General features: G+C 60.3%; 53 protein-coding genes (1 of these 53 only partly in view). 27 read left to right on the top strand and 26 right to left on the bottom strand.

All coding sequences use genetic code 11. The features are described from left to right. The 3 genes from amn to AC1RPZ_RS15580 all read right to left on the bottom strand — a co-directional run. A protein-coding gene (amn, locus tag AC1RPZ_RS15590) for an AMP nucleosidase (RefSeq protein ID WP_493137892.1) crosses the window boundary here: on the bottom strand, positions 1-615 show its beginning. Its footprint begins 885 nt before the window's first position; only the first 615 of its 1,500 coding nucleotides appear in the window; the start codon lies at positions 613-615; its stop codon lies beyond the left edge, outside the window. Positions 616-814: 199 nt separating this feature from the next. Next, on the bottom strand, positions 815-2,464 hold the full coding sequence (locus tag AC1RPZ_RS15585) for an acyl-CoA dehydrogenase family protein (protein ID WP_493137891.1): 1,650 nt from the start codon (positions 2,462-2,464) through the stop codon (positions 815-817). A 74-nt stretch (positions 2,465-2,538) separates the two neighbouring features. After that, positions 2,539-4,923: a 7TM diverse intracellular signaling domain-containing protein gene (locus tag AC1RPZ_RS15580; RefSeq protein WP_493137890.1), complete on the bottom strand. Its 2,385-nt coding sequence runs from the start codon at positions 4,921-4,923 to the stop codon at positions 2,539-2,541. A 360-nt stretch (positions 4,924-5,283) separates the two neighbouring features. Between AC1RPZ_RS15580 and AC1RPZ_RS15575 the strand changes: the two genes are divergently transcribed. From AC1RPZ_RS15575 to AC1RPZ_RS15560, 4 genes are all read left to right on the top strand, one after another. Further along, entirely contained in the window at positions 5,284-6,081 is a 798-nt protein-coding gene (locus AC1RPZ_RS15575) for a hydroxymethylpyrimidine/phosphomethylpyrimidine kinase (RefSeq protein ID WP_493137889.1), read from the top strand. An 18-nt stretch (positions 6,082-6,099) separates the two neighbouring features. Further along, complete coding sequence (thiE, locus tag AC1RPZ_RS15570; RefSeq protein ID WP_493137888.1) at positions 6,100-6,723, top strand: thiamine phosphate synthase; 624 nt, start codon at positions 6,100-6,102, stop codon at positions 6,721-6,723. A gap of 19 nt (positions 6,724-6,742) precedes the next feature. After that, positions 6,743-8,026 carry a glutamate-1-semialdehyde 2,1-aminomutase gene (gene hemL, locus AC1RPZ_RS15565; RefSeq protein WP_493137887.1) on the top strand — a complete coding sequence of 428 codons (1,284 nt, stop codon included), beginning with the start codon at positions 6,743-6,745 and terminating at the stop codon, positions 8,024-8,026. 226 nt (positions 8,027-8,252) lie between these two features. Next, positions 8,253-8,807: a tetratricopeptide repeat protein gene (locus AC1RPZ_RS15560; protein ID WP_493137886.1), complete on the top strand. Its 555-nt coding sequence runs from the start codon at positions 8,253-8,255 to the stop codon at positions 8,805-8,807. Between the two features lie 140 nt (positions 8,808-8,947). On the opposite strand, the gene AC1RPZ_RS15555 is transcribed toward AC1RPZ_RS15560, so the two are convergent. Next, a complete protein-coding gene (locus AC1RPZ_RS15555; protein WP_008052403.1) occupies positions 8,948-9,277 on the bottom strand; it encodes a DUF1820 family protein in 330 nt (109 codons plus the stop codon). Positions 9,278-9,411: 134 nt separating this feature from the next. Here AC1RPZ_RS15555 and miaB point away from each other — a divergent pair, with 134 nt between their 5' ends. The 5 genes from miaB (at position 9,412) to lnt (ending at position 14,856) form a co-directional block, all read left to right on the top strand. Then, positions 9,412-10,740, top strand: coding sequence for a tRNA (N6-isopentenyl adenosine(37)-C2)-methylthiotransferase MiaB (miaB, locus tag AC1RPZ_RS15550; RefSeq protein WP_493137885.1), 1,329 nt, complete (start codon positions 9,412-9,414; stop codon positions 10,738-10,740). A gap of 226 nt (positions 10,741-10,966) precedes the next feature. Further along, entirely contained in the window at positions 10,967-11,986 is a 1,020-nt protein-coding gene (locus AC1RPZ_RS15545; protein ID WP_493137884.1) for a PhoH family protein, read from the top strand. After that, positions 11,979-12,473 (top strand): rRNA maturation RNase YbeY, encoded by a 495-nt coding sequence (gene ybeY, locus AC1RPZ_RS15540; RefSeq protein ID WP_493137883.1) that lies wholly within the window; start codon positions 11,979-11,981, stop codon positions 12,471-12,473. The genes AC1RPZ_RS15545 and ybeY overlap by 8 nt, the downstream gene beginning before the upstream one ends. 5 nt (positions 12,474-12,478) lie before the next feature. After that, positions 12,479-13,318 carry a CorC family transporter gene (locus AC1RPZ_RS15535; RefSeq protein ID WP_019691823.1) on the top strand — a complete coding sequence of 280 codons (840 nt, stop codon included), beginning with the start codon at positions 12,479-12,481 and terminating at the stop codon, positions 13,316-13,318. 14 nt (positions 13,319-13,332) lie between these two features. Continuing rightward, positions 13,333-14,856, top strand: coding sequence for an apolipoprotein N-acyltransferase (gene lnt / locus AC1RPZ_RS15530; RefSeq protein WP_493137882.1), 1,524 nt, complete (start codon positions 13,333-13,335; stop codon positions 14,854-14,856). 94 nt (positions 14,857-14,950) lie between these two features. Here lnt and AC1RPZ_RS15525 read toward each other — a convergent pair whose 3' ends face one another. Beyond that, complete coding sequence (locus AC1RPZ_RS15525; RefSeq protein WP_493137881.1) at positions 14,951-15,712, bottom strand: YdcF family protein; 762 nt, start codon at positions 15,710-15,712, stop codon at positions 14,951-14,953. 136 nt (positions 15,713-15,848) lie between these two features. Continuing rightward, on the bottom strand, positions 15,849-16,172 hold the full coding sequence (locus AC1RPZ_RS15520) for a hypothetical protein (protein WP_493137880.1): 324 nt from the start codon (positions 16,170-16,172) through the stop codon (positions 15,849-15,851). 258 nt (positions 16,173-16,430) lie between these two features. On the opposite strand from AC1RPZ_RS15520, the gene leuS reads away from it, so the two are divergent. The 5 genes from leuS to AC1RPZ_RS15495 all read left to right on the top strand — a co-directional run bounded on the left by leuS (position 16,431) and on the right by AC1RPZ_RS15495 (position 22,564). After that, positions 16,431-19,037 carry a leucine--tRNA ligase gene (leuS, locus tag AC1RPZ_RS15515; protein WP_493137879.1) on the top strand — a complete coding sequence of 869 codons (2,607 nt, stop codon included), beginning with the start codon at positions 16,431-16,433 and terminating at the stop codon, positions 19,035-19,037. Positions 19,038-19,126: 89 nt separating this feature from the next. After that, entirely contained in the window at positions 19,127-19,732 is a 606-nt protein-coding gene (locus AC1RPZ_RS15510; RefSeq protein ID WP_493137878.1) for an LPS-assembly lipoprotein LptE, read from the top strand. A 39-nt stretch (positions 19,733-19,771) separates the two neighbouring features. After that, complete coding sequence (holA, locus tag AC1RPZ_RS15505; RefSeq protein ID WP_493137877.1) at positions 19,772-20,809, top strand: DNA polymerase III subunit delta; 1,038 nt, start codon at positions 19,772-19,774, stop codon at positions 20,807-20,809. Positions 20,810-21,013: 204 nt separating this feature from the next. After that, positions 21,014-21,169 (top strand): alternative ribosome rescue factor ArfA, encoded by a 156-nt coding sequence (gene arfA / locus AC1RPZ_RS15500; protein ID WP_493137876.1) that lies wholly within the window; start codon positions 21,014-21,016, stop codon positions 21,167-21,169. A gap of 72 nt (positions 21,170-21,241) precedes the next feature. Further along, positions 21,242-22,564, top strand: coding sequence for a lytic murein transglycosylase (locus AC1RPZ_RS15495; protein WP_493137875.1), 1,323 nt, complete (start codon positions 21,242-21,244; stop codon positions 22,562-22,564). A gap of 123 nt (positions 22,565-22,687) precedes the next feature. Here the strand turns inward: AC1RPZ_RS15495 and AC1RPZ_RS15490 are convergent, their stop codons facing one another. The 13 genes from AC1RPZ_RS15490 to AC1RPZ_RS15430 all read right to left on the bottom strand — a co-directional run bounded on the left by AC1RPZ_RS15490 (position 22,688) and on the right by AC1RPZ_RS15430 (position 35,285). Further along, entirely contained in the window at positions 22,688-23,638 is a 951-nt protein-coding gene (locus AC1RPZ_RS15490) for a S66 peptidase family protein (protein ID WP_493137874.1), read from the bottom strand. A 173-nt stretch (positions 23,639-23,811) separates the two neighbouring features. Continuing rightward, positions 23,812-24,810: a lipoyl synthase gene (gene lipA / locus AC1RPZ_RS15485; protein WP_493137953.1), complete on the bottom strand. Its 999-nt coding sequence runs from the start codon at positions 24,808-24,810 to the stop codon at positions 23,812-23,814. A 31-nt stretch (positions 24,811-24,841) separates the two neighbouring features. Continuing rightward, entirely contained in the window at positions 24,842-25,489 is a 648-nt protein-coding gene (gene lipB / locus AC1RPZ_RS15480; RefSeq protein ID WP_054594204.1) for a lipoyl(octanoyl) transferase LipB, read from the bottom strand. Further along, on the bottom strand, positions 25,489-25,764 hold the full coding sequence (locus AC1RPZ_RS15475; RefSeq protein WP_008152827.1) for a DUF493 domain-containing protein: 276 nt from the start codon (positions 25,762-25,764) through the stop codon (positions 25,489-25,491). Before AC1RPZ_RS15475 ends, lipB begins: the two co-directional genes overlap by 1 nt. Positions 25,765-25,845: 81 nt before the next feature. Next, complete coding sequence (locus AC1RPZ_RS15470; RefSeq protein WP_493137873.1) at positions 25,846-27,003, bottom strand: D-alanyl-D-alanine carboxypeptidase family protein; 1,158 nt, start codon at positions 27,001-27,003, stop codon at positions 25,846-25,848. Positions 27,004-27,196: 193 nt separating this feature from the next. Beyond that, positions 27,197-28,207 carry a septal ring lytic transglycosylase RlpA family protein gene (locus AC1RPZ_RS15465; RefSeq protein ID WP_493137872.1) on the bottom strand — a complete coding sequence of 337 codons (1,011 nt, stop codon included), beginning with the start codon at positions 28,205-28,207 and terminating at the stop codon, positions 27,197-27,199. Then, positions 28,207-29,217 carry a lytic murein transglycosylase B gene (gene mltB / locus AC1RPZ_RS15460; RefSeq protein ID WP_493137871.1) on the bottom strand — a complete coding sequence of 337 codons (1,011 nt, stop codon included), beginning with the start codon at positions 29,215-29,217 and terminating at the stop codon, positions 28,207-28,209. Before mltB ends, AC1RPZ_RS15465 begins: the two co-directional genes overlap by 1 nt. A 17-nt stretch (positions 29,218-29,234) precedes the next feature. Then, entirely contained in the window at positions 29,235-30,338 is a 1,104-nt protein-coding gene (rodA, locus tag AC1RPZ_RS15455; protein ID WP_054594208.1) for a rod shape-determining protein RodA, read from the bottom strand. Between the two features lie 31 nt (positions 30,339-30,369). Further along, the gene (gene mrdA / locus AC1RPZ_RS15450) at positions 30,370-32,265 is read right to left on the bottom strand and encodes a penicillin-binding protein 2 (RefSeq protein ID WP_493137870.1); all 1,896 of its coding nucleotides are present in this window, start codon (positions 32,263-32,265) and stop codon (positions 30,370-30,372) included. Positions 32,266-32,277: 12 nt separating this feature from the next. Then, the gene (gene rlmH, locus AC1RPZ_RS15445) at positions 32,278-32,745 is read right to left on the bottom strand and encodes a 23S rRNA (pseudouridine(1915)-N(3))-methyltransferase RlmH (RefSeq protein WP_003185785.1); all 468 of its coding nucleotides are present in this window, start codon (positions 32,743-32,745) and stop codon (positions 32,278-32,280) included. A 9-nt stretch (positions 32,746-32,754) separates the two neighbouring features. After that, the gene (gene rsfS, locus AC1RPZ_RS15440; RefSeq protein WP_493137869.1) at positions 32,755-33,249 is read right to left on the bottom strand and encodes a ribosome silencing factor; all 495 of its coding nucleotides are present in this window, start codon (positions 33,247-33,249) and stop codon (positions 32,755-32,757) included. Between the two features lie 73 nt (positions 33,250-33,322). Next, positions 33,323-34,045: a nicotinate-nucleotide adenylyltransferase gene (gene nadD, locus AC1RPZ_RS15435; RefSeq protein WP_493137868.1), complete on the bottom strand. Its 723-nt coding sequence runs from the start codon at positions 34,043-34,045 to the stop codon at positions 33,323-33,325. Beyond that, the gene (locus AC1RPZ_RS15430; RefSeq protein WP_493137867.1) at positions 34,014-35,285 is read right to left on the bottom strand and encodes a glutamate-5-semialdehyde dehydrogenase; all 1,272 of its coding nucleotides are present in this window, start codon (positions 35,283-35,285) and stop codon (positions 34,014-34,016) included. The genes nadD and AC1RPZ_RS15430 overlap by 32 nt, the downstream gene beginning before the upstream one ends. 163 nt (positions 35,286-35,448) lie before the next feature. On the opposite strand from AC1RPZ_RS15430, the gene AC1RPZ_RS15425 reads away from it, so the two are divergent. Continuing rightward, a complete protein-coding gene (locus AC1RPZ_RS15425) occupies positions 35,449-36,132 on the top strand; it encodes a DNA-3-methyladenine glycosylase (RefSeq protein WP_493137866.1) in 684 nt (227 codons plus the stop codon). A gap of 141 nt (positions 36,133-36,273) precedes the next feature. Further along, positions 36,274-37,590 carry a bifunctional DedA family/phosphatase PAP2 family protein gene (locus AC1RPZ_RS15420; protein ID WP_493137865.1) on the top strand — a complete coding sequence of 439 codons (1,317 nt, stop codon included), beginning with the start codon at positions 36,274-36,276 and terminating at the stop codon, positions 37,588-37,590. A gap of 6 nt (positions 37,591-37,596) precedes the next feature. On the opposite strand, the gene AC1RPZ_RS15415 is transcribed toward AC1RPZ_RS15420, so the two are convergent. The 3 genes from AC1RPZ_RS15415 to AC1RPZ_RS15405 are packed head-to-tail and all read right to left on the bottom strand — an operon-like array spanning position 37,597 to position 39,276. Continuing rightward, the gene (locus AC1RPZ_RS15415) at positions 37,597-38,187 is read right to left on the bottom strand and encodes an LON peptidase substrate-binding domain-containing protein (RefSeq protein ID WP_493137864.1); all 591 of its coding nucleotides are present in this window, start codon (positions 38,185-38,187) and stop codon (positions 37,597-37,599) included. Between the two features lie 10 nt (positions 38,188-38,197). Continuing rightward, positions 38,198-38,914 carry an LrgB family protein gene (locus AC1RPZ_RS15410; RefSeq protein WP_493137863.1) on the bottom strand — a complete coding sequence of 239 codons (717 nt, stop codon included), beginning with the start codon at positions 38,912-38,914 and terminating at the stop codon, positions 38,198-38,200. Continuing rightward, the gene (locus tag AC1RPZ_RS15405) at positions 38,911-39,276 is read right to left on the bottom strand and encodes a CidA/LrgA family protein (RefSeq protein ID WP_493137862.1); all 366 of its coding nucleotides are present in this window, start codon (positions 39,274-39,276) and stop codon (positions 38,911-38,913) included. The genes AC1RPZ_RS15410 and AC1RPZ_RS15405 overlap by 4 nt, the downstream gene beginning before the upstream one ends. Before the next feature lie 194 nt (positions 39,277-39,470). On the opposite strand from AC1RPZ_RS15405, the gene AC1RPZ_RS15400 reads away from it, so the two are divergent. From AC1RPZ_RS15400 to AC1RPZ_RS15390, 3 genes are all read left to right on the top strand, one after another. Next, positions 39,471-39,926, top strand: coding sequence for a MaoC family dehydratase (locus AC1RPZ_RS15400; RefSeq protein WP_493137861.1), 456 nt, complete (start codon positions 39,471-39,473; stop codon positions 39,924-39,926). A gap of 246 nt (positions 39,927-40,172) precedes the next feature. Beyond that, a complete protein-coding gene (locus AC1RPZ_RS15395) occupies positions 40,173-41,891 on the top strand; it encodes a C13 family peptidase (RefSeq protein WP_493137860.1) in 1,719 nt (572 codons plus the stop codon). A 28-nt stretch (positions 41,892-41,919) separates the two neighbouring features. Continuing rightward, positions 41,920-42,561 (top strand): oxidoreductase, encoded by a 642-nt coding sequence (locus tag AC1RPZ_RS15390; RefSeq protein ID WP_493137859.1) that lies wholly within the window; start codon positions 41,920-41,922, stop codon positions 42,559-42,561. 150 nt (positions 42,562-42,711) lie between these two features. Here the strand turns inward: AC1RPZ_RS15390 and AC1RPZ_RS15385 are convergent, their stop codons facing one another. From AC1RPZ_RS15385 to AC1RPZ_RS15370, 4 genes are all read right to left on the bottom strand, one after another. Then, the gene (locus AC1RPZ_RS15385) at positions 42,712-42,996 is read right to left on the bottom strand and encodes a YceK/YidQ family lipoprotein (RefSeq protein ID WP_493137858.1); all 285 of its coding nucleotides are present in this window, start codon (positions 42,994-42,996) and stop codon (positions 42,712-42,714) included. After that, complete coding sequence (gene ubiX / locus AC1RPZ_RS15380) at positions 42,989-43,621, bottom strand: flavin prenyltransferase UbiX (protein ID WP_493137857.1); 633 nt, start codon at positions 43,619-43,621, stop codon at positions 42,989-42,991. Before ubiX ends, AC1RPZ_RS15385 begins: the two co-directional genes overlap by 8 nt. Next, positions 43,618-44,967 (bottom strand): UDP-N-acetylmuramate:L-alanyl-gamma-D-glutamyl-meso-diaminopimelate ligase, encoded by a 1,350-nt coding sequence (mpl, locus tag AC1RPZ_RS15375; protein ID WP_493137856.1) that lies wholly within the window; start codon positions 44,965-44,967, stop codon positions 43,618-43,620. Before mpl ends, ubiX begins: the two co-directional genes overlap by 4 nt. Before the next feature lie 188 nt (positions 44,968-45,155). After that, a complete protein-coding gene (locus AC1RPZ_RS15370; protein ID WP_493137855.1) occupies positions 45,156-47,069 on the bottom strand; it encodes a sigma-54-dependent Fis family transcriptional regulator in 1,914 nt (637 codons plus the stop codon). A 383-nt stretch (positions 47,070-47,452) separates the two neighbouring features. Between AC1RPZ_RS15370 and exaC the strand changes: the two genes are divergently transcribed. The 8 genes from exaC (at position 47,453) to ppa (ending at position 56,046) form a co-directional block, all read left to right on the top strand. Then, complete coding sequence (gene exaC / locus AC1RPZ_RS15365) at positions 47,453-48,973, top strand: acetaldehyde dehydrogenase ExaC (protein WP_145016385.1); 1,521 nt, start codon at positions 47,453-47,455, stop codon at positions 48,971-48,973. A gap of 269 nt (positions 48,974-49,242) precedes the next feature. Then, on the top strand, positions 49,243-50,613 hold the full coding sequence (gene eat / locus AC1RPZ_RS15360) for an ethanolamine permease (protein WP_493137854.1): 1,371 nt from the start codon (positions 49,243-49,245) through the stop codon (positions 50,611-50,613). Between the two features lie 202 nt (positions 50,614-50,815). Continuing rightward, a complete protein-coding gene (locus AC1RPZ_RS15355) occupies positions 50,816-52,210 on the top strand; it encodes an ethanolamine ammonia-lyase subunit EutB (protein ID WP_493137853.1) in 1,395 nt (464 codons plus the stop codon). A gap of 11 nt (positions 52,211-52,221) precedes the next feature. After that, entirely contained in the window at positions 52,222-53,046 is an 825-nt protein-coding gene (gene eutC, locus AC1RPZ_RS15350) for an ethanolamine ammonia-lyase subunit EutC (protein ID WP_493137951.1), read from the top strand. 128 nt (positions 53,047-53,174) lie between these two features. After that, complete coding sequence (locus AC1RPZ_RS15345) at positions 53,175-53,636, top strand: GNAT family N-acetyltransferase (RefSeq protein ID WP_493137852.1); 462 nt, start codon at positions 53,175-53,177, stop codon at positions 53,634-53,636. Positions 53,637-53,928: 292 nt separating this feature from the next. Further along, complete coding sequence (locus tag AC1RPZ_RS15340) at positions 53,929-54,588, top strand: DedA family protein (protein ID WP_493137851.1); 660 nt, start codon at positions 53,929-53,931, stop codon at positions 54,586-54,588. 6 nt (positions 54,589-54,594) lie between these two features. Further along, positions 54,595-55,407, top strand: a complete 813-nt coding sequence (locus AC1RPZ_RS15335) for a M90 family metallopeptidase (RefSeq protein WP_493137850.1) — start codon at positions 54,595-54,597, stop codon at positions 55,405-55,407. Between the two features lie 111 nt (positions 55,408-55,518). Further along, positions 55,519-56,046 (top strand): inorganic diphosphatase, encoded by a 528-nt coding sequence (gene ppa / locus AC1RPZ_RS15330; protein WP_493137849.1) that lies wholly within the window; start codon positions 55,519-55,521, stop codon positions 56,044-56,046. Positions 56,047-56,172 lie beyond the last annotated feature (126 nt).

The raw sequence follows: 56,172 nt of genomic DNA, 5'->3' as shown, positions 1-56,172 counted from the left end.
ACCGGTGTAGTGCACCAGACGGCGCAGGGAGAAATCCACTCGTGCGGCGTCGAACAACGCCAACGGCAGCGGATCGGTGTTTTCCCAATCGTACAAACCATCGGCAATGCCATCGGTGGCAGCCGACAAATCGGTACTCGGGAATACCCGCGCCAGCACCGCAGCGGTGACGCCGGAGCCGGCCAGCTCGTCGCCCTGCTCGACCACGTACGGGTACGGAATATTCTGCTCACTGACGCCCACTTCCACCGTCACGGTGAAGTCGTGCATCAGCGGCACCAGTTGCTCCAGCAAATACTTACGGAAAGCCGCCGGATGGGTGACGGTGACGCTGTAGGTCCCCGGCAACTGAACCTTGGCATAAGCGCGGGTGGTTTGCGGGACTTCGCCTTGGCAAAGGTAGGTCAGGCGTAATTCTGGATAACGAAACATCGCACGTTGTTCAGCGTCGGGCTCGACGCGGTCTTTCAGATAACGCTTGAGCGCCTGACTCAACGCCGTGGTGGCCCGCTCGTGCAGAGCGGCAAGCCGATCCACGGCTTGTTCGGCGGTTTGAACGACAATAAAGGCTTCGGTCACGATCAGCTTCCTGTGTTCTGACATGCAGACCTTCATCTTGCCTGCATCGCTGCTTCACGGGAACACCAGAGTGCTGGGAGACCACAATCGGCGATGCACTGAGGTCCAGTGTGGGAGCGAGCTTGCTCGCGATGACTGAGCAACACCCAACATTGATATCGACTGTCACGCCGCTATCGCGAGCAAGCTCGCTCCCACATTTGATCAGTGTCGATCACAAAAGTGTGATCCGCCCTTACCCCCCCTGAGGAGTCGACCGGGCAACAATCGCTTCCACATCCAGACCACGCGGCAACGTGCCATAGACCCGACCGGCCGTCCCCAACCGGCTGGCGATGAACGCATCGCTGACGGCGGCGTTGCCGGCTTCGAGCAACAACCTCGCTTGCAGGCCCAAGGCGATGTCTTCAGTCAGTTGTCGGGCGCGATACTGAATGTCATCGGTGTCCTTGAACGCCGCCTGCAACTGGCGGATGTGCGCGGCCAGACGCTTGTCGCCATGCCCGTCGCCCAGTTCGCTGAACAACACATCCAGCACACCCGGCTCTTTCGACAGCGCTCGCAGCACGTCAAGGCACTGTACGTTGCCGGAACCTTCCCACGTCGAGTTCACCGGTGCCTCACGGTACAAGCGCGGCAGGATGCTGTCTTCGACATAACCTGCGCCGCCCATGCATTCGGCGGCTTCGTTGATCATTGCGGGTGCACGTTTGCAGATCCAGTATTTGCCCACCGCCGTCACCAGTCGGGCGAATTTGGCTTCCTGGGAATCATCAAGGTGATCCAGCGCCCGGCCCATGCGCAGGCTCAAGGCCAACGCGGCTTCGCTTTCGAGCGCCAGATCCGCGAGCACGTTTTGCATCAACGGTTGCTCGCTGAGCAATTTGCCGCCGACCTTGCGGTGAGCGCAGTGATGGCTGGCCTGGGTCAATGCCTGACGCATAAGGGCGCTGGAGCCGACCATGCAATCGAAACGGGTCATGGCCACCATCTCGATGATGGTCGGTACGCCGCGCCCTTCTTCGCCGATCATCCAGGCCAACGCACCGCGAAATTCGACTTCGCTGGAGGCATTGGAGCAATTGCCGAGTTTGTTTTTCAGTCGCTGAATGTAGAACTGGTTGCGCGTGTCATCCGGGCGATGGCGTGGCAACAGGAAACAGGTCAGGCCCTTGTCGGTTTGCGCCAGGGTCAGGAAGGCGTCGCACATCGGCGCCGAGCAGAACCATTTGTGCCCCACTAGCTCATACGCCTGGCCCGGCCCCGCAGCGCCGACCGGATAAGCCTTGGTGGTGTTGGCCCGAACGTCGGTGCCACCCTGCTTTTCGGTCATCGCCATGCCGATGGTGACACCCGCCTTGTGGGCCATGCCGACATTGCGCGGGTCATAGTCGGTGGCGAGGATTTTCGGCAGCCACTGCTTGGCGATGTCCGGTTGCAGGCGCAAGGCCGGGACGCTGGCGAAGGTCATGGTCAGCGGGCAGCCACTGCCGGCTTCGGCCTGGCTGTGCAGGTAGCTCATGGCCGCACGGGCAACGTGGGCGCCGGACTGCGGATCGGTCCAGGGCAAGGAGGTCAAGCCGTGCTCGATCGCCGTGCGCATCAGTTCATGGTAGGCCGGGTGAAACTCCACCAGATCGATGCGGTGGCCGTAGCGATCATGGCTGGCGAACACCGGCTTGTTCTGATTGGCCAGGAACCCGGCGTCCATCAACGGACCACCGGCCAAAGCGCCATACGCGTCGATCCGCGCGTCAGCCCAACCCGCCCCGAAACGCCGCGCCCACTCTTGCAACGGCAGGTCGATGCGATAGAGATTGGCCCCGTCCAGCGATGGCGGCTGATTGGTGACTTCGTGGGTTTCGGCGAACTGATGCAGGTTCATGGCGGGGCCTCCTTGGGTCAGCTGAGACCTTCAGTTAAGCACCGCCTCCCCAGGGAACAAAGTGGCATATCCGCCTAAATATCGGCGCTTTCACCTTGTTTATGACACAACACACGACGATAAAGCGCCGCTTGCAACTCTTCGAATTTCACCGGTTTGCCGAGGTAGTCGATCAATCCCCGCTCAAGATCCAATCCCTGTGCCGAGACCACCGCAGCCAGCACCGGCAACTCGGCATAACCCGGCAGTGCGCGGATATGGCTGTCGACCGACAGTCCGTCGAGCAGCGGCAACGGGCAGTCGATCAGCACCGCATCGAACGGTTCGCGACGCAGAAACTCCAGCGCCGCCTGACCGCTGTCGGCGCTGCGAACCCGATAGCCGAGCTTGAGCAACATGCCACGCACCACCAACTGATTGATGCTGTTGTCGTCGACCAGCAACACCGTGCAGTCCTGTGGTGCGCGTAAACGGACGCTACCGTGAACCTGGCGCGATTGAGCAGCGACCGGTTGCACATTCACCACGTCGAATTCGACATCGAGCTGAAAACGACTGCCGCGATCGGGTTCGGAGCGATGGGTCAAACGCCCGCCAAGCAGTTCAACCAATTGCCGACAAATTGCCAACCCGACACCCAACCCGCCGTATTCGCGAGTCATCGAGCCGTCGAGCTGGAAGAAGCGTTGATACAGCGTGGCCTCACCCAAATCGGTGAAACCGATGCCGGTGTCGATCACTGCGAAAGACAGCGCCAAACGTCCCGCTTCGGCAAATTTGCCACTGACCCGCAAGGCCAGCCCGCCAACCCGGGTGAACTTGATCGCGTTATCCAGCAAGCACTCCAGACATTGCGCCAGCTTGGCGCTGTCACCGTACAGACGGTCAGGTAGCCCAGGGGCCAGATCAACCTTGAAGTCCAGCGCCTTGCTCGCGGCTTTGGCGGCGAACTGCTGCTGCAAGGTTTCGACCACCGAACGCAAGCTGAACGCTTCGGAGTACACCTTGAGTCGGCCGGCCTGCAGTTCGGTCAGGGTCAGAATGCCGTTAACCATGCGCATCATGTCCCGCGCCGAACCGGCGGCGGTCTGTTGATACTGCTCAAGCTCCGGGTCGAGTTCGACGGTCTGCATCAACTCCAGCGAACCGATCACGCCATTCATCGGCGTACGCAGTTCGTGGGTCAGCGTCGCGAGGAACTCATCCTTGAGCTGGTTACTGCGGGCCAGTTGCTGGTTCAACACTTCGAGTTTTTGCCCGGAGTCGAACAACGTCTGCGCCTGCTGCTCGCGCATGGCATTGATCCGGTCGGCCAGGGCCAGCGACAGCAACGCGACCTCAATCGCCGAGCCGATCTGGCTGGCGTACATGGTCAGGAACACGTTAGGCAGGTAGCCGAGCACCATCAGTGTATTGACGACACCGCCCAACAAAAAAGCCGTCCAGGCAATGATGAAGTAGCGCGCCACCCGCAGGCCGCGCCACCAGGCGAAGATCCCGGCGGCGAAAATCACCACGATGAAGACCAGCGCCAATGCCGTCGCCAGGCGCAAAGCCAGTGCATAGCTGGTCATCAACGACAGGCCGACCACCCCCGCGCTGCAAGCAATCAGCGCCAGCAGCAAGCGGTCGAGCCAGCGCGTGTGGCTGGCGGTTTGCAGGAAGCTGCGGGCGAACTGGCTACCAAACAGCGCCGCCAAACCGATGAAGAACGGTGTCGCGGCGTTGGCCCACCACGGACTGTTCGGCCAGAAGTACTCGTCCGCGGCACCATTGACCGACAACTGATAGAGACCGAACGAGGCGATATAAACGATGTAATAGAGGTAACTGGTGTCACGCACGCTCAGGTAGATGAACAGGTTGTAGACCAGCATCCCAAGCAGTACGCCGTAAATCAGACCGAGCACGTAGAGACGCAATGGCTGGTCTTCCAGATAGGCGGTGCTTGACCAAAGGGTCAGTGGCGCCTGGATCGAGCCCTCGCTTTGCAGGCGCAAGTACAGCGTTTCGCGCTGATCGGGGACGAAGTCCAGTTTGAACAGGTAGTTGTTTTGCCGGACCTGGCGACTGGCGAAAGGCAAGGTATCGCCGGTACGACTGACCAATCGATAATCGCCGGTGCTGTCCGGCAGATAAAGGTCGATATGGTCCATCGGCGGATAAGCCAACTCCAGCAGCCAGGTGCGCTGGGCGTTGGAGTTGTTCGGGCGGTAGTGCAGATCGACTTTCAACCAGAACGCCGAATGCGAGTAACCGGCGTTCAACGTATCCTTGTCGTGGGTCTTGAAGTTGCCGGCCGCGGCTTGCGCGCGCACATCGGCGATGGATGCAGTGCCGGCGACATCTTCGTACACCTGCATGGCTCGCCCCAAGGGGAGGCTTTGGGTGAGCTCATCAAAATCGGCTGCGGCCGCCAACATGGGCAAGCTCAACAGCAACATCAGCAAATAGCGCATAAAGCCCCAGCGTGGCCAGTCCGGTTGTGTCAGGAAGCCCCCCATTCCTTTTGAGTAGACGTAAAACCGGCATTACCTGTTATTGGTTTGGATCCACTCTAGCATAGCCGTTGGTGGCCATTGAACACCATTGAAAAATTTAGTCTAAAGGCTCTAGAACGGGCCTTTCAGAGCTGCCCATTGAGTTAGAGCGATTCGTTCGCCACGTAAAGATCGCAGCCTTCGGCAGCTCCTACGGGTCGGCGAATATTTGCGGCTTGCGTAGGAGCTGGCGAAGCCTGCGATCTTTTGATCTTCCAACAGACAGCACTAACGAGCACGCACACCGAAAAAAGATGTTTGGTGGTAAGCTCGCGCACCATGAATATCTACAGCTCTCGCCCCGTTGTCCTCTGTCTCTCCGGCCACGACCCAAGTGGTGGCGCCGGCCTGCAGGCAGATATCGAAGCCCTGCTCGCTCAGGGTTGTCATGCCGCCCCGGCGGTTACCGCGCTGACCGTGCAAGACACAGTCAACGTCAGCGACTTCCGCGTTCTCGACCGTGAGTGGGTGCTGGCACAAGCCAATGCCGTACTCAACGACTCGACGGTCGCGGCGGTCAAGCTGGGTATGCTCGGCTCGCTGGAAATGGTCGACACCGTAGTCGAACTGCTTCAGGCGCATCCGCATTTGCCGGTGGTCTGTGACCCGGTGCTGCGCGCCGGCGGTGGCGGACGACTGGGCAAGGACGAAGTCGGCTACGCCATGCGCGAGCGCCTGCTGCCACTGGCGATCATCGCCACCCCCAACCTCCCTGAAGCGCGCATCCTCGCCGAACTGCCCGAAGGCACGGCCGATGAATGCGCAGAAAAACTCCTGCCTTACGTCAAACACCTGCTGATCACCGGCGGTCATGGCGACGAACACGAAGTCCATAATCGCCTGTACAGCCGCGACGGCCGCCGCCAGACCTACACTTGCCAGCGTCTGCCCGGCAGTTATCACGGTTCGGGTTGCACCTTGGCCAGCGCTCTGGCCGGACGTCTGGCCCAGGGCGAACACCTCGCCAGCGCGGTGCAGTCGGCGCTCAATTACACTTGGCGCACCCTGCGAGACGCCGAACAGCTTGGCAAAGGCCAGTTCGTGCCGCGCCGTCTGCCGCTGGACTTTTGCTCGTAACGCCATGAGGTCTGTCCGATGAAATTACGTGGCCTGTACGCCATTACCGACAGCCAGCTGCTGGCCGGCAAGTTCCTGCCTTACGTGGAGGCCGCGCTGGATGGCGGCGTCACGCTGCTGCAGTACCGCGACAAAAGCAGCAACGAGGCCCGCCGCCTGCGCGAGGCCGAGGCCCTGCGCAATATGTGCGAACGCTACAAGACCCAACTGATCATCAATGATGACGCTGAACTGGCCGCGCGCCTGGGCGTCGGCGTACACCTGGGGCAGACCGATGGCCCGCTGACCCCGGCCCGCGCGCTGCTGGGTCGCCAGGCGATCATCGGTTCGACCTGCCATGCGCAACTCGAACTCGCCGAACAAGCGGCAAAAGAAGGCGCCAGCTACGTCGCCTTCGGCCGCTTCTTCAACTCCAACACCAAGCCCGGCGCGCCGACGTGCAGCCTCGAACTGCTCGTCCAGGCCCGCAGCAAACTGCACCTGCCCATCTGCGCGATCGGCGGCATCACCCTGGACAATGCCGCCCCGCTGGTGGCCCACGGGGTCGATCTGCTGGCCGTGGTCCACGGGCTGTTTGGTGCCGAAAATACTCAAGAAGTGACGCGCCGTGCTCGCGCCTTCAATGACCTGTTCAATATCTGACTTCTTAAAGAGCCCGATCATGTCTCGTTCCGAAACCCTGTTTGCCAATGCCCAGAAACACATTCCCGGCGGTGTGAACTCGCCTGTTCGTGCCTTCAAGAGCGTCGGCGGCACGCCGTTGTTCTTCAAGCACGCCGAAGGCGCCTATGTGACGGACGAAGACGACAAGCGTTATGTCGACTACGTCGGTTCCTGGGGTCCGATGATTCTCGGCCACAGCCACCCGGACGTGCTGGACGCGGTGCGCAAGCAGCTTGAACACGGTCTGTCCTACGGCGCCCCGACTGCGATGGAAACCGAGATGGCCGACCTGGTCTGCTCGATCGTGCCATCGATGGAAATGGTCCGCATGGTCAGCTCCGGCACCGAAGCCACCATGAGCGCCATTCGTCTGGCCCGTGGTTTCACCGGCCGCGACAGCATCATCAAGTTCGAAGGTTGCTACCACGGTCACTCCGACAGCCTGCTGGTGAAAGCCGGCTCCGGCCTGCTGACCCAAGGCGTGCCGAGCTCCGCCGGGGTTCCTGCCGCCTTCGCCAAACACACGCTGACGCTGCCATTCAACGACATCGACGCCGTTGAAAAAATGCTCGCCGAAGTTGGCCAGGAAGTGGCATGCATCATCGTCGAGCCAGTGGCAGGCAACATGAACTGCGTGCCACCGGCGCCAGGTTTCCTCGAAGGCCTGCGCACCCTGTGTGACCAACACGGCGTGGTGCTGATTTTCGACGAAGTGATGACCGGTTTCCGTGTCGCCCTCGGTGGCGCCCAGGCGTACTACGGCGTGACCCCGGACCTTAGCACCTTCGGCAAGATCATCGGTGGCGGCATGCCCGTCGGCTGCTTCGGCGGCAAACGCGAAATCATGTCGCACATCGCACCGCTGGGCCCGGTCTACCAGGCGGGCACGCTGTCGGGTAACCCGCTGGCCATGGCCGCCGGCCTGGCCACCCTGCGCCTGATCAGCCGCCCAGGCTTCCACGCCGAACTAAGCGAGTACACCAGTCGTCTGCTCGATGGCCTGCAACAGCGCGCCGACGCCGCCGGTATCCCGTTCGTGACCACCCAGGCTGGCGGCATGTTTGGCCTGTACTTCAGCGGCGCCGACGACATCGTGACCTTCGATGACGTGATGGCCAGTGATGCCAACCTGTTCAAGCGCTTCTTCCACCTGATGCTCGAAGGTGGCGTCTATCTGGCACCGAGTGCGTTCGAAGCCGGCTTCACCTCGATCGCTCACGGCGAAGCCGAGCTGAAACTGACGTTGGACGCCGCTGAACGCGCGTTCGCTGCACTGAAGTAAGCAGCGATGGACGCTGACGTCGACGATTGTCGACGTCAGCTTTATCCTACATTCCTACCTTATTTCTTACGCGACACCGGTAAATCCCCTAAAAGCGGCAGATATAATCCCCGCGCGGCAGAAAAACGAGTAAAGACTTTGTAAGGTGGGTCCTGCTTATTTCATAATGCGCGCTTATTGGATCCCTCGACGGGTCCGCGCGCCCCTCAGAGGTAATTCGATTCCCATGAACCGCACCGGCCGCGCCCTTGCATTGGGCTGCCTGTTGCTCCTTCAGCCCCTGCTCGCGCATGCACAAGCAGGCGGCAACTCGTTGTTGATCCCAGCGATGGGTCGTTGCACCCTCAATACCCAGCCTGAAGACCTGAAGGAAGCGCTCGCTACCTGTCAGAAAGCGTCAGACGCCGGGGATGCGGAAGCGCAATACGAGTTGGGCGAGTTCTACTACGAGGGCAAAAACGCGCCGCGCGACCTCAAGCAAGCCCTCAGCTACTTCGAAAAAGCCTCGCTGCAAGGCCACGCTCAGGCGCAATTCAAACTTGGCACCATGTTCTTCCACGGCGAAGGCGTACCGGCCAATAACGTTCAGGCGTACATTGTGCTGAAAATGGCCGCGGTCAACGGCGCGGAAGACGCGCTGGACACCGCCGATGAAGTCGCCGAGCACATGCAACGCGATGAACTGGAAGTCGCCACCCAGGTGCTGGGGCAAATTTTCCGTAAATACCTGATGGAACTGCAAAGCGCGGACGGGCGTACGCCGTTCTCGCCATTACCCTAAGTTCTGCACTGACCTGACTGGCCCCATCGCGAGCAAGCTCGCTCCCACACTGGATCTTCTGTGGACACATTATTTGTGAACACCTGAGATCAACTGTGGGAGCGAGCTTGCTCGCGATTGGGGCGACTCGATCTTGAGGCTTACTTCTCAGGCATCGGCATCGGAAACGGCATGACATTGCCGACCGCACCACGGGCTTCGCTGATTTTCGGGGTGCCCATACGCTCGACTTCGTCGATGCGTACAATCGAATGCATCGGCACAAAGCTGCGCACCACGCCTTCGAACTGAGCCTTGAGCTTCTCTTCGCTCGGATCGACGACCACTTGCGTGCGCTCGCCAAAGACGAACTCTTCCACTTCCAGGAAGCCCCACAGATCACTTTGATAGATCTGCTTGGCGTACATTTCGAACACCTGGCCCTGGTTGAGGAAAATCACCTTGTAGATTGGAGCTTCACGTTTGGTCATGGTGGGCGGGTAACACATCGAGGGATAAAAATGAGGGCGCGAACTATAGCATAGCCGCTGGACGCACGACGGTAGGAACCTGGGGACTTGTTCCCTATAATGCGCGGTTCTTTGAATCAGTGATGACCCCCTCCATGGCCAAGAAGCTTTATATCGAAACCCACGGTTGCCAGATGAACGAGTACGACAGCTCGCGCATGGTCGATCTGCTGGGCGAACATCAGGCCCTGGAAGTGACGGCGCGCGCCGAAGACGCGGATGTCATCCTGCTCAACACCTGCTCGATTCGCGAACGCGCCCAGGACCGGGTGTATTCCCAGCTTGGCCGCTGGCGCGAACTGAAGCTCGCCAACCCGGACATGGTCATCGCCGTCGGCGGTTGCGTGGCCAGTCAGGAAGGCGCAGCAATCCGTGACCGCGCGCCCTATGTCGACGTGGTCTTCGGCCCGCAGACCCTGCACCGCCTGCCGGAAATGATCGACGCCGCGCGCCTCACCAAGTTGCCGCAAGTCGACGTCTCGTTCCCGGAAATCGAAAAATTCGACCACCTGCCCGAACCGCGCATCGACGGCCCAAGCGCCTACGTTTCGGTGATGGAAGGTTGCAGCAAGTACTGCACGTTCTGCGTGGTGCCGTATACCCGAGGTGAAGAAGTCAGCCGGCCGTTCGACGACGTGATCGCCGAGATCATTCACCTGGCCGAGAACGGCGTGCGTGAAGTCACCCTGCTGGGGCAGAACGTCAACGGCTACCGCGGCCTGACCCAAGATGGGCGCCTGGCCGATCTGGCCGAGTTGATCCGCGTGGTTGCCGCGGTCGACGGCATCGACCGCATTCGCTATACCACGTCGCACCCGCTGGAGTTTTCCGACAGCCTGATCCAGGCCCACGCCGAAGTGCCGGAGCTGGTCAAACACCTGCACTTGCCGGTGCAGTCGGGCTCTGACCGGATTCTTGCAGCGATGAAGCGCAACCACACCACGCTCGAGTACAAGTCGAAACTGCGCAAGCTGCGGGCCGCCGTGCCGGGTATCTGCATCAGCTCGGATTTCATCGTCGGCTTCCCCGGCGAGACCGAAAAAGACTTCGAACAAACCATGAAGCTGATTGAAGACGTCGGCTTCGACTTCTCCTACTCGTTCGTCTACAGCCAGCGCCCGGGCACCCCGGCCGCCGACCTGGCCGACGAAACGCCGGAAGAGCTGAAAAAAGAGCGCCTGAACGCCCTGCAACATCGCCTCAACCAGCAAGGTTTCGAGATCAGCCGACAAATGGTCGGTTCGACCCAGCGGATCCTGGTGACCGATTACTCGAAAAAAGACCCCGGCGAACTGCAAGGTCGGACCGAGAATAATCGAATCGTCAACTTCCGCTGCGACAATCCAACCTTGATCGGCCAGTTCGCGGACGTGCACATTGACGCAGCACAGCCGCACTCGCTGCGTGGTTCGCTGATTCTGTAACACCTACGCAGAGCGACGAGAACCTGTGGGAGCGAGCTTGCTCGCGATTGCGATCCGGCATTCAACATATACGTGGCCTGGCACGCCCCCATCGCGAGCAAGCTCGCTCCCACAGAGACCGCATCAGGCGCACGAAAAAGATAGGCCTGTTTAAGAGCTTTCGCACCCAGGCCTCTGGCGTTATCCTTGATTTATCTTCATTGCCCCAGGGCGGCTAAAAACAACCTTGAACGCACCCATAGAACCACATCGTTTCATCCTCGAGCCCTTTGAGGCTCACCGCTTCGCCAATCTGTGCGGGCAATTCGACGAGCATTTGCGCTTGATCGAACAGCGCCTGGCGATCGTGATCCGCAATCGCGGCAATCAGTTTGAATTGATCGGCGAACTCAAGCACACCACCTCCGCGGAAAACCTTCTGCGCCGCCTCTACCGCGAAACCAAGGGTAGCGAGCTGTCGCCAGACATGGTTCACCTGTTCCTGCAGGAATCGGCCGTGGAAGAAATGGACAACCCTTCGCACGCCGAAGCCTCCATTGCCCTGCGCACCAAAAAAGGCATGATTCGCCCTCGCGGCTTGAATCAGTTGCGCTACGTGAAGGAAATCCTGGCCAACGACATCAACTTCGGCATCGGCCCGGCCGGTACCGGCAAGACCTATCTGGCCGTTGCCTGCGCAGTCGATGCGCTGGAGCGTGAGCAGATCCGCCGCATCCTGCTGGTACGCCCAGCGGTCGAGGCTGGCGAGAAACTCGGCTTCCTGCCCGGCGACCTGGCACAAAAAATCGACCCGTACCTGCGCCCGCTGTATGACGCGCTGTACGAAATGCTCGGCTTTGAACACGTCGCCAAGCTGATCGAACGTCAAGTGATCGAAGTCGCGCCGCTGGCCTACATGCGTGGCCGCACGCTGAACAACAGCTTCATCATCCTCGACGAAAGCCAGAACACCACCGTCGAGCAGATGAAGATGTTCCTGACGCGGATTGGTTTCGGTTCGACGGCAGTCATCACCGGTGACATCACCCAGATCGACCTGCCGAAGGGCACCAAGTCCGGGCTGATTCATGTGATCGACGTGCTCAAGGAAGTACCGGGCATCAGCTTTACCCACTTCAAGCCCAAAGACGTCGTGCGCCACCCGCTGGTGCAACGCATTGTCGAAGCCTACGAGCGCTTCGAAAATCGCCTGATCGACGAACCTGCGACGCTTTCCGCCGAAAAGGGCAACCGACACGATGCTTGAGCTTGATCTGCAGATGGCGACCGAAGCGCCTGTTCCCTGTGACGCCGAATTCCGCCAATGGTGCGAACTGGCCCTGCGCCAGCGCACTGCCGACTCCGAATTGACCATTCGCCTGGTCGACGAAGAAGAAGGCCGCGAGCTGAACTACACCTGGCGTCAGAAGGATTACGCGACCAACGTGTTGTCGTTCCCTGCCGATGTGCCCGATGAATTGCTGGACATCCCTTTACTGGGCGATCTGGTGATTTGCGTGGCCGTGGTCGAGCGCGAGGCTGCCGAGCAAGGCAAGGAATTGAAGGCCCATTGGGCGCATCTGGTCATTCACGGCTGCTTGCATCTGCTTGGTTACGACCATATAGATGACGACGAAGCCGAAGAAATGGAAGCACTGGAACGAACGTTGCTTGCAGAATTGGGTCATCCTGACCCTTATGCGGACGACGAAACCGAAACATCCCCTATCGTTACAACAAAGGATTCAGAGTAATCGCTATGAGCGAAGATCGATCGAGCAACGGGCAAAAGTCCTGGCTGGGTAAACTCACCCAGGCTTTTGCCCACGAGCCGAAAAACCGTCAGGAGCTGCTGGAGCTGCTGCGCGATGCCCATCAGAACAAGTTGCTGGACAGCGAAGCGCTGGCCATCGTCGAGGGCGCCATCCAGGTCGCCGACCTGCAAGTACGCGACATCATGGTCCCGCGCTCGCAGATGGTCAGCATCAAGGCGACCCAGACACCCCGCGAGTTCCTCCCGGCCGTGGTTGAGTCCGCGCACTCGCGCTATCCGGTGATCGGCGAGAGCCACGACGACGTCATGGGCGTGTTGCTGGCCAAGGACTTGCTGCCGCTGATCCTCAAGGAGAACGGCGACAGCTTCAACATCAAGGATCTGCTGCGTCCGGCCACCTTCGTGCCCGAGTCCAAGCGTCTGAACGTGTTGCTGCGCGAGTTCCGCGCCAACCATAACCACATGGCCATCGTCATCGACGAATACGGTGGCGTGGCGGGTCTGGTGACCATCGAAGACGTGCTGGAGCAAATCGTCGGCGACATCGAAGACGAGCACGACGTTGAAGAAGACAGCTACATCAAGCCACTGCCAAGCGGCGACTTCCTGATCAAGGCCCTGACGCCGATCGAAAACTTCAACGAGTTCTTCGACAGCGAGTTCTCCGACGATGAGTTCGACACCGTCGGCGGCCTGGTGATGAGCGCATTCGGGCACTTGCCAAAACGCAACGAAATCACTGAAATCGGCGCCTATCGCTTTCGCATCCTGAACGCCGACAGCCGTCGCATTCACTTGCTGCGCCTGACACCTATCGCCCGGTAACACTAAGGATTGAAATGCGCTGGATAACCCGCCCCGGCTGGCCCGGTAACCTGCTGGCCGTGGCGGCCGGTGCACTCACCACCCTGGCGCTGGCGCCGTTCGATATCTGGCCGCTGGCGTTGCTGGCGGTCGGTTTTTTCTATGCCGGTTTACGTGAACTGACACCTCGTCAGGCGCTGGGTCGTGGCTGGTGCTTCGGTTTCGGCCTGTTCGGCGCCGGCACCAGTTGGATCTACTACAGCATTCACAACTTTGGCGGAGCCTCGGTGCTGCTGGCCGGAATGCTGATGCTGGCGTTCACCGCTGCGATTGCCTGGTTCTTCGCCCTACCCGCCTGGCTCTGGGCGCGCTGGTTGCGCCGCAACGAAGCGCCATTGGCCGATGCCCTGGCTTTTGCCGCATTGTGGCTGGCACAGGAAGCCTTCCGCGGCTGGTTCCTCACCGGCTTCCCATGGCTCTATTCCGGTTACAGCCAGCTCGACGGCCCGCTCGCCGGATTGGCGCCATTGGGCGGCATGTGGCTGATCTCCTTCAGCCTCGCCCTGACCGCTGCGCTTGTGTACAACCTGCCACGCCTGATCAAGTCTGGACGCAAAGGTTTTATCGTCGCAGGCTTGCTGTTGCTGGCCGCGCCGTGGGTTATCGGCCTGTCGCTCAAGGGCCACGCCTGGACCAGCCCTTCGGGCAACCCGCTGAGCGTCGCGGCTATTCAGGGCAACATCGAACAAAGCATGAAGTGGGACCCCGCGCAGCTCAATGCGCAGCTGGCGCTGTACCGCGACATGAGCTTCAGCTCCAAGCGTGTCGACCTGCTGATCTGGCCGGAAACCGCAGTCCCGGTGCTCAAGGAGTCTGCCGAAGGCTACCTGAACATGATGGGCAACTTCGCCGCCGACCGTCATTCGGCACTGATTACCGGGGTGCCTATTCGTGAGGAAGTCCACCATGAGAAACGCTTTTTCAATGGCATCACCGTGGTCGGCGAAGGCGATGGCACCTACCTCAAGCAAAAGCTGGTGCCGTTTGGCGAGTACGTGCCACTGCAAGATCTGCTGCGGGGACTGATCGCGTTCTTCGACCTGCCGATGTCGGACTTCGCTCGCGGCTCGTCCGATCAAACGCTGCTGCAAGCCAAGGGTTACCAGATTGCTCCCTTCATCTGCTATGAAGTGGTCTACCCGGAATTTGCCGCCAGCCTTTCGGCACGCAGTGATTTGCTGCTGACCATCAGCAACGACACCTGGTTCGGCACCTCCATCGGTCCACTGCAACACCTGCAGATGGCACAGATGCGTGCGCTGGAGGCCGGTCGCTGGATGATTCGTGCGACCAACAACGGCGTCACCGGGTTGATCGACCCATTCGGCAAGATCACCGTGCAGATCCCGCAATTCGAACGCGGCATTCTCTACGGCGAAGTGGTGCCGATGCACAACCTGACGCCTTACCTGCAATGGCGCTCGTGGCCGCTGCTCATCCTTTGTGTGCTGCTGTTTGGCTGGGCATTGCTGGCAAGCCGGATCGCCAAGACGGTTTAAGCGCCGCCTGTTAAAAGATCGCAGCCTGCGGCAGCTCCTACAGGGTAATTGCAATCCGCCGTAGGAGCTGCCGCAGGCTGCGATCTTTTGATCTTCAACGATAAAAAATCAAGTACCCGACCTGCCCCGCCGCCTCATTCAGCAACTGCCCCGATCGCCAGATCGCGTTGAACTCCGGCATCCAGCCACCTAGCGGCCGAGCGTTATCCACACCCAAAAAACCCATCGGTGCCGGCACCACGGTCAAACCCGCCCGCTCGAAACTCCAGACGCTGCGTGGCATATGCCAGGCATGCGTCACCACCACGACCCGCTTCAACCCCAAAGGCTCGAGCGCGTCGGCGGTGAATTGAGCATTTTCCCACGTGGTGCGGCTGCGCCCTTCCTGCCAACGAACCGTGACACCAAAATCATCCTGTAACGAATCGGCCATCAACTTCGCTTCGGTTGGCGGTGTGCCGTAATGCAAACCACCACTGGTCAACACCGGTAAACCCGAAGCCTTGGCCAACCGTGCCGCATAACGCTCACGCTCCAGCGCCAAGCCGGTCGGCTGATCGGAACCCCAGGCAAGGTCACCGCGCTCGCGTCCCGCCCCCAACACCACGATCACATCCGCACGTTCGGCCAGCGTTGCCCATTCGCTGCGGGCCAGCGCTGGTTCACGCTCAAGAGCCTTGGCACTCCACTGTACGACGACCGGCAAACTCATCAACCAGAACCCACCGACACTCAGGGCAAAACATAGCCCTGCAAGGCGTGGTCTTGAGCGGCGCAGCCACCAGGCGAGCGCAAGCAACAGCAAAAGAATGCCGGGCGGCAGAAGAAGTTGTTTAACGAAATAACGAAAGGGCATCGGGCATCTCCAGAGATGCCCGAAGCCTAAGTGGGTTGAAGCAAAGCGACAACTAAGATGGGAGGCCTTTTACTCAAAAAGCCATCATGAGTGACTTCATGCGCCCGCACGGGGCAACAAACACTTGCCTGATCACTTACTTGACCAGCAGGGACCGGACCTTTACCGCGTCTCTGCCAGATAGCTTGTCTTTCAACCAGATAATTTTGGCCGAACGGGGGGCGTCCTTGTGCTTCACTGCTTCTGATGACGAGCATCCTTGCGCCTCACGTTCACTACGGTCCAGGTAAGCCTTGATCAGTTCGAACTCTGCGCGGCTCAACCCGCGAAGTTCCAGCTCCGCCGGACGCTCATCGCGCAACCGGTCCGCTGTGTTTGCAGCATCCAGGGCTAGCCCAAGGCGCTCTATCAGCTTTTCATACAACTCGGGTTTAGTTACTTTTCGTTGTGACTCAACCATCCCTCACCTCATTGAAGATAAGACTCACTCCCCATCTAGAGCTTAGCTTCGCTGAGCAAACCGTTCTGGTGCCGCGACCAACGGCCCTGCGTGCGCAATCAGGGTTTCCCTCGGTAGAGCGCGGTCATGTATGCTACGGCGCTTCCTGTAACTCCACTTCCAGCTCGGCTGGGCATCGAAACGCCACTTTTGGCGTCGTCAGCGTCCAGCGTTGCATTGAAGAGGATTAGGCCACCCCTATTCAGTTCAAAAGTAGCCATGCACGAACTCTACCAGCCCCGTGAAATAGAAGCCGCCGCCCAGTCGTTCTGGGACGAGCAAAAGTCCTTTGAAGTCAGCGAACAGCCAGGCAAGGAGACGTTCTACTGCCTGTCGATGTTCCCTTACCCCAGCGGCAAGCTACACATGGGGCACGTGCGCAACTACACCATCGGCGACGTGATCTCCCGCTATCAGCGCATGCAAGGCAAAAACGTCCTGCAACCCATGGGTTGGGACGCCTTCGGCATGCCGGCGGAAAACGCCGCGATGAAGAACAACGTCGCGCCGGCCAAGTGGACCTACGAAAACATCGCCTACATGAAAACCCAGCTGCGCAGCCTGGGTCTGGCGGTCGACTGGTCGCGCGAAGTCACCACCTGCAAGCCTGATTACTACCGCTGGGAACAATGGCTGTTCACTCGCCTGTTCGAAAAAGGCGTGATCTACCGTAAAAACGGCACCGTGAACTGGGACCCTATCGACCAGACCGTTCTGGCCAATGAACAGGTGATCGACGGTCGCGGCTGGCGCTCCGGCGCGCTGATCGAAAAACGCGAAATTCCGATGTACTACTTCAAGATCACCGCCTACGCGGATGAATTGCTGGAGAGTCTCGACGACCTGCCGGGCTGGCCCGAGCAAGTCAAAACCATGCAGCGCAACTGGATTGGCAAATCCCGCGGCATGGAAGTGCAGTTCCCGTACAACGTCGACTCGATCGGCGAAGCGGGCACACTGAAAGTCTTCACCACCCGTCCGGACACCCTGATGGGCGCAACCTACGTTGCCGTCGCAGCCGAGCACCATTTGGCGACCCTGGCGGCGCAAAACAACCCTGAGCTGCAAGCGTTCATCGCTGAGTGCAAAGGCGGCAGCGTGGCCGAAGCCGACGTTGCCACCCAGGAGAAAAAAGGTCTGCAGACCTCGCTGTTCGTCGAGCACCCGCTGACTGGCGAAAAACTGCCGGTGTGGGTCGCCAACTATGTGCTGATGCACTACGGCGATGGCGCGGTCATGGCTGTCCCGGCGCACGATGAACGTGATTTCGAATTCGCCACCAAGTACGGCCTGCCGATCAAGTCCGTGGTGCGCACCAGCGCCGGCGACGAGAACCCGGCTCCGTGGCAAGACGCCTACGGCGAATACGGCACGCTGATCAATTCCGGTGAATTCGACGGTCTGGACTTCGCGGGCGCGTTTGACGCCATGGAAGTTGCCCTGATCAAGAAAAACCTCGGTGCCTCGCGCACCCAGTTCCGCCTGCGCGACTGGGGTATCAGCCGTCAGCGTTACTGGGGCTGCCCGATCCCGATCATCCACTGCGACACCTGCGGTGACGTGCCGGTGCCGGAAGATCAACTGCCTGTCGTGCTGCCGGAAGACGTCGTTCCCGATGGCGCCGGCTCGCCATTGGCGCGCATGCCCGAGTTCTACGAATGCAGCTGCCCGAAATGCGGCCGGCCTGCGAAACGTGAAACCGATACCATGGACACCTTCGTCGAGTCGTCCTGGTACTACGCCCGTTATGCCTCGCCGCACTATGAAGGCGGCCTGGTGGAAAAATCGGCGGCCGACCATTGGTTGCCAGTGGATCAATACATCGGCGGTATCGAACACGCGATTCTTCACCTGCTCTATGCGCGCTTCTTCCACAAGCTGATGCGCGACGAAGGCCTGGTGAGCTCCAACGAGCCGTTCAAGAACCTGCTGACCCAGGGCATGGTGATCGCCGAGACTTATTATCGTCGCGAAGCCAACGGTGCTTACACCTGGTTCAACCCGGCGGACGTGGTACTCGAGCGCGACAGCAAGGCCAAGGTCATTAGCGCCAAGTTGATCGCAGACGGCTTGCCGGTGGAAATCGGCGGGACCGAGAAGATGGCCAAGTCGAAGAACAACGGCGTCGATCCACAGTCGATGATCGATCAGTTCGGCGCAGACACCTGCCGCCTGTTCATGATGTTCGCCTCGCCACCTGACATGAGCGCGGAATGGTCCGACTCCGGAGTAGAAGGTTCGCACCGCTTCCTCAAGCGCGTCTGGCGTCTCGCTCAAGCGCACGTCACCCAGGGCCTTCCGGGCAAACTGGACGTCGCCACCTTGAACGACGAGCAGAAAGTCATTCGCCGCTCGATCCACCAGGCTATCAAACAGGCCAGCCACGACGTGGGCCAGAACCACAAATTCAACACCGCCATCGCCCAGGTGATGACGCTGATGAACGTGCTGGAAAAAGCCCCGCAAGGCACCGATCAGGATCGCGCGCTGATTCACGAAGGCCTGGAAACCGTTACCCTGCTGCTGGCGCCTATCACGCCGCACATCAGCCACGAACTGTGGCATCGACTGGGTCACGCCGATCCAGTGATCGATGCCGGCTGGCCGGTTCTGGACGACAGCGCTCTGGTTCAAGACAGCCTGCAACTGGTGATTCAGGTCAACGGCAAGCTGCGCGGCCAGATCGAAATGCCGGCCAGTGCCAGCCGCGAAGAAGTTGAAGCCGCCGCACGGGCCAATGAAAACGTGCTGCGCTTTGTCGACGGCCTGACTATTCGTAAAGTGATCGTAGTGCCCGGAAAACTGGTCAATATCGTCGCTAGCTAATTGGATCAGGCGCAAGGTCCATACCTGGCGCCGAACAGAACCTTTCGGGCCGCACGGTCGGCCCACATGGTTTCAAGGGGAGCAACAAGATGATCAAACGCAATTTGCTGGTGATGGGGCTCGCGGTTCTGTTGAGCGCCTGCGGCTTCCAGCTGCGCGGTACCGGCACCGCCGAACTGGCGATCAAGGAACTCGACCTTAGCGCGCGCAACTCATATGGCGAAACCGTGACGTTGATGCGCCAGGTGCTTGAAAGCAGCGGTGTCAAAGTCTATGCCGGCGCACCTTACAAGCTGGTACTCACCGACGAACAGGAAAGCCAGCGCAGCCTCAGCTACTCCGGCGGCGGCCATTCGGCCGAGTATGAGCTGACCAACGTGCTGAACTATCAAATCGTGGGCCGCAACAAACTGTCCCTGCTCGACGACAAACTGCAAGTGCAGAAGGTCTTCATGCACGACGGCAACAACATCACTGGCTCCGACCAGGAAGCCGCCGAAGTGCGCAAGGACATGCGTCGCGACCTCGTGCAACGCATGATGCTGCGCCTGCAACAGCTGTCCCCGGCTCAGCTTGATCAGTTGCAACAGACTGCCGATGCCCGTGCCAAAGCAGAAGCCGACGCGCTGGAAGCAGCACGCAAGGCTGAAGCGAACACTCCGCGTCAGTCACCTCTGCAATTGCCGACCGAGTAAGCCGTACGGGGCGCTCCAGCGCCCCGTTCGCCCCGCCTTATGAAACTAGCCCCCGCCCAGCTCGGCAAACACCTGCAAGGCGCCCTTGCGCCCGTCTACATCATCAGTGGCGATGACCCGCTGTTGTGTCAGGAAGCCGCCGACGCCATCCGCTCTGCTGCCCGCCAGCAAGGTTTTGACGAACGTCAGGTGTTCAGCGCAGACGCCAGTTTCGACTGGGGTACGCTGCTGCAAGCCGGCGCCAGCATGTCGTTGTTCGCCGAAAAGCGTCTGCTGGAATTACGCTTGCCGTCCGGCAAACCGGGCGACAAGGGCGCAGCCGCGCTGATGGAGTATTGCTCGCGTCCGGCTGAAGACACCTTGCTGCTGATCAGCCTGCCAAAGCTTGACGGCAGCGCGCAGAAAACCAAATGGGGCAAGGCGCTGGTCGAAGGCCCTCAGACCCAGTTTGTGCAAATCTGGCCGGTGGATGCCAACCAGCTACCGCAGTGGATCCGTCAGCGCTTGTCCCAGGCCGGGCTTGCCGCCAGCCAGGACGCCGTCGAACTGATCGCAGCAAGAGTGGAAGGCAACCTGCTGGCAGCCGCCCAGGAAATCGAAAAGCTCAAGCTGATGGCCGAAGGTGGCCAGATAACGGTCGAAACCGTACAAGCGGCGGTCGCCGACAGTGCGCGCTTCGATGTTTTCGGGCTGACCGATGCCATTCTTAACGGCGAAGCCGCCCACGCCTTGCGCATGCTCGAAGGCTTGCGCGGCGAAGGCGTCGAACCACCCGTCATTCTTTGGGCGCTGGCCCGGGAGCTTCGGCTGCTGGCCAACCTGTCGCTGCAATACAGCCAGGGCGTACCGCTGGACAAGGCCTTCAGCCAGGCCCGACCGCCCATCTGGGACAAGCGAAAACCCCTGATGGGCAAAGCCCTGCAACGCCATTCGGCGCAGCGCTGGGCGCAACTGCTGCTCGATGCCCAGCGAATCGACGCACAAATCAAAGGTCAGGCCGCAGGTTCGCCGTGGATGAGCCTGAGCCGCTTGTCGCTGTTGATGGCTGGTCAGCGCCTGGCCTTGCCAGCGGAATAAAAGATCGCAGCCTACATGGATCGCATACCTCTGTAGGAGCTGCCGAAGGCTGCGATCTTTTGATCTTGATTCTTGGCGGCCTGATATCCACCACAATTAAAAGCAAAGTCAAAAGATCGCAGCCTTCGGCAGCTCCTACTGGACAGAACCCCCACTTCGGCCGATGATTTGCCCCGCGAAAGCCACCCACCGAGAGAACCGCCCATGAGCAAACACAAGCGGCCCAACAAGGCCAAATCCATCGTCGCCCAGCCACTGTTCCGCAGCCGTCAGGAACAAGCCGGCAAGGGCAAAGGCAGCTACCGCCGCGAAGCCTTCCAGTCTAAAAGCTGGGAGGCTTCTTACTTTCTGGCGGCATAAAGCTTCAACATCACCCCGCTCCCCCTCGGCATGATAAGGTCTGCACCTGATTGGTATTCTCTGGACCTGTGCATGCCCCTTTGTCTTTCCCGTCGTTGGCACCTGCGCCAACTGATTGCTGCCTCCAGCCTTGTTCTGCTTGTCGCCTGCGCGGAAAAACCCACCGCCGCCGACGCGCAACCGCTTCAGACCGCCCCCGTTGCAATCGCCCCGGCCGTCATTCCGCCGGTAGTGCCCGACGGCGACAACCTCGATATCCAGCCGACCCAGACCTTCGATGAATGGGAAGCCGGTTTTCGCAAGGATGCCCTCGCCGCCGGTATCCGCCCGGATGTATTCGACCGCGCCTTTACCGGCGTCACGCCAGACATGAGCGTGATCCGCGCCGACCGCAGCCAACCGGAGTTCACCCGTCCGGTGTGGGAGTACCTCGATGGCGCGCTGTCTGCCGCGCGCGTTCGCAAAGGCCAGGCACTGCTGAGCCAATACGCCGACATCTTGACGACCATCGAGCAGCGCTATGGCGTTGATCGCCAGGCACTCGTTGCGGTTTGGGGCATGGAAAGCAACTTTGGCAGTTTCCAGGGCGACAAATCGGTGATCCGCTCGCTGGCGACCCTGGCCTACGAAGGCCGCCGCCCAGACTTCGCCCACGCACAATTGCTGGCCGCACTGCAAATTCTGCAACAGGGTGATATCACGCCCGAGAAGATGCTCGGCTCCTGGGCCGGCGCCATGGGCCAGACCCAATTCATCCCGACCACCTACCTCACCCACGCGGTAGATTTTGACGGCACCGGTCGCCGCGATATCTGGGGTAGTCCGACCGATGCATTAGCCTCGACCGCCCATTACCTGCAAAGCTCCGGCTGGCAGAAAGGCCAGCCCTGGGGCTTCGAAGTGCAACTGGCGAGCGGTTTCGACTACTCGCTGGCTGATGGTTCGATTCGCAAAAGCGTCTCTGAATGGATGCAAATGGGCATCAAACTTCCCTACGGCGCCCGCGTTCCGGCCGGCTCCGAGCAACTGTCAGCCGCCCTGCTGTTGCCAGCGGGTTATCGCGGCCCGGCATTCCTGATCCTCGACAACTTCCGCGCGGTCCTCAAGTACAACAATTCGTCGTCCTATGCATTGGCGGTAAATCTGTTGTCCGAGCGCTTCACAGGGGCAGGCCTGATCAATGGCGATTGGCCGAAGGATGACTTACCTTTAAGCCGTACCGAGCGAATCGAACTTCAGAGCTTGCTGAGTGCCAACAACTACGACGCGGGTAACGCTGACGGCATCATCGGCGCCAACACCCGCAAGGCCATTCGCAGCGCCCAGCAGTCGCTCGGCTGGCCGGCAGATGGCTACCCGACGCACAAGTTGCTGGAAGGTTTGCGTAACCGCTAAAGGCATCGCGAGCAAGCTCGCTCCCACAGGTGACCGAGTTCCTTCATGGAAATACGGCCGAATGTGGGAGCAGCCGGTCGACGCTCGATTGCTCGCGATGACTGACTATCAGGCAACCAGGATCTAACGCCTGATCACCACATCCTGCTCCAGCCACAACGCCTTGCTCCCCGCATCCAGCCTTACCAACGCCCCCATGGGCAGCGTCAGGTTCGGGTCGCAATGGCCGCTGCGCCAACCGGCAAGCACCGGAATCCGCAATGACTCGAAGGTCTGCTTGAGCAACCTCGCCAGTGCATCCCTGTCCACTCCCGCCACATCCCCCACCAGAACCCCACGCAGCTTCTTCAGCTTGCCGGCCAGGCGCAGATGGGTCAGCAACCGGTCGATGCGATACAACGGCTCGTTGATATCCTCGATAAACAGAATGATCCCATCAGCATCGATTTCGAAAGGCGTGCCCAGGGTCGCGGCAATCATCGACAGATTACCGCCCAGCAAACGCCCATGAGCGATGCCTGGCTCGATTGTGGCCAAAGGGTACGCCACCGGATGCGCCAACAGGCTTCCGGCGCTCAGCTGGCCTCTGAGCAGGCTGAACAACGAAGACTCGGTAGGTTGCTGCTTGTCCCCCAGCAGATCGGCGTTGATCATCGGCCCGTGAAAGGTCACGAACCCCGCATGACGGCTGATGGCCAAGTGCAGCGCAGTAATGTCGCTGTAGCCGACAAACGGCTTGGCATTGCGCCTCAGCAGTTCGAAGTCGATCCGGTCCAGCAAGCGCGGGCTGCCGTAACCGCCGCGCAGACAGAGAATTGCATCGATGGCCGGGTCGGCAAACGCATCATGCAGGTCCTTCAGGCGAACGTCGTCACTGCCGGCAAGGTAGCCGTCGCTCTCAAGGACGCCCGGGAAGATCCGCAGTGAATACCCCCGCGAACGCATCCATTGAAAAGCCTTTTCGGTATCCAGTGCCGCCGGTCCTGCCGGCGCAATCACGCCAATCAGCCCTTCAGCAGGTAATGCCGGAACCTGCGCGTGTTCAGTAACAAGAGGGGGCGAGCGAGTGGTCATCCGTGATTCTCCCTGTGTGAATGCTTCAGCACACAGTAGTCAGGAACGGGGACAAACAGAAGAGGATCAGTTGCCCCGCAGAGCGCAGGAAAAAACTGAACGTGACGTGGCACGGTGGCCAACGCCCGAAAACTGAAATGCCCGCAAGGCGTAAGCCTTGCGGGCATTGTGGGTCAGGACGACATCAACTCGGCCTTGACCAGCTTCGCTTGCTCGTCGGCATGGTACGAGGAACGTACCAGCGGACCGGAAGCGACGTTCTTGAAGCCCATCTTGTAACCTTCCTCGGCGAACCAGGCGAAGGTGTCCGGGTGCACGAAACGCTGCACCGGCAAGTGACTGCGCGACGGTTGCAGGTACTGACCCAGGGTCAGCATGTCGATGTCGTGTTCGCGCATGCGCTGCATGACTTCGATGACTTCTTCGTCGGTTTCGCCCAGACCCAGCATCAAACCGGACTTGGTCGGAATGTGCGGCATCATCTGCTTGAATTTCTGCAGCAGGGTCAGCGACCACTGGTAATCCGAACCCGGACGCGCAGCCTTGTACAGACGTGGCACGGTTTCCAGGTTGTGGTTGAACACATCCGGCGGCTCGGCGGCGGTGATGGCCAGCGCCACGTCCATCCGGCCACGGTAGTCCGGGACCAGGGTCTCAAGCTGCACGTTCGGCGACAACTTGCGGATTTCACGGATGCAGTCGGCGAAGTGCTGGGCACCGCCGTCACGCAGGTCATCGCGGTCTACCGAGGTGATCACCACGTACTTCAGTTTCAGGTCGGCGATGGCGATGGCCAGGCTTTCCGGTTCGTTGACGTCCAATGGCTTCGGACGACCATGGCCCACGTCGCAGAACGGGCAGCGACGGGTGCAGATGTCGCCCATGATCATGAAGGTCGCAGTGCCGCCGGAGAAGCATTCGCCGAGGTTCGGGCAAGAGGCTTCTTCGCAGACACTGTGCAGCTTGTGTTTACGTAGCAGGGCCTTGATGCGGTCGACTTCCGGGGAAACCGGGATGCGTACGCGAATCCAGTCAGGCTTTTTCGGCAATTCGGTGGTCGGAATGATCTTCACCGGGATGCGCGCAACCTTTTCGGCGCCGCGCAGCTTTACGCCAGCTTCCACTTTGGCTCGCGGGGCCGGGCGCTCGGTAACATCCAGCGTCGGGATCATGGTTTGCACAGCGTCTTGCGCAGTAGTCATATCAGTCGATTCCGCCCGTTAGGGTCGTCTGCTCAGCATAGTCGAGGTGTTTGACGAGCTGCGCACGCAGCCGGGCACTTACCTCGGCAAATTCAATCGGCCCGGTGTGATCGCGTAGCTGGGTCATGGCCAGCCCGGCGTATCCACAGGGGTTAATCCGGCGAAACGGCTCCAGGTCCATATCCACGTTCAAGGCCAGGCCATGAAAGGAGCAACCGTGGCGGATCCGCAGACCCAGAGAAGCGATTTTTGCACCATTGACGTAAACGCCCGGCGCATCGGCCTTGGCCACGGCGGTTACACCGTAGCTGGCCAGCAACTCAATCAGGCACTGCTCCATCCGGCTGACCAGATCGCGCACGCCGAAACCCAGCTTGCGCACGTCCAGCAGCAGATAAGCCACCAACTGACCCGGGCCGTGGTAAGTCACTTGACCACCACGGTCGACCTGCACCACCGGGATATCGCCGGGAAGCAGCAGATGCTCAGCCTTGCCGGCCTGACCCTGGGTGAAAACCGGCGGATGCTCGACCAGCCAGATCTCATCGGCGCGGTCGCTGCCGCGCTCGTTGGTGAACCGTTGCATGGCATGCCAGACCGGCTCGTAAGCCAGCTGGCCGAGCTCGCGAAAGCCCAGCGGTTCGGACATCACAGCACCATGTGCACGAAGCCGGTAGCCCGCAACTCGCTGTTGATGTCGTACAGCTGTTCTTGACCGGTAGCGATGATGTGCAACTGGATGGTCGTGTACTTGCCATTGGTACTCTGGCGCTCGGCCAGAGTCTTGTGGTCTACAGTGGCGTGCTTCTCAAGGATCGCGATGATCTTGTCCTTGAAGCCAACACCGGTATCGCCGATCACCTTGATCGGGTAATCCGCGCAGGGGAATTCGATCTTTGGCGCCTTTACTTCGGTATCTGTCATGGCGTAACGGCCTCGTAAGCCGTGGCAACGGACATGGCCCCGCTCCGGATCGGAACGGGGCCATGCAGGTCCACACTAAATTCAGTTGAACAAGCCGTAGAAGAATAGACGGATGCTATCCCACATGCGGCGGAAGATACCACCTTCGTCGACCGCGTCCAGAGCGATCAGGTTGGCGCTGTGCACCACCTTGTCGTCCAGCTTCACTTCGACTTTACCAATCACGTCGCCCTTGGCGATCGGTGCGACCAGTTGCGGGTTCATGGTCATGCTGGCAGCGAGCTTTTTCAGCTGGCCTTTTGGCAGGGTCATGGTCAGGTCTTCAGCCAGGCCGGCTTTGACCTGGTGGGTGGTGCCCTTCCAGACTGGAGCCTGAGCCAGCTCGGCGCCTTTCTGATAGAAGGTCTGGGTTTCGAAGAAGCGGAAACCGTAGGTCAGCAGCTTCTGGGTTTCAGCGGCGCGGGCGCTTTCGCTGTTGGTGCCGAACACCACGGCGATCAGGCGCATGCCGTCACGTACCGCCGAAGACACCATGCAATAGCCGGCTTCTTCGGTGTGACCGGTTTTCAGACCGTCAACGGTCTTGTCACGCCACAGCAGCAGGTTGCGGTTGGGTTGCTTGATGCCGTTCCAGAAGAACTCTTTCTGCGAGTAGATCGCATAGTGAGCCGGGTCTTCGTGGATGATCGCGCGCGCCAGAACGGCCATGTCGTGAGCCGTGGAATAGTGCTCAGGGTTTGGCAGACCGGTCGGGTTCATGAAGTGACTGTTGGCCATGCCCAGATCGGCAACGGTCTTGTTCATGAGGTCGGCGAACGCGTCTTCGCTGCCGGCGATGTGCTCGGAGAGCGCGACGCTGGCGTCGTTGCCCGACTGGATGATGATGCCGTGCAGCAGGTCGCTGACAGTGACCTGCGAGCCCACCTTGATGAACATCCGCGAACCGCCGGTACGCCAGGCGTTTTCGCTGACGGTCACCGGATCGTTTTCACCGATCTGGCCGCGACGGATTTCCAGGGTCGCAATGTACGCCGTCATCAGCTTGGTCAGGCTGGCGGGCGGCAGACGCTGGTCACCGTTGTTCTCGACCAGCACGTTGCCGCTGCTGGCGTCCATGAGCACATAGGCTTTAGCGGCCAGTTGCGGTGGCGACGGCATCATCTCGACCGCGAAAGCCGCGGGTGAGAGGAGCAGCGGGACTAGCAGGCACAGGCGTTTGGCAAAGGTGGTGATGTTCATCCGTCTCTCGAAATCGCTAATGGAAACTGCCCTATGGGCAAAACTAATCAGACAGCCTGCAAGGCACGGAGCCTGCGGGTTGTCGCGTGTTCAGTTGTTCACTCTCTAACCCTTGCCGGGCTTTTGTTGTTCGACGAGCCAACAACTCAGGTTCGCCCCCCAAACCGCAAGCGAACCTTGAATCAGGAATTACTTATTCGGCAGTCACCAGGCTCGGCGAACCGAGATTGGCCAGACGCACGCTGTTTTGCACTTGGGTGATTTCACCCTGCGAACCGATTGGCCCCAGGCGAACCCGATGCAGCGTCTGTTGATTGCGTACGATCGAGCTGATGAACACCGGAGCGCTCACCATCCCGCTCAACTTCGATCTCAGGAGTTCTGCAGCGTCCGGGTTGGCGAACGCGCCCACCTGCAGATACTGGCCAGAGGCTGGTACAGAAGCGTTTTTTTTTGCATCGATTTGCACGGGCACAACGGCCGCGGCGTGTTGCTGCGGCGGTGGCGTCCATTGCTCGACGGTGCCGGCCGAAGCCGTAATCACCGGTGCACTATTTTGCGCGACTTGTGGCTCGTTGAGCATCAACGGTGCTGGCCGGCCTTTTGCCGCCCACCACTCTTGTGGGTCGATGCCTTCAACCTTGACCCGTGCAGTACCAATCTCGGCATACCCGAGCTTCTTGGCCGCCGCATAGGACAAGTCGATGATGCGGTCCGAATAGAACGGCCCACGGTCGTTGACCCGCAGGATCACGCTCTTGTTGTTGTCCAGGTTGGTCACCCGAACGTAACTGGGTAACGGTAGGGTCTTGTGTGCGGCACTCATGCCATACAGGTCATACACTTCGCCGTTGGCGGTGTTCTGACCGTGAAACTTGGTGCCGTACCAGGACGCCGTGCCCGAGGCGACATAACGCTTGGATTCGGCCAGCGGGAAGTAGGTCTTGCCCAACACGGTATACGGGTTGGCCTTGTAGGGGCCGGAGTGCAGGGTCGGCGTGGCGTCGGGAATGCGTGAGATGTCCACATCCCACCACGGCGCGCCGTCTTTATGGGCACGGTTGATATCCAGGCCGGGTGTTGCGCGTACGGCGGTCGAATATTTTTGTTGCGGCGCACGGCTGGTCGAACAACTGACCACGAGCAACGACAACGCGGCGAAAGCCACCAGCCTCAGGGGTTTGCGGATTGGCGATGCCAGCATTACTTGACGCCCCGTGCTTGGACCAGCATTTCAGACAACTGATGTACAGCCATGGCGTACATCACGCTGCGGTTATAACGCGTAATCGCGTAAAAATTATTCAGGCCCATCCAGTATTCAGGGCCATTGTCACCTTCCAGCCGGAAAGCGGTGACCGGCATATCATCGCGCAGCGCATCATGACTCGACCAGCCCAACGCCCGCAACTCCCCGACGGTTTTCGTCGGCTCGATGCCCGTCGTCAAGCCGTCGTCGACCTGATCGCCGCGCACATCGGCCCGGCTGACCACCGGCTCGCCAGCCACCCAGCCGTGACGCTTGAAATAGCTGGCAACACTGCCGATGGCATCGTCTGGATTGGTCCAGATATTGATGTGGCCATCACCGTCAAAATCCACCGCATAGGCGCGAAAACTGCTCGGCATGAACTGCGGCAAGCCCATGGCACCGGCGTACGAGCCTTTAAGCGTGAGCGGATCGACCTGCTCTTCGCGGGCCAGCAGCAGGAACTCACGCAATTCCTTACGGAAAAACTCGGCACGTGGAGGGTAGTCGAAACTGAGGGTCGACAAGGCGTCGATCACCCGATAATTGCCGGTATTTCGGCCGAAAAAGGTTTCAACACCTATGATCGAAACAATAACTTGCGCCGGCACGCCGTATTCCTGCTCCGCGCGAGCCAGTGCCGCTTCGTGCTGACGCCAGAAGTCCACGCCCCGGGCGATCCGCGCATCGGTCAGGAACATCGGGCGATATTCCTTCCATTGCTTGACCCGCTCGGCCGGCTTGGAGATCGCGTCGAGAATCGCTTGTTTGCGCTCGGCTTCGCGGAACACGCCCATCAGCTGTTCGCCAGCAAAACCATAGTCGCGGGTCATTTCACCGACGAATTCGGCCACTTGGGGCGAGCCTTCATAATCGCCGGCCAGCACTTCCTGCGCTGCACCAAGGATGCTTACCAGGCCGACCCACGGAGCGTATCGAGTCGCCCAGCCACGCATTACTTGCATTGAAATCTTCACCTTATTCAAACCTGTGCGATCCACTTACGATGGGTATGGATCGACATCAAAACCCCAAACGCTGACAGCAACGTCACCAGCGAAGTTCCGCCATAGCTAATGAACGGCAACGGCACCCCCACCACCGGCAACAGGCCGCTGACCATACCGATGTTGACGAAAACATAAACAAAAAACGTCATGGTCAGGCTGCCGGCGAGCAATTTGCCGAACAGCGTCTGCGCCTGAGCGGTAATCACCAGCCCACGGCCAATCAACAGCAGGTAAATCAGCAGCAAGGCACAAATGCCCACCAGACCGAACTCTTCACCCATCACCGCGATGATGAAGTCAGTGTGGCTTTCCGGCAGGAAGTCCAGGTGCGACTGGGTGCCCAACAGCCAGCCCTTGCCAAACACACCACCGGAACCGATGGCGGCCTTGGACTGAATGATGTTCCAGCCAGTGCCGAGCGGATCGCTCTCCGGGTCGAGGAAGGTCAGGATCCGCTGCTTCTGGTAGTCATGCATGATGAAGAACCACATGGCGACGGCCACCGGCACGGCCGCCGCGACCACGCTGAGAATCCAGCGCCAGCGCAGGCCACCCATGAACAGCACGAAAGCACCGCCCGCGAGGATCAGCAACGACGTGCCGAGGTCTGGCTGGCGGACGATCAAGATGAACGGCAACCCGATCAGGAACAGACTGACCCCGACGTGCTTGAGTTGCGGCGGCAACGTGCGCTTTGACAGGTACCAGGCAATGGTTGCCGGCATCAGGATCTTCATGAATTCCGAGGGCTGGAAGCGGATCACCCCGGGAATGTTGATCCAGCGCGTCGCACCCATGGCGTTGTGGCCCATCACGTCCACCACCACCAGCAAGATCACCCCGAGCACATAGCCCAGCGGCACCCAACGGGCCATGAAACGCGGCTCGAACTGGGCGATGACGATCATCGACACCAGGCCGATACCAAACGACGTCGCTTGTTTGGCCAGCAAGTCCCAGCTCTTGCCACTGGCCGAATACAACACGAACAGGCTGCCGGCAGCGAGGATCAGCAGCAGGATCAGCAACGGGCCGTCGATGTGCAGGCGTTGCAACAGCGTCGCGCGGCGACGCATCACATCCTCACTGGAGAGGATGCGATCAAAATTACTCTTCACGGGCCGTAGCCTCCGCGCTGATAGGGCTGTCGAACTCGGGTTTGAGTCGGCCGTCCGGGCCCAGGAGCCAGGCATCCATGACTTGCCGCACCACTGGCGCCGCGACACCGGAGCCGGACTCACCGTTCTCGACCATCACCGCGACGGTGATTTTCGGGTTGTCGGCCGGCGCAAAACCGACGAACAAGGCGTGGTCACGGTGGCGTTCCTGAACCTTGGAGCGGTCGTACTTCTCACCCTGTTTGATCGCGACCACCTGGGCGGTACCGGATTTACCGGCAATCCGGTATTGCGAGCCGATCGCCGCTTTACGCGCAGTGCCGCGAGCACCGTGCATCACTTGCTGCATGCCGTGGTTGACCTTGGTCCAGTCCGACGCATCACGCAGAACGATGTCCGGCATCGGGTTCGGGTCCAACGGCTTCTGGCCTTCGATGGTTTTCGCCAGGTGCGGACGGTTCCACTTGCCCTTGTTGGCGACCAGCGCGGTGGCCTGGGCCAGCTGCAACGGGGTGGACTGCATGTAGCCCTGACCGATCCCCAGAATCAACGTTTCACCCGGGAACCAGGCCTGACGACGGGTTGCGCGCTTCCATTCGCGGGACGGCATCAGCCCCGGCGATTCCTCGAACATGTCCAGCGAGACCTTCTGGCCGATGCCGAACTTGCCCATGTACGCCGACAACCGATCAATCCCCAGCTTGTGCGCCAGGTCATAGAAGTAGGTGTCGTTGGAACGCATGATCGCCGTGTCCAGATCCACATAGCCGTCGCCGGTGCGGTTCCAGTTACGGTATTTGTGATCGTAGTTGGGCAGCATGTAGTAACCGGGGTCGAAAACCCGGGTCGAAGCGGTCACCACGCCGGAGTCCAGCCCGGCAATCGCCACGGCCGGCTTGATGGTCGAACCTGGCGGATACAGACCGCGCAGCACGCGGTTGAACAGTGGCCGGTCGATCGAGTCACGCAACTCGGCGTAGGCCTTGAAGCTGATGCCGGTCACGAACAGGTTCGGGTCGAAACTCGGCTGACTGACCATCGCCAGCACTTCGCCAGTGTTCGGGTCCAGCGCGACTACCGCACCACGGCGCCCGCCCAGAGCGGCTTCGGCAGCTTCCTGCAACTTGATGTCCAGGCTCAGGACGATGTCCTTGCCGGGAATCGGATCGGTACGCTTGAGCACCCGCAGCACGCGGCCACGGGCGTTGGTCTCGACTTCTTCGTAGCCGACCTGACCGTGCAATTCCGGCTCGTAGAAACGCTCGATGCCGGTTTTACCAATTTGATGGGTGCCGCTGTAAGCCACCGGGTCCAGAGACTTGAGCTCTTTTTCGTTGATCCGCCCCATATAACCGACCGAGTGCGCAAAGTGCGTGCCCTGCGGATAGTGCCGCACCAGCTGCGCAACCACTTCGACGCCTGGCAGGCGGAACTGATTCACCGCGATCCGGGCGATTTGCTCTTCCGACAGCTCGAACAGGATCGGCACCGGCTCAAACGGTCGGCGTCCCTGCTTCATGCGTTTTTCGAAGACCACCCGGTCTTCGGGCGTCAGTTGCAGCACTTCGACGATCACATCGAGCACTTGCTTCCAGTCGCCGGAGCGCTCGCGGGTCATGCTCAGGCTGAAGCTGGGCCGGTTATCGGCCACCACCACACCATTGCGGTCGTAGATCAAGCCGCGAGTCGGCGGAATCGGCTGAACGTGGACGCGGTTGTTTTCCGACAGGGTCGAGTGGTACTCGTACTGAATCACCTGCAGGAAATACAGCCGCGCGATCAGCACGCCGATCAGCGTGACCACCGCAATTGCCCCGAACACGACCCGGCCGCGCACCAGACGGGCGTCTTTCTCGTGGTCCTTGATGCGGATCGGCTGAGACATGGGGGCGCTGAACTACTTGTGGTAAGGGTGCCCGGACAGCACGGTCCAGGCGCGATACAGCTGTTCACCGATCAGGATCCGCACCAGCGGGTGCGGCAGGGTCAGTGGCGACAGCGACCAGCGCTGATCAGCCCGCGCACAGACTTCCGGCGCCAGCCCTTCGGGGCCGCCGACCATGAAGTTCACCGTGCGCGAGTCCAGCCGCCAGCGGTCCAGTTCGACCGCCAGTTGCTCGGTGCTCCAGGGCTTGCCGTGAACTTCGAGGGTAACGATGCGCTCGTTCGGGCCGACCTTGGCCAGCATGGCTTCGCCTTCCTGACGAATGAAACGCGCCACGTCAGCGTTCTTGCCACGGGTGTTGAGCGGTATTTCCACCAGTTCCAGCGCCAGCTCGGAAGGAAGACGCTTGGCATATTCATGCCAGCCTTCTTCCACCCATTTGGGCATGCGTGAACCGACAGCGATCAGACGCAGTCGCACAGCGAACCCTTATTGCTGGTCTTTGTTGAGCTTGGTGAAGTGCTCGTGGCCGACTTCAGGGCTGTGGTGCTTGCCATCGGTGGCACGGCTCAGCTCGGCACCTTCCCACAGACGCTCCAGGTCGTAGAACTGGCGGGCCGAGGCGGTCATCATGTGTACGATGACATCGTCCATGTCCAGCAGCACCCAGTCACTGTCGCCCTTGCCTTCTTCACCCAGCGGCTTGACGCCTTGGGCCTTGACCGCTTCGCGGACCTTATCCAGCATCGCGCCGATCTGGCGGTTGGAAGTACCGGTAGCGATGATCATGAAGTCAGTGATGCTCTGCTTTTCACGAACGTCGATCACCAGAATGTCCTGGGCCTTGACGTCTTCCAGGGCCGCTACGGCGACCTTGACCAGCTCTTCGCCGACGAGTGCCAGGCCGGTTACAGCCGTTACTGGCAGCGGGGCGCTCTTGAATGAACCTTTGCGCTTTACTTTAGTTACGTCTTTGTCAGTCATATAAAACTCGTTTTGCTCGTATGTTCGGGCGCTTCAATACACGTTGTTGCCACGTGCCTCAAAGCACTCCTATTCAGTTCGACGCACGGTAAAGTCCGTGCGCATCGATGTAGGCCAGGACCGCGTCGGGCACCAGGAAACGTACCGACTTACCGCTGGCCAGCAGTTGACGGATCTGGGTGGCGGATACCGCGAGCGGCGTCTGCCAGACGAATGCAATCTGTCCGCTCGGCCCTTTGAGGGCCAACGGGTCGCTCACCGAGCGCGCTGCCAGCAGGTTGCGCAAGGCATCCGGCGGTTCGCTGTCGGCATCCGGGCGTTGCAGCACCAGGATGTGGCAATGCTGGAGCAACTCTTCCCAGCGGTGCCAAGTGGGCAGGCCGCAAAATGCGTCCCAGCCCAAAAGTAGAAACAACTGGTCGTCAGCGGCGAGATCCGCGCGCATCAGCTCCAGGGTGTCGATGGTGTAGGACGGCTTGTCGCGCTTGAGCTCGCGGTCGTCCACCACCAACGGTGCTATACCGGCCACCGCGCATTCGACCATCGCCAGACGGTCCTGCGCCGAGACCTGCGGCGTATCCCGATGCGGTGGCCTGGCGCTGGGCGTCAGGCGCAACTCATCGAGGGCCAGTTCCTCGGCCACTTCCAGCGCACTGCGTAAATGGCCGATGTGCACCGGATCGAAGGTCCCGCCCAAGACGCCAATGCGCCGAGGACAGGGTTCGCTGGCGGTCACTGCGACGTTCTGGCCGAGATCGCCCAAGTCAGACCGGCTCCTGGCCGCGCAACTGGCCATCACCGACCACGATGTACTTCTCGCAGGTCAGACCTTCGAGGCCCACCGGGCCGCGGGCGTGCAGCTTATCAGTAGAAATGCCAATCTCCGCACCCAATCCGTATTCGAAGCCATCGGCGAAGCACGTCGGGGTGTTGATCATCACCGAGGCCGAATCGACTTCAGCCACAAAACGCCGGGCTTCGCCCTGGTGTTCGCTGACGATCGAGTCGGTGTGGTGCGAGCCGTAATGGTTGATGTGCTCGATCGCCTGGTCCAGACCGTCGACCACCAGGATCGACAGAATCGGCGCCAGGTATTCGGTGCTCCAGTCTTCCTCGGTCGCGGCCACGGCGTCGATGATCGCCCGGGTGCGCTCGCAACCGCGCAGCTCAACGCCTTTTTCGCGGAACTGTGTAGCCATCGCCGGCAGGAATTCCTGGGCGACCGCCTGATCGACCAACAGGGTTTCCATGGCGCCGCAGATGCCGTAACGGTAAGTCTTGGCGTTGAACGCAATGCGCTGGGCTTTCGGCAGCTCGGCGTGGGCACTGACATACACGTGGCAGATGCCGTCCAGGTGCTTGATCACTGGTACGCGAGCGTCGCGGCTGACCCGTTCGATCAGACCCTTGCCGCCGCGCGGTACGATCACGTCGACGTACTCGGGCATGGTGATCAGCGCGCCGACGGCGGCACGGTCGGTGGTTTCGACCACTTGCACCACGGCGGCCGGCAAACCGGCCTCGGCCAGACCGCGCTGAATGCAGGCGGCAATGGCACGGTTGGAATGAATGGCCTCGGAACCACCGCGCAGGATGGTGGCATTGCCCGATTTCAGGCACAGGCTCGCGGCATCGATGGTCACGTTCGGCCGCGACTCATAGATGATCCCGACCACGCCCAGCGGCACGCGCATCTTGCCGACCTGAATACCCGACGGCCGGTAGCTCATGTCGCGGATCGAACCGACCGGGTCGGGCAGCGCCGCCACCTGACGCAAACCGACGATCATGCCGTCGATGCGTGCGGGGGTCAGGGCCAGACGTTCGAGCATGGCCGGCTCAAGCCCATTGGCCCGGCCAGCGGCCAGATCCAGTTCATTGGCGGCGGTCAACTCGGCGCGAGCGTTATCCAAAGCGTTGGCGGCAGCCAGCAGGGCGCGGTTTTTCTGCCCGGTACTGGCACGGCCGATCACGCGGGAAGCGTCGCGGGCAGCGCGACCCAAGCGGGTCATGTAGTCAAGAACGGACTCAGTCATGGTCTCTGTGGTCTTGGCAAAGAGGAAAGCGGCAGATTATAGCTGTCGCGCGCGCCTACTAACAGCAGTGACGGGCGGATGGTCGAAATGGGCAGTGTTCAGCCTCGATTAAGTCAGGAGTTGTTATCATTCCGTCACATTTAGCCTGATCAATTCGGCCGCTATGCCCATTCTGACCACTGCGAAACTGCCAAAAGCCCTGCCTGACAGCTTTTTCAACCGTGATGCTCAGCTGCTTGCCTGTGAATTGCTGGGCAAAGTGATCCGCCATCGAGTCGGTGAGCTGTGGCTTTCGGCGCGGATTATCGAGACCGAAGCCTATTACTGCGAAGAAAAAGGCAGCCACGCCTCCCTCGGCTACACAGAAAAGCGTAAGGCGTTGTTTCTGGATGGCGGCCACATCTATATGTATTACGCCCGCGGTGGCGATTCGCTGAACTTCAGCGCCCGTGGGCCGGGCAATGCAGTGCTGATCAAATCGGCTTATCCCTGGGTCGATGACATCTCCGGCCCGGCGAGCCTGGCGCAGATGCTGCTCAACAACCCCGACGCCAATGACCGACCGCGCCCCTCGCAAAAGCTCTGCGCCGGCCAGACCTTGCTGTGCAAGGCGCTGGGCCTGAAAGTGCCGACCTGGGATGCCAAGCGCTTCGATCATGAAGTGCTGTTTGTCGAAGACGTCGGCACACCTCCCCCGCATGTCATCCAGACCACACGTCTGGGCATTCCCCACGGCCGCGACGAACACCTGATGTACCGCTTCGTCGACAGCGCTTATGCACCCTACTGCACCCGGAACCCTCTGCGACGCGGCCAGGTCGAAGACCGCGACTATTTCCTGATCTGAAACACGATCAAACCGTGGTTATTTTCTGATCTGAAACACTATCCCCCGTAGGAGCTGCCGCAGGCTGCGATCTTTTGATCTTAAAAGATCGCAGCCTGCGGCAGCTCCTACGGGGCCAATAAATGAAATGGAGTTGTTTTTATGGGCCCATGGCTCGATAGCCTGACCGTCTGGTTGACGGTAAACCCGCAATGGCTGGCGGTGGCGGTATTGATAGTGGCCTGCGTTGAATGCCTGGCAATTGTCGGGTTGATTGTGCCCGGCACGGTGTTGCTGTTTGCCATCACGGTGTTGGCCGGCAGTGGCGCACTGTCGCTGGGCGAAACGCTGCTGATGGGCTTCCTTGGCGGTGTATTCGGCGATCTGCTGTCGTATTTCCTGGGCAGACACTTCCACCAGAATATTCGGCGTTTGCCGGGGCTGCGCCACCATCCGGAATGGATCAGCGGTGCCGAAAGCTATTTCCAGCGCTATGGCATTGCAAGCTTATTGGTCGGGCGCTTTATCGGCCCGTTGCGGCCGATGTTGCCAATGGTGGCCGGGATGTTCGACATGCCGTTCCCGCGTTTCTTTGCTGTCAGTTTGCTGGCGGGTGCAGGCTGGTCGGTGGTCTATCTGCTGCCGGGCTGGGCCACGGGCGCGGCGATTCGCCTGCCGCTGCCGGCAGGTTTCTGGTCTCAAGCCGGACTGGTGGTCGGCAGCATCGCGGTGCTGGTGGGCCTGAGCATCAATAGCAGCTTGCGCGGTCATCGCCAGGTCACCGCACTGATCGCCGGCCTTAGCCTGGTGATACTCGGTGGACTGTTTATGGGTTACCCGCATCTGAGCGCCATCGATCAGGGCTTGATGACGCTGGTTCAGGAACACCGCAGCCCGCTGCTGGATGAAGTCGCCGTGATGCTCACCCTGATCGGCGAATTCAAAAACATGCTGGTGATCAGCGCGGTGCTGACGATCCTGCTGCTGGTCACGCGGCAATGGCGGCACATGATCTTCGCGGGCAGCACGCTGCTGATCACCGCGCTGGCGAACACCGGAACCAAGAACCTGTTCGCCCGGATGCGCCCGGACGTACTGACCGACCCACTGACCAGCTACAGCATGCCCAGTGGTCATTCGTCAGGCTCGTTTGCGTTGTTCCTGACCCTGGCGGTACTGGCCGGCCGAGGCCAGCCAACGCGCATGCGCCTGACCTGGCTGCTGCTCGGGTGTTTGCCGGCTGCATCCATCGCCCTGTCGCGGGTTTATCTCGGCGCGCACTGGCCAACCGATGTACTGGCCGGTGCGACGCTCGCGGCTTGCGTGTGTGCCGCCAGCCTGGCGTTGACCCAGCGCCAGACACTTCTGAACCCGATGCCGGCCAAGGTCTGGTGGCTGGTTTTGCCGGTGATGGTGGCATTATTCGCGTTCTTCGCGCTGTGGCACTTGCCTCAAATGATGTCGCGGTATGCCTACTGACGAACCTCAGGCAAACAACTCACCCTGCAACTCATCCAGCAACGCCTGAATCGCATCCAGACGTTGTTGCGGGTCGTCGAGTTGCAGCAGGTCGATCTTGTCCAGCTCGGAAAATGGCAGCAGATACGCCAACTGATTCGCCAGCGATTGCTGGCCAGTGGCTTCGGTCCCCATGTTCAGAGCCTCGACCATCGGGTGTTCGGCCAGCGCCCTGAGCAAGGCAATGAGGTCGGCGTCTTCATCCTGCAAGGGTTGCTCGGGCAGATCATCCAGCCACTCGACATCGGCGACGGTCAGCTGGTCGCGCTGGACCTCGGTGCGCAGCACATGAAAGCGTCGCCCTCCCTGAACCCGAATGCCCAGCAGGCCGTTGTCCTGCTGTTTGAAGTCGGTGATCAACGCTTCGCAGCCGACCCGTGCATACCCCTCGGGCGCGACACCCACTTCATCGCCATCCAGAATGCACACCACACCAAAGCCTGCGCCCTGTTTCATGCAGCGGCCGATCATGTCCAGATAGCGCGCCTCGAAGATCTGCAAATCGAGGATGCAACCGGGAAACAACACTGTGTTCAGCGGGAAAAGCGCCAGGCTCATAGAGATTTCCTTAAACCACCATCGACACCGCCAACGGCAGGAACACCGCCGTGGCCACACCCATCAGGCTCATCGCCAACGCGGCAAATGCACCGCACTCTTCATTTTCCTGCATCGCCACCGCCGTGCCGACGGCGTGGGCGGTCATGCCCAGCGCCATGCCCCGAGCTTCAGGGCTATGGACCCCCAGGCGCGTCAAAAGACTCGGGCCGAAAATCGCTCCAATCACCCCGGTGATCAACACGAACACCGCCGCCAACGCTGCCACTCCGCCAATCTGCTCGGCCACCAGCATGGCAATCGGCGAGGTGACCGATTTGGGTGCCATGGTCATCAGAATCATGTGCTCGGCGCCAAACCACCAACCGAGCAACACGCCCATGCCGGTGGCAACCACTCCCCCTATCACCAGCGTAGTAAAAATCGGCCAGAACAGCTGCCGAATCCGCCGCAGGTTCAGGTACAGCGGCACCGCCAGCGCAACAGTTGCCGGCCCCAGCAGGATACTGAGGATCTCGGTGCTTCTGCGGTATTCGGCGTACGTCAGCCCACACGCGAGCAACACGCCAATCACCAGTAGCATCGATACCAGTACCGGCTGCAGAAAAATCCAGCGGGTCTTCTCGAACGCCGCCAGCACCAGTTGATACGCGCCCAGGGTAATGCCGATGCCGAACAACGGATGATGAATCACTGCTGCCAATGCACCCTGCCAATCGAAGATCATGACGACTCCTCCGAACGAGCCGCATGGCGCTTGATCAGCCGTTGCATCAGCACTCCGGCAAAGGCCATGGACAACAGCGCCGACAACACCAGGGCGCCAACGATGGCCCAGAAGTCCGCGGCGATATCAGCGGCGTAAACCATCACGCCCACCGCCGGCGGCACCAGCAGCAACGGCAAATAACGCAGCAGACTGCCCGCCGCCAGGTTCAGGGGCTCAGCCACTTCGCCGCGAATGACCAGGAACCCCAGCAGCAACAGCAAGCCGATAATCGGTCCCGGCAGCACCGGCAAAAACAAATGGTTGAGGGCCGTGCCAAGCAATTGAAACAGCACCAGCCAGGTCAGGCCGCGTAACAACATCCGTCATCTCCAGCAAAACTCGTCCCCCACATGCGGGCCGGACATTATAAGCATGGCACCTGCTATGCATGGGTATTCGCCAAAGGTATTGAGGCTTGACCGGATCTAATCGCCATGTTGATCTAAAGTGGTTCGTTCGGGGCCAAATCCCCACCCTGAAAAACTATAAAACCGATGACCCAAGGAGAGTCTCAATGCCCTATGTTCCCGTTGCAGAGCTCAAAGATTATGTCGGCAAGGAACTCGGACGTTCCGAATGGCTCACCATCGATCAGGACCGCATCAACCTGTTCGCTGAGGCTACAGGCGATTATCAGTTCATCCACGTTGACCCGGTAAAAGCCGCACAAACCCCGTTTGGCAGCACGATCGCCCACGGTTTCCTGTCGCTGTCGCTGATCCCGAAACTGATGGAAGACATCATGGTCCTGCCGCAAGGCGTGAAGATGGTGGTCAACTACGGCCTGGACAGCGTGCGCTTCATTCAACCGGTGAAGGTCGACTCCAGAGTCCGTCTCAAGGTCGAACTGTCTGAAGTCACCGAGAAGAAACCCGGCCAATGGCTGCTCAAGGCCACCGCCACGCTGGAAATCGAAGGCTCGGATAAACCTGCGTACATCGCTGAACCGCTGTCGCTGGCATTCGTGTAACCCCTGCCGGATGCGAAGCGAACAGACCGCGTAAAAACGTAGCGAGCGAAGGAAAGACAAGGCGAAAAAAGGTGAGGACGCGGAGTTTACGTGTTGTAAATGAGCAGTCCGAACCTTTTTTCAACGCAGTATTTCCGAGCGCAGTAGTTTTTACGCGGTCGGAGTTCTTACTGTTTCGCACCGCGTCTCTATATATCAGACACATAGCTGCGGCATACTCCCTCGCCTAATTGCCCGGATCCCGCTATGCGCTCACTTGCACCCCTTGTTCTGACCCTGTTGCTCACTGCGTGTGGTGATGGCGAATCGCTGTTGCCGCCTGACGCACGCCTGCCGGATGGCGGCCGCTATCGGGGGGATCTGGTCAACGGGTTGCTGCAAGGCCAGGGCCGGATCGACTACCCGAACGGCAGCTGGTACGCCGGTCAGTTCGACAAGGGCCAGTGGCACGGTTCGGGCGAATGGCACGGCAGCAACGGCGAAGTTTACCGTGGGGAATTCCAGCAGGGGCTGTTCCATGGCCAGGGCACGCTGACCACCGGCGGCAGCAGCTACACCGGCGGTTTCAAACTCGGTCGGCGCGACGGTGAAGGCACCCTCAAAGAGGACGGCATGACCTACCGTGGCGAGTTCAAGGCCGATCAATATTCCGGCCTCGGTCGCCTCGAACTTGAGGACGGTAGCCAGTATCAGGGGCAGTTCGCCAATGGCAAACCCAACGGTGAAGGCCAGCGCGGCGATGCCAGCGGCAATCAGTTCACCGGGAATTTCGTCGACGGCCAGCTGGAAGGCAACGGCACCTTCAGCAGTGCCGAGGGCGACAGCTACGTAGGGGGTTTCAAACAGAATCAGCTGAACGGCAAGGGCCGCTACGAGAACGCCGACGGCGACGTGTGGGTCGGCCAGTTCAAGGAAGGCGCGCTGAACGGCAAAGGCGAGTTGATTGGCGCCGATAACAGCCACTACATCGGCCAATTCAGCGATTGGCGCTTCACCGGTCAAGGCCGTTTGAACCTGGCTGACGGCAGCTTTTACGTCGGCGAGTTCGACAGCGACAGCTATCAGGGTCACGGCACGCTGGTGCTGACTGATGGCACGGTGCAAAGCGGCGACTGGATCAACGGTCAGCGTGTACGCGATGCCAATGGCAAGTTGCTGCCGGACACCCTCGAGCTGGGCTTGCTGGCGCAAGGGCGCCTGCTCGAAGAAGCACTGGCCAATGTGCCCGCCTCGACCCCGGCGGTCGAGCTGTACACCCTGACTCTGGGCGGCGACGGCAAGCAGAGTGTGTTTCTGCGCGAGTCCGACTACGTCAGCAACATGCTCGCCAGCCGCTTCGGCGCCTACGGCCAGATCCGCCTGGTCAACCATCGCGACCACCTCGGCGACCGGCCGATGGCCACGCGCGAGAACCTGCGCCGTGCCGTTCTGACCCTGGCCGAACGCAGCGGGCCGGAAGACCTGGTGTTCATCTACCTGACCAGCCACGGCACCCACGAACATGAACTGGTACTCGACCAACCCCGTCTGGAGCTGGCCGACTTGCCGGCTGACGAATTGGCCGCCGTCCTCGCGCCGCTAAAAAACCGCGACAAGATCATCGTGATCTCTGCGTGCTACTCCGGCGGTTTCATCCCGGTACTCAAAGACGAACGCACACTGATCATGACCGCCTCGCGCGCCGACCGAGTGTCGTTCGGCTGCTCGGAGGAAGCTGACTTCACTTACTTCGGCGACGCGTTGTTCGTTCAGGCGCTGAACCAGACCGACGACCTGGAGCAGGCGTTCAAACTGGCCAGGGCAACCGTCGCCGAGCGCGAGCAAGCAGACAACTTCGAAGCCTCGGAACCACAGATCTGGGCCCCCAAGGGCGTCCTCGCGCGCTGGCAGCTGTTACGCAAGCAGCAAGCACGAAAGGCACTCGAAAGTACCGCCCTGAATAACAAGGAAGCAAAGACCAACTAAGCTGAATCAGTATCAAGGGGAAAACACTATGTACTTGACGCCTCAGCATGTCTTGCTTGCCGGAGCCACCGGCCTGACCGGTGAACATCTACTCGACCGGCTGCTCAATGAGCCGACGATTACCCGTGTATTGGCACCCTCACGCCGGCCCTTGGCCGAGCATCCTCACCTGGAAAACCCGGTGGGCGACCCCCCAGCGCTTCTCCCACAGCTCAGTGGACGCGTCGACATTGCCTACTGCTGTCTGGGCACGACGATCAAACAGGCCGGCTCCGAACAAGCCTTTCGCGCAGTCGATCTGGACATGGTGGTGGCATTCGCCAAACGTGCCCGGGAGATGGGCGCACGACATCTGATCGTGATTAGCGCCATCGGCGCCGATCGGAGATCCTCGGTGCTCTACAACAGAGTCAAAGGCGAAATGGAATATGCCTTGAGGGCCCAGAACTGGCCGCAACTGACCATCTGCCGGCCTTCCCTGCTGCTGGGCGATCGCCTTGAGCCGCGATTCGCCGAACAACTGGCAGGCCCGCTGTCCAAACTGATTCCCGGCAAATACCACGGCATCGAAGCCTGCCAACTGGCCCGCGCCATGTGGCGGCTGGCACTGGAAGAACAGGATGGCGTGCGGATTGTCGAGTCCGACGAATTGCGCAAGCTGGGCAAATAGATCGGCGGTGACAGGTCGTCCGTCATCGTCGGAACGCCGCCCGGAGCAAGCTCGCTCCCACATTGGATCTCCTGTGAGCACAGATTATGTGAACAGCGCCGATCACCTGTGGGGGCGAGCTTGCTCGCGATAGAGCGCGGCAGCGCTCTCCTACAACCCGCCAGTAGCCTGAAACCCTACCCCTAGCACCGTCAACACCGACAGCGGCAACAGCAGCGTGTCGAGCAGTGCGCTGGCCGGCAGGTCGACTCCGGGATAGCTCGGCGCTTCGGCGCCAAAGCGATCCTTGGCGCAACAACCACCATCCAGCGCGTACAGATCAAGGCGCATGCCCGAGTACACCACCGGCGCACCGGGCTGGGCCGCATCCAGTGTTCGCGCCGTGGCGCAGCCGCCCAATTGCAGGGCGAGCAGTAAACTCAATAATTTATTCATCGCTGCTCAAATGGTGTTCGCCCCAACGCGGCAGCATGTCTTGCGGGATGTTCAACAGATTGAGAATCCGCGCCACGACAAAATCCACCAGATCATCGATGGTCTGCGGCTGGTGATAGAAACCCGGCGAGGCCGGCAGAATGGTCACGCCCATGTTCGACAGCTTGAGCATGTTTTCCAGATGAATGCTTGAATACGGCGCCTCGCGTGGCACCAGAATCAATGGCCGACGTTCTTTCAAGGTCACGTCGGCGGCGCGTTCGATCAGGTTGTTGCAGGCGCCCGTGGCGATCGCCGACAAGGTCCCGGTCGAGCACGGCACCACCACCATCGCGGCCGGCGAACCGGAACCCGAAGCCACGGGCGACATCCAGTCTTCCTTGCCATACACGCGAATCTGCCCGGCAGCGGCGCCGGTGTATTCAGTGAGGAAAGCCTGCATCGTCTGCGGTTTCGGCGGCAGCGTGACGTCGGTCTCGGTGGCCATCACCAGTTGCGCAGCCTTGGAGATCAGGAAGTGCACCTCGCGGTCTTCGCGCACTAGACAATCGAGCAGGCGCAAACCGTATTGGGCGCCGGAAGCGCCGGTCATGGCCAGCGTGATGCGATCCGGACCGTTGTTCATTTAAGCGCCTCGGCCAATTTGCCGTGCAGGCCGCCGAAGCCACCGTTGCTCATGATGACCACGTGGGTGCCGGGTTTGGCCTGGTGCTTCACGTGCTCGATGATGCCGTCCAGCGAATCGCAGACCCTCGACGGCACGCTGCACAGCGCAGCGACAGCGGGCAAGTCCCAGCCGAGGTTCGCCGGTGCGTACCAGACCACTTGGTCGGCATCGACCACGCTTTGCGGCAAACCGTCACGGTGCGCGCCGAGCTTCATCGAGTTGGAGCGCGGCTCGATGATTGCGATCAACGGTGCGTCGCCAATGCGTTTGCGCAGACCGTCGAGGGTGGTGGCGATGGCGGTCGGGTGGTGAGCGAAGTCGTCGTAAATGGTGACGCCGTGAACTTCAGCGACTTTTTCCATGCGCCGCTTGACGCTCTTGAACGCGCTCAACGCGGCAATGCCCATACTCGGAACCACGCCTACATGCCGCGCGGCCGCCAGAGTGGCCAAGGCGTTGGCAACGTTGTGCTGACCGGTCATGTCCCACTCGACCACACCTTGGGCGACGCCTTCGAATATCACTTCGAACTTCGAGCCGTCTTCGCTGAGCAACTTGACCTGCCACTGCCCGCCCGCACCGGTGGTTTGCACCGGGGTCCAGCAGCCCATGTCGATAACGCGCTGCAATGCAGGTTCGGTAGTCGGGTGGATCACCAGACCTTCACTCGGGATGGTCCGCACCAAGTGATGGAACTGCCGTTCGATGGCCGGCAGATCGGGGAAGATGTCGGCGTGATCGAACTCAAGGTTATTGAGGATCGCGGTACGCGGACGGTAGTGAACGAATTTCGAGCGCTTGTCGAAGAAGGCGCTGTCGTATTCATCGGCTTCGATCACGAAGAACGGCGTGTCACCCAGACGCGCCGACACCGAGAAGTTCTGCGGCACACCACCGATCAAAAAGCCCGGGCTCATGCCGGCGTGCTCCAACACCCAGGCGAGCATGCTGCTGGTGGTGGTTTTGCCGTGGGTGCCAGCAACCGCCAGCACCCAGCGACCTTGCAGCACATGGTCGGCCAGCCATTGCGGGCCGGAGACGTATGGCAGCCCCTTGTTCAATACGTACTCGACCGCAGGGTTGCCACGGGACATGGCATTGCCGATCACCACCAGATCCGGAGCCGGATCGAGTTGGGCAGGATCATAGCCTTGCGTCAGCTCGATGCCCTGCGCCTGTAACTGTGTACTCATCGGCGGGTAGACGTTGGCATCGGAGCCGGTCACGTGATGGCCCAGCTCTTTGGCCAGAACCGCCATCGAACCCATGAAAGTGCCGCAAATACCCAGAATATGAATGTGCATAGTCAACCTCGTAAAACATCGAGGCAGGTTAGCGTAGGGTGGGAAAAATCGCACCTTGTGTTTCGGACTTACAAACGCCAATCGCGAGCAAGCTCGCTCCCACATTTGATCGGTTGTGTTCACAAATTTTGTGTACACAGACGAGCCGGTGTGGGAGCGAGCTTGCTCGCGATTGGTCGCGACGCGGTTTAACGGGCAATCCCGTGTTTGCGCAGCTTTCTGTAAAGCGTATTACGGCTGACACCCAACTGCTCAGCGGTATGGGTCATGTGCCAACGCTGCTGCTCCAGGGCATTGAGCAACGCCAGGCGTTCGGCATCGTCCAGTGGATATTCGGAGGTTTCTTCAACCAAAAGCACCGGCGCAGGTCGGGGCTGGCGAATCATCACCGGCAAATCCTCAACCCCGATCCGCCCGTCTTCACACAAAGCTGCCAGGGTTCGCAACACGTTACGCAACTGCCGCACGTTACCTGGCCAGGCGAAGTCGAGCAGCGCCTGCCGCGCCGGGCCGTCGATCAGCACCGCCTCCCCGCCCGACTCTTCAGCCAGTAAAAAGTCGAGTAACTGGGACTTGTCGCTGCGTTCGCGCAAGGCCGGCAAGGCGATTTCCAGACCATTGAGGCGGTAGTACAAATCTTCGCGGAAGCTGCCGTCCTGAACGCGCTCCAGCAAATTGCGGTGAGTGGCGCTGATGATCCGCACATTGACCGCCTGCGGCTCGCCACCGATCGGCACCACCAGTCGATCTTCCAGCACTCTTAATAGTCGGGTTTGCAGGGCCAGTGGCATGTCGCCGATCTCATCGAGGAACAGCGTGCCGCCGTCAGCCTGCTGCAATTTTCCGCGCATGCCCTCTTTGCGCGCACCGGTGAAACTGCCGCCGCGATAACCGAACAGTTCGCTCTCGATCAGGCTTTCCGGGATCGCCGCACAGTTGAGCGCGACGAAAGCTTTTTCTGCACGCTGACTGGCCTGATGCACGGCTTTGGCGAAAGCCTCTTTACCCGAGCCGGTTTCACCGTTGATCAGCAGCGGCACATCGCGCTCGAAGACCCGCAAGGCTTTGCGGAAATCAGCCTGCAGCCCTTCATCCCCAAGACAAATGCCAGAAAGAGCCGGGCGCTCGGCAATGATCGGTTTTTGCAGTACCGGGGTTGGGACGCTACGGGGCTGGCCGCGCAACAACGCAAACAACACCCGTCCGTCACGGGTGCGCAGTGGCCAACTGGCGCTGGCATTGACGCTCGCGCGCCCCAGCAGTTCATCCAGCGAGCAATCGAAAAATGCCTCGACCGGTTTGCCCAGCAATCCGCCACGAATATGCCCCAGCAGGTTCAACGCACTCTGATTGACCGCACTGATCCGCCCTTCGCCGTCGAACGCCAACAGCCCTTCGCTGAACAGCCCGACCGACTCGGCCTGCAAGTGAAAGCGCAGCAGCCATTGATTGTCGAAGTAACGCAGGAAGTAGCAGCTCTCGATCATCTTCGCCGAGAGGTTGACCAGCGCCATGGTGTGGAACTGGCTCTGGCGCGAGACATCGTGGCGCGCCGACGAGACGTCGAGCACCGCCAGCAGTTCGCCGTGCGGGTCGAACACCGGGCTCGCCGAACAGGTCAGCCCTGTATGGCGCCCCCGAAAATGCTCATCCTGGTGAATGGTCAGCGACTGACGCTCCACCAGGCAGGTGCCGATGCCGTTGGTGCCCTCACAGGCTTCACTCCAATCAGCACCGAGCCACAGACCGGCGCGCTCGAAAATCCTCCGTTCGGCAGGCGCGGTGACACAGTTGAGGATCACCCCGCGGGCGTCGGTCAACAGCACCGCGTGGCCGGCACCGGAGAGTTGTTGATGCAGACTGGTCATTTCGCCGTCAGCGATGTGCAGGACTTGCTGCAAGCGCTCGCGACTTTCAAGTACACGACCGTGCTCAAGCACCGTCGGCGCCATGGTCAGGGCCGGGTCGAGGTGATAGTCCTCAAGACAACGCAGCCAGGAACGGGCGATGGACGGATCGCTGCCAGGTCCCTGCAAATGGGATTTGCCTTGGGTCACGGTCAAGACTTGCTGGGCATGGCGACTCAAATGGTTGCTGTGCATTTCTTATTATTCTCCCCGAAAGGTGTACAGACCCCTGTAGGAGCTGCCGAAGGCTGCGATCTGTTGATCTTGAAAAATCAAAGTCAAAAGATCGCAGCCTTCGGCAGCTCCTACGGTCCATCGCAGGCACTGAGCATCCTCCAGCGTCGAGCGCATTGCAATGCTGGCTGACCACCAGGTCACAAGCTGTGCCACAAGCGGTACAAACTGTCACAAGGGCTGTACCGCATCTGTCACAACCCCTGCTTCGCCAACCCTCAAAAAAACCGTAACCCCTTGATTTACCTGACCCGCAAAGCACTGGCCCGACCTTTGCTCTACGCTTCTCAAGCGCTCACTGCGCGTACTCCCTAATAAGCACAAAAGCCAAGGAGACACTCATCATGCGTTACGCTCACCCAGGTACTGAAGGCGCTATCGTTTCGTTCAAGAGTCAATACGGCAACTACATCGGCGGCGAGTTCGTCGCGCCTGTCAAAGGTCAGTACTTCACCAATACCTCACCAGTCAACGGCCAACCGATTGCCGAATTCCCCCGCTCCACGGCCGAAGACATCGAAAAAGCCCTGGACGCTGCCCATGCCGCCGCTGATGCCTGGGGCAGCACTTCTGCTCAGGCGCGCTCGCTGGTGCTGCTGAAAATCGCCGACCGCATCGAACAGAACCTCGAAGTGCTGGCAATCACCGAAAGCTGGGACAACGGCAAAGCCGTGCGTGAAACCCTCAACGCCGACATTCCGCTGGCCGCTGACCATTTCCGCTACTTCGCTGGCTGCCTGCGCGCCCAGGAAGGCAGCGCCGCGGAAATCGACGGCAACACCGTGGCTTATCACATTCACGAACCGCTGGGCGTGGTCGGGCAGATCATCCCGTGGAACTTCCCGATCCTGATGGCCGCCTGGAAACTCGCTCCAGCCCTGGCCGCCGGTAACTGCGTGGTACTCAAGCCCGCCGAGCAAACTCCGCTGGGCATTACCGTGCTGATGGAGCTGATCGGCGACCTGCTGCCGCCCGGCGTACTGAACGTGGTGCAAGGTTTCGGCAAAGAAGCCGGCGAAGCCCTGGCCACCAGCAAACGCATCGCCAAAATCGCTTTCACCGGCTCGACTCCGGTCGGCTCGCACATCATGAAATGCGCCGCCGAAAACATCATCCCGTCCACCGTGGAACTGGGCGGCAAATCGCCGAACATCTTCTTCGCCGACATCATGCAAGCCGAACCGACCTTCATCGAGAAAGCCGCCGAAGGCCTGGTACTGGCGTTCTTCAACCAGGGCGAAGTCTGCACCTGCCCGTCCCGCGCACTGGTGCAAGAGTCGATCTACGACGACTTCATGAAAGTGGTGATGAAGAAGGTTCTGCAAATCAAACGTGGCGACCCGCTGGACACCGACACCATGGTCGGCGCCCAGGCGTCCGAGCAGCAATTCGACAAGATCCTTTCCTACCTGGAAATCGCCAAAGGCGAAGGCGCCGAGCTGCTGACCGGCGGCAAGGTGGAAAAACTCGAGGGCAATCTGGCGACCGGCTATTACATCCAGCCGACCCTGCTCAAGGGCACCAACAAAATGCGTGTGTTCCAGGAAGAAATCTTTGGCCCGGTGGTGAGCATCACCACCTTCAAGGACGAAGCCGAAGCCCTGGCGATTGCCAACGACACCGAGTTCGGCCTGGGTGCCGGCCTCTGGACCCGCGACATCAACCGCGCCTACCGCATGGGCCGGGCGATCAAGGCCGGTCGCGTCTGGACCAACTGCTATCACCTGTACCCGGCCCATGCCGCGTTCGGTGGTTACAAGAAGTCCGGCGTCGGTCGTGAAACCCACAAAATGATGCTCGACCACTACCAGCAAACCAAAAACCTGCTGGTGAGCTACGACATCAATCCGTTGGGCTTCTTCTAACCCAACCGGCGTAGGAGCTGCCGCAGGCTGCGATCTTTTGATCTTTGCCTGTCGGTAGCTCCCGTCGCAAGGTTGAAAAAGATCGCAGGCTTCGCCAGCTCCTACAGGGATGGCGTTCCAACCAACCAAAAATCATCGCCCTGCCCCTCTGGCACGGGCTTTGCCTGCCCGATCGACAGATAAACCGCTGCGTGAACAGTGACGATCCACCTAAACCGCCCTACCCGAAAGTCCAATAGATCAAACAATAAAAAAGACAGAGAGGACTTATGACTTCTTCAACAACGCTCAAACCCACACTCGGCACCCTGCACCTATGGGGCATTGCCGTCGGCCTGGTGATTTCCGGCGAGTACTTTGGCTGGAGTTACGGCTGGGGCACCGCAGGCACCCTGGGGTTTCTCGTCACCTCATTGATGGTGGCGACGATGTATACCTGTTTCATCTTCAGCTTCACCGAGTTGACGACCGCGATTCCCCACGCTGGCGGGCCTTTTGCCTACAGCCGACGGGCCTTTGGTGAGAAAGGCGGCTTGATCGCCGGGATCGCCACGCTGATCGAGTTCGTCTTTGCACCACCGGCCATTGCCATGGCCATCGGCGCCTACCTGAACGTGCAATACCCGGATCTGGACCCGAAAATCGCCGCAGTCGGCGCCTATGTCGTGTTCATGGGCCTGAACATCCTCGGCGTCAGCATTGCCGCAACCTTCGAGCTGGTGGTGACCGTGCTGGCGGTCGCCGAATTGCTGGTGTTCATGGGCGTGGTTGCACCGGGCTTCAGCTTCAGCAATTTCGTGCTCAACGGCTGGTCGGGTTCGAGCGAGTTCACGATGGGCTCGATCCCCGGGATGTTTGCGGCGATACCGTTTGCTATCTGGTTTTTCCTCGCCATCGAAGGCGCGGCCATGGCTGCCGAAGAAGCCAAGGACCCGAAACGGACGATTCCCAAGGCTTACGTCAGCGGCATCCTGACCCTGGTGTTCCTGGCGATGGGCGTGATGGTCATGGCCGGCGGCGTGGGCGACTGGCGTCAACTGGCGAACATCAACGACCCGCTGCCACAGGCGATGAAAGCCGTGGTCGGCAACAACTCCAGCTGGATGCACATGCTGGTGTGGATCGGTCTGTTCGGTCTGGTGGCGAGCTTCCACGGGATCATCCTCGGTTACTCGCGACAGTTCTTCGCCCTGGCTCGCGCCGGTTACCTGCCGACGTATCTGGCCAAGCTCTCGCGTTTCCAGACACCGCACCGGGCGATTCTGGCCGGCGGCGTGATCGGCATCGCGGCGATCTACAGCGACGGGCTGGTCAATCTGCAAGGCATGACGCTGACCGCTGCGATGATCACCATGTCGGTGTTCGGCGCCATCGTGATGTACATCATCAGCATGCTCAGCCTGTTCAAACTGCGCAAAACCGAGCCGTTGCTGGAACGCACCTTCCGCGCCCCGGGTTATCCGATCGTGCCGGGCATTGCGCTGTTCCTGGCGGTGGTCTGCCTGGTGGCGATGGCCTGGTTCAATGCCTTGATCGGGATGATTTTCCTCGGTTTCATGGTGGCGGGTTTCATCTACTTCCAACTGACCGCCAAACAACGCTCCGACGCACCGGCGGACGCGATGCTCACCGGTATATAACGTGCACCTGCGCCGGGCCGTTTTCCCGGCGCATGCATTATTGAAGTGCACTGAGATCCAGTGTGGGAGCGAGCTTGCTCGCGATAGCGGTCTGACATCCGGCATATGTGCTGAATGACACACCGTATTCGCGAGCAAGCTCGCTCCCAGAGGGGGTCAGCGGTGTACTTGAGTCACTTATAGAATCAAGAGGACACCGCTCATGGCTGCATTTGCCCATACCGTCGGCGCCCGGACCTACCGTTTCGACGGCCTCAAGGAAGTCATGGCCAAGGCCAGCCCGGCGCGTTCCGGGGATTTCCTGGCCGGCGTCGCCGCCCTGAACGATGGCGAACGGGTTGCCGCGCAAATGACCTTGGCTGACATCCCGCTCAAGCATTTCCTGCAAGAAGTGCTGATCCCTTACGAATCCGACGAAGTCACCCGCCTTATCATCGACACCCACAACGCCGGCGCCTTTGCGCCTGTCAGCCACTTGACGGTCGGCGGTTTTCGCGACTGGCTGCTCAGCGACGCGGCCGACGAGCACAGCCTGCGGGCGCTAGCCCCTGGCCTGACCCCGGAAATGGCTGCCGCCGTGTCGAAGATCATGCGTGTGCAAGACCTGGTGCTGGTGGCGCAGAAGATCCGCGTAGTGACTCAATTTCGCGGCACCATGGGCCTGCGCGGTCGCCTGTCGACCCGTCTGCAACCCAACCACCCCACCGACGAACCGGCCGGCATCGCCGCGAGCATCCTCGACGGTCTGCTCTACGGCAACGGCGACGCGATGATCGGTATCAACCCGGCCACCGACAGCATCGCCTCGATCTGCGCCATGCTGGAAATGCTCGATGCGGTGATCCAGCGCTACGAAATCCCGACCCAAGCCTGCGTGCTGACCCACGTCACCACCTCCATCGAGGCGATCAACCGTGGCGTGCCGCTGGACCTGGTGTTTCAGTCGATCGCCGGCACCGAAGCGGCCAACGCCAGTTTCGGTATCAGCCTGAGTGTGCTGCAGGAAGGTTACGAAGCAGGTTTGAGCCTCAATCGCGGCACGCTGGGGCAAAACCTGATGTACTTCGAAACCGGCCAGGGCAGTGCGCTGTCGGCCAACGCCCATCACGGCATCGACCAGCAAACCTGTGAAACCCGCGCCTATGCCGTGGCACGGCACTTCAAGCCGTTTCTGGTGAACACCGTGGTCGGCTTCATTGGCCCGGAATACCTCTACAACGGCAAACAGATCATCCGCGCCGGCCTTGAAGACCACTTCTGCGGCAAGTTGCTCGGCGTGCCGATGGGCTGCGACATCTGCTACACCAACCACGCCGAAGCCGATCAGGACGACATGGATACCCTGCTGACGCTGCTGGGCGTGGCCGGGATCAACTTCATCATGGGCATCCCCGGCTCCGACGACATCATGCTCAACTACCAGACCACCTCGTTCCACGACGCGCTCTACGCGCGCCAGACCCTGGGCCTGAAACCTGCGCCGGAGTTCGAAAGGTGGCTGGCAAAAATGGGCATCTTCACCCAAGGTGACGGCAAGGTTCACTTCGGCAACAACCTGCCGCCGGCCTTCCGCCAGGCCATGGCGCAACTGGGATGAGTAATCTGCTGATGGATAAACCAACCGTCGATCCGCAAAACCCCTGGCTGGGACTGCGCCGCCTGACCCCGGCACGCATCGCTTTGGGTCGTTCCGGCACCAGTATGCCGACCGGCGCGCAACTGGATTTCCAGTACGCCCACGCCGAGGCCCGCGACGCTGTGCACCTGCCCTTCGACCATCCCGGGCTCAGCCAGCAACTGGCCGAGCGCGGGCGCGACAGTCTGCTGCTGCATAGCGCCGCCACTGATCGCCACAGTTATCTGCAACGGCCAGACCTGGGTCGCAAGCTGAGTGACGAGTCCGCGCAAAAGCTCCGCGAACATGCCTTGGCCAACCCAGGCGGCGTTGATCTGGCGGTAGTCGTAGCCGACGGCCTGTCGGCGCTGGCGGTGCATCGGCACACCTTGCCGTTTCTAGCGCGCATGGAGGAACAAACCCAGGCCGAAGGCTGGTCGCTGTCGCCAGTGATTCTGGTGGAACAGGGCCGTGTCGCCGTGGCTGACGAAATCGGTGAATTGCTCGGCGCAAAAATGGTCGTGATCCTGATCGGCGAACGCCCTGGCCTCAGCTCGCCAGACAGTCTCGGCTTGTATTTCACCTATAATCCAAAGGTCGGCCTGACGGACGCCTATCGCAACTGTATTTCCAATGTCCGGCTCGAAGGTTTGAGCTATGGCATGGCGGCACACCGTTTGCTTTACTTGATGCGCGAGGCCTGTCGACGGCAGTTGTCGGGGGTCAACCTGAAGGACGAAGCCCAGGTCCAGACTCTTGAGTCGAAAGATGACGCTGATATGAAAGGAAATTTCCTACTCAGTCCGCCGAATGACTGAGCCGTATCCGAATTGCGTTTTTGATCCGCTTTCAGGCAGAGTCGACGAACGGCTGCCCGAGTAGTGAACCGATTGCCGTCGTATCCACTGGAAACTGCCGCCCTATCTACTTGACGTTGAGGTCTAGCATGCGGATTACTCAAGCAACCCTCGAGCACCTGGACCTTCTGACGCCCTTGTTCGTCAAGTACCGCGAGTTTTATGGCGCGCTGCCCTATCCAGACTCGTCCCGGGCCTTTCTGGAAAAGCGCCTGCGGCGCAAAGAGTCGGTGATCTATCTGGCCCTGCCCGATGATGACGACAACAAGCTGCTGGGCTTTTGTCAGCTGTACCCAAGTTTTTCGTCGCTGTCGCTCAAGCGCGTGTGGATCCTCAACGACATCTACGTCGCCGAAGATGCCCGCCGCCAATTGGTCGCCGACAACCTGATGCGCACCGCCAAGAGAATGGCCAAGGAAACCCAGGCTGTCCGCATGCGTGTGTCCACCAGCAGCGATAACAAAGTGGCGCAGAAAACCTACGAATCCATTGGTTTTCGCGAAGACACCGAGTTCAAGAACTACGTCTTGCCGATCAGCGAAGAGCTCTGATCCACACCAGACACTGTGGGAGCGAGCCTGCTCGCGATGGCATCGCCTCGGTATGACTGACACACCGAGGCGCCAGAATCGCGAGCAGGCTCGCTCCCACAGGAATCATCTCCATCGTTCCAGTCTGACCTCTTCGAAATCCCTCGCTACAAACTCGACACGCTTTTCACCTTTCAGTCCGTATAATCCAGAGCCTCACAGGCTGTAAGAATAACTCCACGGTCCTGTAGCCTAATTTTCGAAAACATTCGCACAGGCCTGCTGAGTCGGGCCGTTACCACAGGTGCCCACCATGGATTTCAACCCGATCGACCTAATCCTGCATCTCGACGTCTACCTCGACTTGCTGGTGACCAACTACGGGCCATGGATCTACGCCATTCTGTTTATGGTGATTTTCTGCGAAACCGGCCTGGTGGTGATGCCTTTCCTGCCGGGCGATTCGTTGCTCTTCATCGCAGGCGCAGTAGCGGCTGGTGGCGGCATGGACCCGGTGCTGCTGGGCGGCTTGCTGATGCTGGCAGCGACTCTCGGTGACAGCACCAACTACCTCATCGGGCGAACGGCCGGCGAAAAGTTGTTCAGAAATCCGAATTCGAAGATCTTCCGTCGCGACTACCTGCAACAAACCCATGACTTCTACGACAAGCATGGCGGCAAGACCGTGACCCTGGCGCGTTTTATGCCGATCATCCGGACCTTCGCACCGTTCGTCGCCGGCGTCGGCAAAATGCCTTACCCGCGTTTCTTCGCCTTCAGCGTGTTCGGCACCATCCTCTGGGTCGGCGGCCTGGTGACCCTGGGTTATTTCTTCGGTAACGTACCGTTCATCAAGAAAAACCTGTCGCTGTTGGTGGTGGGCATCATCCTGGTGTCGCTGCTGCCGATGATCATTAGCGTGATCCGCAATCGCCTGGCCAACGCGAGTTCCAAAAAAGCCGAGTCGCGCTGAGCGTCCATGTGGTTCCTCAACGCCTGGCGCCGCCAGCGTACGTTGGCCAAGCACCCCGTTGCCGATGAAACCTGGCAGCGGGTGCGCCAACATCTGAGCTTTCTCGACGGACTCAGCGAGGCCGAAGACCAGTGGCTGCGCGAGGCCGCCGTGCTCTTTCTGCAAGACAAACACCTGACCTGCCTGCCCGGCGTTGAATTGCACCAGGAACAACGCCTGCTGCTCGCAGCGCAAGCACAACTGCCGCTATTGCACCTGGGCGACCTGAACTGGTATCAGGGTTTCCACGAAATCGTGCTCTACCCCGACGACTTCCTCAGCCCGCAGCGCCATCGCGATGCCAGTGGCGTCGAGCATGAATGGGACGGCGAGCACAGCGGCGAAGCCTGGCAACAGGGACCGATCATTCTGGCCTGGCCTGGCGTGATGGCCAGCGGTGGTTGGGAAGGCTACAACCTGGTGATCCACGAACTGGCGCACAAGCTCGACATGCTCAATGGCAACGCCAACGGTTTGCCGCCGCTGCACGGCGACATGCGCGTCAGCGACTGGGCGAAAGTCATGCAGCACGCCTACGACGACCTCAATCGTCAACTGGATCGCCACCCGCACGCCGACACCCCGATCGACCCTTATGCGGCGGAAAATCCGGCCGAGTTCTTCGCCGTTACCAGCGAATACTTCTTCAGCGCCCCGGATTTACTGCACCAGACTTATCCACAGGTCTATCAGCAACTGCAGCTGTTTTACCGCCAGGACCCACTGGCCAGGCTCAAGCAACTGCAAGCCGGACATCCGGCTTATCGGGCACACGACTAGGGTCTATACGACCTCTGGCACGTGGCACAGGCGACGGAATATGCCTATAATCGCGGCCACTTTTTGGTCAATCCGGCCAAGTCATTTGGCCACTTACGGGGGCACCGCCCAATGAGCTACAGCAAGATTCCGGCTGGCAAAGACCTGCCGAACGACATCTACGTCGCGATCGAGATTCCGGCCAACCACGCGCCGATCAAATACGAAATCGACAAAGACAGCGATTGCCTGTTCGTTGACCGTTTCATGGCCACCCCAATGTTCTACCCGGCCAACTACGGTTTCATCCCGAACACCCTGGCAGACGACGGTGATCCCCTCGACGTGCTGGTTGTGACCCCTTACCCGGTTGCTCCAGGCTCGGTGATCCGCGCACGTCCAGTCGGCATCCTGAACATGACCGACGACGGCGGCGGCGATGCCAAAGTCATCGCAGTTCCACACGACAAGCTGTCCCAGCTGTACGTTGACGTGAAGGAATACACTGACCTGCCACCGCTGCTGATTCAGCAGATCGAGCACTTCTTCGCGAACTACAAGGATCTCGAAATAGGCAAATGGGTGAAGATCGAAGGTTGGGCCGGCGCAGACGCCGCTCGCGACGCGATCATGAAGTCGGTTGCTGCCTATAAAGGCTGAGAAGCAGCAGTAAGCTTCTAGCGGCAAGCTTCAAGAGAAACCCCGGTTATCCGGGGTTTTTTTATGCGTTTAAACCGCCAGAATAAACAGAGCGTTTAATGAAACAAAGTCTAACGTTTAGACGTG

The sequence above is a fragment of the Pseudomonas sp. GW822-FHT02D10 genome (assembly GCF_058802345.1).
Note: the sequence above shows the minus strand (reverse complement) of the source record. Positions and strands in the feature narration are given on the sequence as shown.

What these genes read in the sequence shown, in the direction of transcription:
- AC1RPZ_RS15465 (WP_493137872.1), bottom strand. Translation starts at nt 28,207, where the DNA reads ATGCTGGCATCGCCAATCCGCAAACCCCTGAGGCTGGTGGCTTTCGCC.
- AC1RPZ_RS15425 (WP_493137866.1), top strand. Translation starts at nt 35,449, where the DNA reads ATGCCCATTCTGACCACTGCGAAACTGCCAAAAGCCCTGCCTGACAGC.
- AC1RPZ_RS15355 (WP_493137853.1), top strand. Translation starts at nt 50,816, where the DNA reads ATGGCTGCATTTGCCCATACCGTCGGCGCCCGGACCTACCGTTTCGAC.
- AC1RPZ_RS15335 (WP_493137850.1), top strand. Translation starts at nt 54,595, where the DNA reads ATGTGGTTCCTCAACGCCTGGCGCCGCCAGCGTACGTTGGCCAAGCAC.
- arfA (WP_493137876.1), top strand. Translation starts at nt 21,014, where the DNA reads ATGAGCAAACACAAGCGGCCCAACAAGGCCAAATCCATCGTCGCCCAG.
- AC1RPZ_RS15385 (WP_493137858.1), bottom strand. Translation starts at nt 42,996, where the DNA reads ATGAATAAATTATTGAGTTTACTGCTCGCCCTGCAATTGGGCGGCTGC.
- AC1RPZ_RS15395 (WP_493137860.1), top strand. Translation starts at nt 40,173, where the DNA reads ATGCGCTCACTTGCACCCCTTGTTCTGACCCTGTTGCTCACTGCGTGT.
- AC1RPZ_RS15535 (WP_019691823.1), top strand. Translation starts at nt 12,479, where the DNA reads ATGAGCGAAGATCGATCGAGCAACGGGCAAAAGTCCTGGCTGGGTAAA.
- lipA (WP_493137953.1), bottom strand. Translation starts at nt 24,810, where the DNA reads ATGATCCCGACGCTGGATGTTACCGAGCGCCCGGCCCCGCGAGCCAAA.
- holA (WP_493137877.1), top strand. Translation starts at nt 19,772, where the DNA reads ATGAAACTAGCCCCCGCCCAGCTCGGCAAACACCTGCAAGGCGCCCTT.
- AC1RPZ_RS15555 (WP_008052403.1), bottom strand. Translation starts at nt 9,277, where the DNA reads ATGACCAAACGTGAAGCTCCAATCTACAAGGTGATTTTCCTCAACCAG.
- AC1RPZ_RS15495 (WP_493137875.1), top strand. Translation starts at nt 21,242, where the DNA reads ATGCCCCTTTGTCTTTCCCGTCGTTGGCACCTGCGCCAACTGATTGCT.
- ppa (WP_493137849.1), top strand. Translation starts at nt 55,519, where the DNA reads ATGAGCTACAGCAAGATTCCGGCTGGCAAAGACCTGCCGAACGACATC.
- AC1RPZ_RS15585 (WP_493137891.1), bottom strand. Translation starts at nt 2,464, where the DNA reads ATGAACCTGCATCAGTTCGCCGAAACCCACGAAGTCACCAATCAGCCG.
- AC1RPZ_RS15580 (WP_493137890.1), bottom strand. Translation starts at nt 4,923, where the DNA reads ATGCGCTATTTGCTGATGTTGCTGTTGAGCTTGCCCATGTTGGCGGCC.
- rodA (WP_054594208.1), bottom strand. Translation starts at nt 30,338, where the DNA reads ATGCGTCGCCGCGCGACGCTGTTGCAACGCCTGCACATCGACGGCCCG.
- mrdA (WP_493137870.1), bottom strand. Translation starts at nt 32,265, where the DNA reads ATGTCTCAGCCGATCCGCATCAAGGACCACGAGAAAGACGCCCGTCTG.
- AC1RPZ_RS15430 (WP_493137867.1), bottom strand. Translation starts at nt 35,285, where the DNA reads ATGACTGAGTCCGTTCTTGACTACATGACCCGCTTGGGTCGCGCTGCC.
- AC1RPZ_RS15560 (WP_493137886.1), top strand. Translation starts at nt 8,253, where the DNA reads ATGAACCGCACCGGCCGCGCCCTTGCATTGGGCTGCCTGTTGCTCCTT.
- mpl (WP_493137856.1), bottom strand. Translation starts at nt 44,967, where the DNA reads ATGCACATTCATATTCTGGGTATTTGCGGCACTTTCATGGGTTCGATG.
- lnt (WP_493137882.1), top strand. Translation starts at nt 13,333, where the DNA reads ATGCGCTGGATAACCCGCCCCGGCTGGCCCGGTAACCTGCTGGCCGTG.
- AC1RPZ_RS15415 (WP_493137864.1), bottom strand. Translation starts at nt 38,187, where the DNA reads ATGAGCCTGGCGCTTTTCCCGCTGAACACAGTGTTGTTTCCCGGTTGC.
- eutC (WP_493137951.1), top strand. Translation starts at nt 52,222, where the DNA reads ATGGATAAACCAACCGTCGATCCGCAAAACCCCTGGCTGGGACTGCGC.
- AC1RPZ_RS15525 (WP_493137881.1), bottom strand. Translation starts at nt 15,712, where the DNA reads ATGCCCTTTCGTTATTTCGTTAAACAACTTCTTCTGCCGCCCGGCATT.
- AC1RPZ_RS15410 (WP_493137863.1), bottom strand. Translation starts at nt 38,914, where the DNA reads ATGATCTTCGATTGGCAGGGTGCATTGGCAGCAGTGATTCATCATCCG.
- AC1RPZ_RS15520 (WP_493137880.1), bottom strand. Translation starts at nt 16,172, where the DNA reads ATGGTTGAGTCACAACGAAAAGTAACTAAACCCGAGTTGTATGAAAAG.
- AC1RPZ_RS15390 (WP_493137859.1), top strand. Translation starts at nt 41,920, where the DNA reads ATGTACTTGACGCCTCAGCATGTCTTGCTTGCCGGAGCCACCGGCCTG.
- nadD (WP_493137868.1), bottom strand. Translation starts at nt 34,045, where the DNA reads ATGGCCAGTTGCGCGGCCAGGAGCCGGTCTGACTTGGGCGATCTCGGC.
- ubiX (WP_493137857.1), bottom strand. Translation starts at nt 43,621, where the DNA reads ATGAACAACGGTCCGGATCGCATCACGCTGGCCATGACCGGCGCTTCC.
- AC1RPZ_RS15400 (WP_493137861.1), top strand. Translation starts at nt 39,471, where the DNA reads ATGCCCTATGTTCCCGTTGCAGAGCTCAAAGATTATGTCGGCAAGGAA.
- eat (WP_493137854.1), top strand. Translation starts at nt 49,243, where the DNA reads ATGACTTCTTCAACAACGCTCAAACCCACACTCGGCACCCTGCACCTA.
- AC1RPZ_RS15475 (WP_008152827.1), bottom strand. Translation starts at nt 25,764, where the DNA reads ATGACAGATACCGAAGTAAAGGCGCCAAAGATCGAATTCCCCTGCGCG.
- lipB (WP_054594204.1), bottom strand. Translation starts at nt 25,489, where the DNA reads ATGTCCGAACCGCTGGGCTTTCGCGAGCTCGGCCAGCTGGCTTACGAG.
- AC1RPZ_RS15490 (WP_493137874.1), bottom strand. Translation starts at nt 23,638, where the DNA reads ATGACCACTCGCTCGCCCCCTCTTGTTACTGAACACGCGCAGGTTCCG.
- AC1RPZ_RS15340 (WP_493137851.1), top strand. Translation starts at nt 53,929, where the DNA reads ATGGATTTCAACCCGATCGACCTAATCCTGCATCTCGACGTCTACCTC.
- rsfS (WP_493137869.1), bottom strand. Translation starts at nt 33,249, where the DNA reads ATGACTGACAAAGACGTAACTAAAGTAAAGCGCAAAGGTTCATTCAAG.
- hemL (WP_493137887.1), top strand. Translation starts at nt 6,743, where the DNA reads ATGTCTCGTTCCGAAACCCTGTTTGCCAATGCCCAGAAACACATTCCC.
- AC1RPZ_RS15370 (WP_493137855.1), bottom strand. Translation starts at nt 47,069, where the DNA reads ATGCACAGCAACCATTTGAGTCGCCATGCCCAGCAAGTCTTGACCGTG.
- ybeY (WP_493137883.1), top strand. Translation starts at nt 11,979, where the DNA reads ATGCTTGAGCTTGATCTGCAGATGGCGACCGAAGCGCCTGTTCCCTGT.
- AC1RPZ_RS15510 (WP_493137878.1), top strand. Translation starts at nt 19,127, where the DNA reads ATGATCAAACGCAATTTGCTGGTGATGGGGCTCGCGGTTCTGTTGAGC.
- miaB (WP_493137885.1), top strand. Translation starts at nt 9,412, where the DNA reads ATGGCCAAGAAGCTTTATATCGAAACCCACGGTTGCCAGATGAACGAG.
- mltB (WP_493137871.1), bottom strand. Translation starts at nt 29,217, where the DNA reads ATGCAAGTAATGCGTGGCTGGGCGACTCGATACGCTCCGTGGGTCGGC.
- AC1RPZ_RS15405 (WP_493137862.1), bottom strand. Translation starts at nt 39,276, where the DNA reads ATGTTGTTACGCGGCCTGACCTGGCTGGTGCTGTTTCAATTGCTTGGC.
- leuS (WP_493137879.1), top strand. Translation starts at nt 16,431, where the DNA reads ATGCACGAACTCTACCAGCCCCGTGAAATAGAAGCCGCCGCCCAGTCG.
- thiE (WP_493137888.1), top strand. Translation starts at nt 6,100, where the DNA reads ATGAAATTACGTGGCCTGTACGCCATTACCGACAGCCAGCTGCTGGCC.
- AC1RPZ_RS15420 (WP_493137865.1), top strand. Translation starts at nt 36,274, where the DNA reads ATGGGCCCATGGCTCGATAGCCTGACCGTCTGGTTGACGGTAAACCCG.
- AC1RPZ_RS15470 (WP_493137873.1), bottom strand. Translation starts at nt 27,003, where the DNA reads ATGAACATCACCACCTTTGCCAAACGCCTGTGCCTGCTAGTCCCGCTG.
- exaC (WP_145016385.1), top strand. Translation starts at nt 47,453, where the DNA reads ATGCGTTACGCTCACCCAGGTACTGAAGGCGCTATCGTTTCGTTCAAG.
- AC1RPZ_RS15345 (WP_493137852.1), top strand. Translation starts at nt 53,175, where the DNA reads ATGCGGATTACTCAAGCAACCCTCGAGCACCTGGACCTTCTGACGCCC.
- AC1RPZ_RS15575 (WP_493137889.1), top strand. Translation starts at nt 5,284, where the DNA reads ATGAATATCTACAGCTCTCGCCCCGTTGTCCTCTGTCTCTCCGGCCAC.